46 protein-coding genes and 3 tRNA genes are annotated in these 51,648 nt (G+C 65.6%); 32 read left to right on the top strand and 17 right to left on the bottom strand.

The genetic code is table 11. The features are described from left to right. Window positions 1-341: DnaA N-terminal domain-containing protein (locus HV783_RS22325; RefSeq protein ID WP_302477814.1), on the bottom strand; the 341-nt coding region annotated here is incomplete at its 3' end. Window positions 342-754: 413 nt separating this feature from the next. On the opposite strand from HV783_RS22325, the gene rpmH reads away from it, so the two are divergent. The 5 genes from rpmH (at window position 755) to HV783_RS22300 (ending at window position 5,077) form a co-directional block, all read left to right on the top strand. Then, the gene (gene rpmH / locus HV783_RS22320; protein WP_003816025.1) at window positions 755-889 is read left to right on the top strand and encodes a 50S ribosomal protein L34; all 135 of its coding nucleotides are present in this window, start codon (window positions 755-757) and stop codon (window positions 887-889) included. Window positions 890-935: 46 nt separating this feature from the next. Next, complete coding sequence (locus tag HV783_RS22315; RefSeq protein ID WP_026382422.1) at window positions 936-1,307, top strand: ribonuclease P protein component; 372 nt, start codon at window positions 936-938, stop codon at window positions 1,305-1,307. Then, window positions 1,304-1,627: a membrane protein insertion efficiency factor YidD gene (yidD, locus tag HV783_RS22310; RefSeq protein WP_049077350.1), complete on the top strand. Its 324-nt coding sequence runs from the start codon at window positions 1,304-1,306 to the stop codon at window positions 1,625-1,627. The genes HV783_RS22315 and yidD overlap by 4 nt, the downstream gene beginning before the upstream one ends. 48 nt (window positions 1,628-1,675) lie before the next feature. Further along, window positions 1,676-3,364: a membrane protein insertase YidC gene (gene yidC / locus HV783_RS22305; RefSeq protein ID WP_064527385.1), complete on the top strand. Its 1,689-nt coding sequence runs from the start codon at window positions 1,676-1,678 to the stop codon at window positions 3,362-3,364. A 267-nt stretch (window positions 3,365-3,631) separates the two neighbouring features. Continuing rightward, window positions 3,632-5,077 carry a catalase gene (locus HV783_RS22300; RefSeq protein WP_116791269.1) on the top strand — a complete coding sequence of 482 codons (1,446 nt, stop codon included), beginning with the start codon at window positions 3,632-3,634 and terminating at the stop codon, window positions 5,075-5,077. A 300-nt stretch (window positions 5,078-5,377) separates the two neighbouring features. Here the strand turns inward: HV783_RS22300 and HV783_RS22295 are convergent, their stop codons facing one another. The 9 genes from HV783_RS22295 to HV783_RS22255 all read right to left on the bottom strand — a co-directional run bounded on the left by HV783_RS22295 (window position 5,378) and on the right by HV783_RS22255 (window position 14,541). Then, window positions 5,378-6,304, bottom strand: coding sequence for a PLP-dependent cysteine synthase family protein (locus HV783_RS22295; RefSeq protein WP_175189876.1), 927 nt, complete (start codon window positions 6,302-6,304; stop codon window positions 5,378-5,380). Between the two features lie 72 nt (window positions 6,305-6,376). After that, on the bottom strand, window positions 6,377-6,541 hold the full coding sequence (locus HV783_RS22290) for a hypothetical protein (RefSeq protein WP_162876564.1): 165 nt from the start codon (window positions 6,539-6,541) through the stop codon (window positions 6,377-6,379). Between the two features lie 31 nt (window positions 6,542-6,572). Then, window positions 6,573-7,487, bottom strand: a complete 915-nt coding sequence (locus HV783_RS22285; RefSeq protein ID WP_175189875.1) for a TauD/TfdA dioxygenase family protein — start codon at window positions 7,485-7,487, stop codon at window positions 6,573-6,575. 225 nt (window positions 7,488-7,712) lie between these two features. Beyond that, on the bottom strand, window positions 7,713-8,915 hold the full coding sequence (locus HV783_RS22280; protein ID WP_054507917.1) for a M20 aminoacylase family protein: 1,203 nt from the start codon (window positions 8,913-8,915) through the stop codon (window positions 7,713-7,715). A 108-nt stretch (window positions 8,916-9,023) separates the two neighbouring features. After that, window positions 9,024-10,040 carry an ABC transporter ATP-binding protein gene (locus tag HV783_RS22275; protein ID WP_081273599.1) on the bottom strand — a complete coding sequence of 339 codons (1,017 nt, stop codon included), beginning with the start codon at window positions 10,038-10,040 and terminating at the stop codon, window positions 9,024-9,026. After that, complete coding sequence (locus HV783_RS22270; protein ID WP_175189874.1) at window positions 10,037-11,032, bottom strand: ABC transporter ATP-binding protein; 996 nt, start codon at window positions 11,030-11,032, stop codon at window positions 10,037-10,039. Before HV783_RS22270 ends, HV783_RS22275 begins: the two co-directional genes overlap by 4 nt. An 11-nt stretch (window positions 11,033-11,043) precedes the next feature. Beyond that, the gene (locus HV783_RS22265; protein WP_006389547.1) at window positions 11,044-11,961 is read right to left on the bottom strand and encodes an ABC transporter permease; all 918 of its coding nucleotides are present in this window, start codon (window positions 11,959-11,961) and stop codon (window positions 11,044-11,046) included. Continuing rightward, window positions 11,958-12,932 (bottom strand): ABC transporter permease, encoded by a 975-nt coding sequence (locus HV783_RS22260; protein ID WP_006389548.1) that lies wholly within the window; start codon window positions 12,930-12,932, stop codon window positions 11,958-11,960. The genes HV783_RS22265 and HV783_RS22260 overlap by 4 nt, the downstream gene beginning before the upstream one ends. Before the next feature lie 22 nt (window positions 12,933-12,954). Next, a complete protein-coding gene (locus HV783_RS22255) occupies window positions 12,955-14,541 on the bottom strand; it encodes an ABC transporter substrate-binding protein (RefSeq protein WP_175189873.1) in 1,587 nt (528 codons plus the stop codon). A 115-nt stretch (window positions 14,542-14,656) separates the two neighbouring features. Between HV783_RS22255 and mnmE the strand changes: the two genes are divergently transcribed. Together mnmE and HV783_RS22245 are read left to right on the top strand one after the other, a co-directional pair. Beyond that, window positions 14,657-16,009: a tRNA uridine-5-carboxymethylaminomethyl(34) synthesis GTPase MnmE gene (gene mnmE, locus HV783_RS22250; protein ID WP_064527392.1), complete on the top strand. Its 1,353-nt coding sequence runs from the start codon at window positions 14,657-14,659 to the stop codon at window positions 16,007-16,009. A gap of 5 nt (window positions 16,010-16,014) precedes the next feature. Beyond that, entirely contained in the window at window positions 16,015-16,485 is a 471-nt protein-coding gene (locus HV783_RS22245; RefSeq protein WP_175189872.1) for a GNAT family N-acetyltransferase, read from the top strand. Between the two features lie 252 nt (window positions 16,486-16,737). On the opposite strand, the gene HV783_RS22240 is transcribed toward HV783_RS22245, so the two are convergent. Further along, on the bottom strand, window positions 16,738-18,129 hold the full coding sequence (locus HV783_RS22240; RefSeq protein WP_175189871.1) for a ClcB-like voltage-gated chloride channel protein: 1,392 nt from the start codon (window positions 18,127-18,129) through the stop codon (window positions 16,738-16,740). Between the two features lie 492 nt (window positions 18,130-18,621). Between HV783_RS22240 and HV783_RS22235 the strand changes: the two genes are divergently transcribed. The 5 genes from HV783_RS22235 to HV783_RS22215 all read left to right on the top strand — a co-directional run bounded on the left by HV783_RS22235 (window position 18,622) and on the right by HV783_RS22215 (window position 23,966). After that, entirely contained in the window at window positions 18,622-19,299 is a 678-nt protein-coding gene (locus HV783_RS22235; protein ID WP_054504523.1) for a response regulator, read from the top strand. A 97-nt stretch (window positions 19,300-19,396) separates the two neighbouring features. Beyond that, on the top strand, window positions 19,397-20,773 hold the full coding sequence (locus tag HV783_RS22230) for a sensor histidine kinase (protein WP_254603990.1): 1,377 nt from the start codon (window positions 19,397-19,399) through the stop codon (window positions 20,771-20,773). A 112-nt stretch (window positions 20,774-20,885) separates the two neighbouring features. After that, window positions 20,886-21,884 carry a Bug family tripartite tricarboxylate transporter substrate binding protein gene (locus HV783_RS22225; protein WP_054504522.1) on the top strand — a complete coding sequence of 333 codons (999 nt, stop codon included), beginning with the start codon at window positions 20,886-20,888 and terminating at the stop codon, window positions 21,882-21,884. Window positions 21,885-22,005: 121 nt separating this feature from the next. Beyond that, complete coding sequence (locus tag HV783_RS22220; protein ID WP_054504521.1) at window positions 22,006-22,443, top strand: tripartite tricarboxylate transporter TctB family protein; 438 nt, start codon at window positions 22,006-22,008, stop codon at window positions 22,441-22,443. Then, window positions 22,440-23,966 (top strand): tripartite tricarboxylate transporter permease, encoded by a 1,527-nt coding sequence (locus HV783_RS22215; RefSeq protein WP_116791276.1) that lies wholly within the window; start codon window positions 22,440-22,442, stop codon window positions 23,964-23,966. The genes HV783_RS22220 and HV783_RS22215 overlap by 4 nt, the downstream gene beginning before the upstream one ends. Before the next feature lie 173 nt (window positions 23,967-24,139). Here the strand turns inward: HV783_RS22215 and HV783_RS22210 are convergent, their stop codons facing one another. Next, entirely contained in the window at window positions 24,140-25,306 is a 1,167-nt protein-coding gene (locus HV783_RS22210; protein ID WP_175189869.1) for a pyridoxal phosphate-dependent aminotransferase, read from the bottom strand. Window positions 25,307-25,421: 115 nt separating this feature from the next. On the opposite strand from HV783_RS22210, the gene HV783_RS22205 reads away from it, so the two are divergent. From HV783_RS22205 to HV783_RS22170, 8 genes are all read left to right on the top strand, one after another. After that, window positions 25,422-26,456 carry an AbrB family transcriptional regulator gene (locus tag HV783_RS22205; protein ID WP_116791278.1) on the top strand — a complete coding sequence of 345 codons (1,035 nt, stop codon included), beginning with the start codon at window positions 25,422-25,424 and terminating at the stop codon, window positions 26,454-26,456. A 232-nt stretch (window positions 26,457-26,688) separates the two neighbouring features. After that, the gene (locus HV783_RS22200) at window positions 26,689-26,895 is read left to right on the top strand and encodes a cold-shock protein (protein WP_006389561.1); all 207 of its coding nucleotides are present in this window, start codon (window positions 26,689-26,691) and stop codon (window positions 26,893-26,895) included. A gap of 2,501 nt (window positions 26,896-29,396) precedes the next feature. After that, window positions 29,397-31,316 carry a tRNA uridine-5-carboxymethylaminomethyl(34) synthesis enzyme MnmG gene (gene mnmG / locus HV783_RS22195; RefSeq protein ID WP_054504517.1) on the top strand — a complete coding sequence of 640 codons (1,920 nt, stop codon included), beginning with the start codon at window positions 29,397-29,399 and terminating at the stop codon, window positions 31,314-31,316. Continuing rightward, complete coding sequence (gene rsmG / locus HV783_RS22190; protein WP_054504516.1) at window positions 31,313-32,002, top strand: 16S rRNA (guanine(527)-N(7))-methyltransferase RsmG; 690 nt, start codon at window positions 31,313-31,315, stop codon at window positions 32,000-32,002. Before mnmG ends, rsmG begins: the two co-directional genes overlap by 4 nt. Beyond that, entirely contained in the window at window positions 31,999-32,799 is an 801-nt protein-coding gene (locus tag HV783_RS22185) for a ParA family protein (RefSeq protein WP_054504515.1), read from the top strand. Before rsmG ends, HV783_RS22185 begins: the two co-directional genes overlap by 4 nt. A 12-nt stretch (window positions 32,800-32,811) precedes the next feature. Next, on the top strand, window positions 32,812-33,627 hold the full coding sequence (locus HV783_RS22180; RefSeq protein ID WP_175189868.1) for a GNAT family N-acetyltransferase: 816 nt from the start codon (window positions 32,812-32,814) through the stop codon (window positions 33,625-33,627). A gap of 44 nt (window positions 33,628-33,671) precedes the next feature. Beyond that, window positions 33,672-34,589: a ParB/RepB/Spo0J family partition protein gene (locus tag HV783_RS22175; RefSeq protein ID WP_026382435.1), complete on the top strand. Its 918-nt coding sequence runs from the start codon at window positions 33,672-33,674 to the stop codon at window positions 34,587-34,589. After that, the gene (locus HV783_RS22170; protein ID WP_175143565.1) at window positions 34,582-35,586 is read left to right on the top strand and encodes an asparaginase; all 1,005 of its coding nucleotides are present in this window, start codon (window positions 34,582-34,584) and stop codon (window positions 35,584-35,586) included. The genes HV783_RS22175 and HV783_RS22170 overlap by 8 nt, the downstream gene beginning before the upstream one ends. 48 nt (window positions 35,587-35,634) lie before the next feature. Here the strand turns inward: HV783_RS22170 and HV783_RS22165 are convergent, their stop codons facing one another. Beyond that, window positions 35,635-36,516, bottom strand: a complete 882-nt coding sequence (locus HV783_RS22165; RefSeq protein ID WP_054504512.1) for a LysR substrate-binding domain-containing protein — start codon at window positions 36,514-36,516, stop codon at window positions 35,635-35,637. Between the two features lie 122 nt (window positions 36,517-36,638). Here HV783_RS22165 and HV783_RS22160 point away from each other — a divergent pair, with 122 nt between their 5' ends. From HV783_RS22160 to HV783_RS22145, 4 genes are all read left to right on the top strand, one after another. Next, complete coding sequence (locus HV783_RS22160) at window positions 36,639-37,226, top strand: cysteine dioxygenase family protein (RefSeq protein ID WP_054504511.1); 588 nt, start codon at window positions 36,639-36,641, stop codon at window positions 37,224-37,226. 5 nt (window positions 37,227-37,231) lie between these two features. After that, window positions 37,232-38,443 carry a cystathionine beta-lyase gene (gene metC / locus HV783_RS22155; protein ID WP_054504510.1) on the top strand — a complete coding sequence of 404 codons (1,212 nt, stop codon included), beginning with the start codon at window positions 37,232-37,234 and terminating at the stop codon, window positions 38,441-38,443. A gap of 2 nt (window positions 38,444-38,445) precedes the next feature. Next, window positions 38,446-40,041, top strand: a complete 1,596-nt coding sequence (locus HV783_RS22150; protein WP_175167888.1) for a rhodanese-like domain-containing protein — start codon at window positions 38,446-38,448, stop codon at window positions 40,039-40,041. A 166-nt stretch (window positions 40,042-40,207) separates the two neighbouring features. Next, entirely contained in the window at window positions 40,208-41,209 is a 1,002-nt protein-coding gene (locus tag HV783_RS22145) for a Bug family tripartite tricarboxylate transporter substrate binding protein (protein ID WP_116791283.1), read from the top strand. A 7-nt stretch (window positions 41,210-41,216) separates the two neighbouring features. Here HV783_RS22145 and HV783_RS22140 read toward each other — a convergent pair whose 3' ends face one another. Genes HV783_RS22140 through HV783_RS22125 form a run of 4 tightly spaced genes read right to left on the bottom strand, consistent with a single transcriptional unit; the run spans window position 41,217 to window position 45,785 of the window. Next, window positions 41,217-41,978, bottom strand: coding sequence for a DeoR/GlpR family DNA-binding transcription regulator (locus HV783_RS22140; protein ID WP_026382442.1), 762 nt, complete (start codon window positions 41,976-41,978; stop codon window positions 41,217-41,219). A gap of 17 nt (window positions 41,979-41,995) precedes the next feature. Further along, window positions 41,996-43,678, bottom strand: coding sequence for an ABC transporter permease subunit (locus HV783_RS22135; protein WP_116791284.1), 1,683 nt, complete (start codon window positions 43,676-43,678; stop codon window positions 41,996-41,998). A 37-nt stretch (window positions 43,679-43,715) separates the two neighbouring features. Next, a complete protein-coding gene (locus HV783_RS22130; RefSeq protein WP_054504506.1) occupies window positions 43,716-44,723 on the bottom strand; it encodes an ABC transporter ATP-binding protein in 1,008 nt (335 codons plus the stop codon). A gap of 51 nt (window positions 44,724-44,774) precedes the next feature. Beyond that, window positions 44,775-45,785 carry an ABC transporter substrate-binding protein gene (locus HV783_RS22125; RefSeq protein WP_116791285.1) on the bottom strand — a complete coding sequence of 337 codons (1,011 nt, stop codon included), beginning with the start codon at window positions 45,783-45,785 and terminating at the stop codon, window positions 44,775-44,777. Between the two features lie 215 nt (window positions 45,786-46,000). Here HV783_RS22125 and hisN point away from each other — a divergent pair, with 215 nt between their 5' ends. From hisN to HV783_RS22085, 8 genes are all read left to right on the top strand, one after another. Next, the gene (gene hisN / locus HV783_RS22120) at window positions 46,001-46,807 is read left to right on the top strand and encodes a histidinol-phosphatase (RefSeq protein ID WP_116791300.1); all 807 of its coding nucleotides are present in this window, start codon (window positions 46,001-46,003) and stop codon (window positions 46,805-46,807) included. 64 nt (window positions 46,808-46,871) lie between these two features. Beyond that, window positions 46,872-48,257 (top strand): glutamine synthetase family protein, encoded by a 1,386-nt coding sequence (locus HV783_RS22115; protein WP_054504504.1) that lies wholly within the window; start codon window positions 46,872-46,874, stop codon window positions 48,255-48,257. Between the two features lie 43 nt (window positions 48,258-48,300). Further along, the gene (locus HV783_RS22110) at window positions 48,301-49,692 is read left to right on the top strand and encodes an aldehyde dehydrogenase family protein (protein ID WP_175189867.1); all 1,392 of its coding nucleotides are present in this window, start codon (window positions 48,301-48,303) and stop codon (window positions 49,690-49,692) included. A 20-nt stretch (window positions 49,693-49,712) separates the two neighbouring features. Further along, entirely contained in the window at window positions 49,713-50,876 is a 1,164-nt protein-coding gene (locus tag HV783_RS22105) for an iron-containing alcohol dehydrogenase (RefSeq protein WP_064527423.1), read from the top strand. A gap of 113 nt (window positions 50,877-50,989) precedes the next feature. Continuing rightward, window positions 50,990-51,076: transfer RNA gene (locus tag HV783_RS22100), tRNA-Tyr, on the top strand. A gap of 150 nt (window positions 51,077-51,226) precedes the next feature. Beyond that, window positions 51,227-51,300: transfer RNA gene (locus HV783_RS22095), tRNA-Gly, on the top strand. A gap of 12 nt (window positions 51,301-51,312) precedes the next feature. Further along, window positions 51,313-51,387 (top strand) — tRNA-Thr (locus tag HV783_RS22090). 68 nt (window positions 51,388-51,455) lie between these two features. After that, a partial coding sequence (locus HV783_RS22085; RefSeq protein WP_244980099.1) for a GTP-binding protein occupies window positions 51,456-51,648 on the top strand: 193 nt, incomplete at its 3' end.

Below are 51,648 nucleotides of genomic sequence, written 5' to 3'. Positions count from 1 at the left end.
GGTGGCGCGCCGCCCAGGGGCGCGGCGGCCGAAGGCGCGGTCTGCACGGGCGGCTGCGCGCGCACCGGCGCCACCGGCATGCGCGGGGTGGCGCCTTGCGTGGGCAATTCGAACAGGACCTGTACCGGACGCTCGAACCACTCCGCGGCCAACGCTTCGATCTGGTGGGAGAAGTTCTTGCGCACCCAGTCCAGCTTGAACCGGTTGGGGGCGGCAACGCGCAGCACCGCCTGCGTTTCGTCATACGCAAGCGGGACCAGCGGTCGTATCCACGCGCTGATTTGTTGGGGGGGGAGTTCCTGCTCAAGACGACTGACGCAGGTCTGCCAGAATTCTTTCATGTCGCTCTTATTCAAACCTCGATTCTACCTTGCCTGGGCACGGGTTATCCACAGGGTAGGGCATGGGCGTGCACAATCTGCCCCCTTAACTGTTTGACAAGACAGGGAAAACTTGCTGAAATGGTGGGCTTTTCCGAATTCTGTCTGTCAGAAGGTTTCGCAGAAGGCCCAGGTTCACACGGGTAATAGGGTAATGGTTACACTTACCCCGCCCCCGGAACTGTGCCTTGCTGAATAGGTCGCCCGGGTATTGCCCGGACCAGAGCCCCGTCTACAAGCCTGTCTTTGCCAGCGAATCCGCATATCACATGCGATTCGCAGCGAAACGCTTACTAGATACCCGCTACCGGATTTGCGACCAGGAACCCTCCGGGCAGGTCCCTTCTGACTTTTGTTCTTTTTGTGGATCGTCCATGAAACGCACCTACCAACCTTCCGTTACCCGCCGCAAGCGCACCCATGGTTTCCGCGTGCGCATGAAGACCCGCGCTGGCCGCGCCATCCTGAACGCTCGCCGCGCCAAGGGCCGCAAGCGTCTGGCCGTCTAAGTCTCGCTGTCGCGCAGACACTTGACCCACGCCTGACCCGCAGTCCATGCCGCGCGCCACGCTTCCGCCGGAGGCGCGGCTGCATCGCCCCTCCGAGTTCGCCGCCGCCCTCAAAGGCCGGCGTCTGGCCCGAGGGGCGTTTTTCGTTGTGAGCGCCGCTTCCAACGATCTGCCCCCCGGCCAGGCTCCCTGTGCCCGGCTTGGCCTGGTGATCGCCAAGCGCTTCGCTGCCCACGCCACCACGCGCAACGCCCTCAAGCGGGTCATCCGCGAGGCGTTCCGCCACCGGCGGCTGGGGTTGCCGGCGAAAGACTACGTCGTCCGGCTGCACAGCAAGGTGACGCCCGCCACGCTCACCGCGCTGAAACAGGCGGCCCGGGCCGAAGCGGACGCTCACTTCGAGCGGATCGCGCGATGAACGGCCCATCCCCCCGGCAGGCAGGCCGCGCGCAGCGCGGGCGTTCCGTGGGGGCCGCAATCCTCATTGCCCCGATCCGGTTCTACAGGTTTTTCCTGAGTCCCTGGATCGGCCGGCAATGCCGCTTCACCCCGACCTGCTCGGCGTACGCGATCGAGGCGATCGAGCGCCACGGACCCTGGCGCGGCTTCTGGCTGATGCTGCGACGCATCGGCCGCTGCCACCCCTGGTCGCCCGGCGGCTGGGACCCGGTTCCCGCCGACAAGGGAACCAAGCGCGGGGCCTGCTGCTCCCATGGCCACCGCACCGAGCATGATTGACGCTAAACTGGCGGGCTTTGCTGGCCCGTATTCACTTCAGTAGGCACCATGGATATCCGACGAACCGTCCTCTGGATGATTTTCTCCTTCTCGCTGTTGCTCCTTTGGAACAACTGGCAGATCCATAACGGCAAACCGTCGTTGTTCGGGGCGCCCACGCCCACGGCCAGCACGACCGCCAACGGCACGCCGGCCGCCGCGAACAACGCGACGCCCTCGGTGCCCAATGCGCCGCCCGCGACCGCCGCCACCGCGCCTTCGGCCGTGCCTGGCGCCGCCGCGCCGGTGCCGACGCGCTCGGAAGAAGTGGTCGTCACCACCGACGTGCTGCGCCTGACCTTCGACACGCTGGGCGCCCAACTGGTGCGCGCCGAGCTGCTCAAGTACCCGGCCACCGGCCAGCCCGACAAGCCCACCGTGCTGCTGGACCGCACCGCGGGCCTGAACTACGTTGCCCAGACCGGCGTGGTCGGCGCCGCCAACGGCCAGAATTTCCCCACCCACCAGACGCCGTTCCGCGTGGTCTCGACCGACCGCCAGATGACCGGCGACAGCCTGGTGGTGGCGTTCGAAGCCGAATCGGGTGGCGTCAAGGTCACCAAGACCTTCACGCTGCATCGCGGCCGCTATGACATCGACGTGCGCCACGACCTGGCCAACGTCGGCGCCGCCCCCGTGACGCCGGCGCTGTACCTGCAGCTCGAGCGCGACGGCAACGATCCGGCCGATACCTCCAGCTTCTATCACACGTTCACCGGCATTGCCGTCTACTCGGAACAGGACAAGTTCCAGAAGATGACCTTCGCCGACATCGAGAAGAAGAAGGCCAACTACATCAAGCAGGCGGACAACGGCTGGATCGCCGTGGTGCAGCACTACTTCGCCACCGCCTGGGTGCCGCCGCAAGGCAAGCCGCGCAACAACGAAGTGCTGGAAGTGCAGAAGAACCTGTACGCCGCCCGCACCATCGAAGCCGTCGGCGAGATCGCCCCGGGCGCCGCCGCCCGCGTCGATTCGCACCTGTGGGTCGGTCCGCAGGACCAGAAGGCCATGGCGGCGCTCGCCCCCGGCCTGGAACTGGTGGTCGACTACGGCTGGCTGACCATCATCGCCAAGCCGCTGTTCACGCTGATGACCTGGCTGCATTCCATCCTGGGCAACTGGGGCTGGACCATCGTCGCCCTGACCGTGCTGATCAAGGCGCTGTTCTACCCCCTGGCCGCCGCCAGCTACCGCTCCATGGCCCGCATGAAGCAGGTCGCCCCGCGCCTGCAGGCCCTGAAGGAAAAGTACGGCGACGACAAGCAGAAGCTCAACGCGGCCATGATGGAGATGTACCGCACCGAGAAGATCAATCCGCTGGGCGGCTGCCTGCCGATGGTGGTGCAGATCCCGGTGTTCATCTCGCTGTACTGGGTGCTGCTGGCCAGCGTGGAAATGCGCGGCGCGCCGTGGATCCTGTGGGTGCACGACCTGTCGATCCGCGACCCGTACTTCATTCTGCCCGCCATCATGATGGCCACCATGTTCCTGCAGATCAAGCTGAACCCGACGCCGCCGGACCCCGTCCAGGCCAAGGTCATGATGATCATGCCGCTGGTGTTCGGCGGGATGATGTTCTTCTTCCCGGCCGGCCTGGTGCTCTACTGGTGCGTCAACAACACCTTGTCGATCGCGCAGCAGTGGTCCATCACGCGCGCCATGCAGCGCAAGACGGAAGCCGCGGCCAACCGCTGATTCCCATTCGCGCCATGAAAAGCCGGCCCCCAGGGGCCGGTTTTTTTTCGTCCCCGTTGCGAGGAGTTTGGCGCCGATGGGCCGGAAGTCGCGCACTTGATAGTTATTTTCAATCAAATTTTATAGATCAATCAACTTCACACTGCAAACATTGACCCCTATGATGTGTCGGAGATATCCCCCGGCCGGCAATGTCCCGGGCGGTATCCGATCACGCTGCGCGGCCCCGGCGCCGCGCATTCCAGGAATTACGTAGGGAGTGTGTCCATGACCGACAAGAAGCATCTGACCACCGCCTCGGGCGCCCCGGTGGCCGACAACACCAACACCCTGACCGCCGGTCCGCGCGGCCCGGCGCTGTTGCAGGACTTCTGGCTGATAGAAAAGCTCGCCCATTTCGACCGTGAACGCATCCCCGAACGCGTGGTGCACGCCAAGGGCTCGGGCGCCTACGGCACCTTCACCGTCACCCACGACATCACCAGGTACACCCGCGCCAGCATCTTCTCCAAGGTCGGCAAGCAGACTCCGTTGTTCCTGCGTTTTTCGACCGTGGCCGGCGAACGCGGCGCCGCCGACGCCGAGCGCGACGTGCGCGGCTTCGCCATCAAGTTCTACACCGACGAAGGCAACTGGGACCTGGTGGGCAACAACACCCCGGTGTTCTTCATCCGCGACCCGCTCAAGTTCCCCGACTTCATCCACACCCAGAAGCGCGACCCCAAGACCAACCTGCGCAGCGCCACGGCGGCCTGGGATTTCTGGTCGCTCAGCCCCGAATCGCTGCACCAGGTCACCATCCTGATGAGCGACCGCGGCATTCCGGCCAACCTGCGCCAGCAGCATGGCTTCGGCTCGCACACCTTCAGCTTCGTCAATGCCGAAGGCGAACGCTTCTACGTGAAATTCCACTTCAAGTCGCAGCAGGGCATCGCCTGTCTGACCGACGAGGAAGCCGCGCAGGTCGTGGCCCACGATCGCGAGAGCTCGCAGCGCGACCTGTTCGACAACATCGAGCAGGGCAACTTCCCGAAGTGGACGCTGAAAGTGCAGATCATGCCCGCGGCCGAAGCCGAGACCTATCACATCAATCCGTTCGATCTGACCAAGGTGTGGCCGCACGGCGATTACCCGCTGATCGAAGTGGGCGTGCTGGAACTGAACAAAAACCCGGAGAACTACTTCGCCGAGGTCGAGCAGGCCGCCTTCACGCCCGCCAACGTGGTGCCCGGCATCGACTTCTCGCCGGACAAGATGCTGCAGGGCCGCCTGTTCTCCTACGGTGACACGCACCGCTACCGCCTGGGCATCAACCATCACCAGATCCCGGTGAACGCCCCACGCTGCCCGTTCCACAGCTATCACCGCGACGGCGCGGGCCGGGTCGACGGCAATGCCGGCGGCACGCTCAACTACGAGCCCAACAGCGCCGGCGAATGGAAGGAAACCCCGTCGGCCGGCGAGCCGCCGCTGCCGCTGGACGGCCAGGCCGCCGCGCGCTGGAACCACCGCGTCGATGACGACTACTACTCGCAGCCGGGCGCGCTGTTCCGCCTGATGACGCCGGCGCAGCAGGAACTGCTGTTCGGCAACATCGGCCGCCACATGGCCGGCGTGCCCGAGGAAATCCAGCGCCGCCAGTTGGAACACTTCCGCAAGGCCGATCCGGCCTACGCGGCGGGCGTGGCCAAGGCGCTGGGGCTGAAGCTGTAAGGGCTGTAAGGGCTGCGTCCACGCGCGGCCGACACCCCGCGCAATACACATCGGGCGGCCCGCGGGCCGCCCGATTCTATGTCTGTCGAGCGCTTTTCGCCGGCCTTCACGGCTTGTTCCCCTGGCGGCGGTCGCGTTTATCGCCTGCGCTTTGCTCCGGAAACCGCCGCAAGCGACTTTTCCACAGCAGGGCCGGAAAAAGTTATCCCCATTCGTCCACAGCCAATTCACAGGCAATCCACAGGATTTTCACAGGGCTGTGGATAGTCTTGCCCGGGCATGCTGTGGAAAACCCGCTTGCTAGTATTTCAGGCCCGTATCGCACAGCACGGTGGCCACCGTCGCGTCCGCACGCAGCCGGCCCGAACGCAGCAGCCTGGCGGCCGCGCATACATTGGCGGCGGCGGAATAACCCACGTACAGGCCCTCGCGCACGGCCAGCAGGCGCCGCCATTCCTGCGCCTCGTCGTCGGTGACCGCAATGCTCAGGTCCATCAGGGACGGATCCCAGTGCGGCGGCACCGCGCCATAGCTGGTGCCCTGGATCAGGTGGCGCGCCTTGGTCACCGGCGCGCCGGCCAGCACTTCGCAGCCCAGCGGCTCGACCGCCGCGCAAACGGTGGCGGCGTTGGCCTCCCTGAGCGCGCGCGCCACGCCCATGAAGGTGCAGCCGGTGCCGACGGCCGCGACCCAGCCGTCCACGGGCGCGCCAAGCTGTTGCAGGATTTCGCGGCCGGTGCCGCTTTCGTGCGCGGCCATGCATTCGACGGCGTTGAACTGGTCGACGTAGAAGCCGCCGCGTTCGCGCGCCAAAGCCGCCGCCACCTCGGCCGCCGCCTGGACGTCGGCGCCGGTGACCTGCCCGGGGGCGCCATCGACCTGCGGCACCAGCACCACCTCGGCGCCCAGTCCTTCCAGCATGCGGGCGCGGGCCGGGCTGTTGCCCGCCGACATGGTGACCACCAGCGGATGCCCCAGCGCGGCGCAGGCCACGGCCAGGCCCGCCCCCATGTTGCCGCTGGTCATCTCCACCACCGGCATGCCGGGCGCCAGGCGGCCATCGGCGCGCGCGGCCAGCAGGATGGCCTTGGCGGCGCGATCCTTGACGCTGCCGCCCGGTTGCAGGAATTCGGCCTTGGCCACGATTCGGCCGGGACCGTCGTGCGCCCGGCTCAACGTGATCAGGGGGGTGTTGCCGATGAGTTCAATGGAAGAGGTTGCCAGCATGTCGAGTCCGATAGGCGCAACCGCGCGCATCCGTGGGATGCCGAAGGCGCGGTCGATGCGTACCGGACTATTTTAGGGATGCTGGGATATCCACAGGTCGGCGCGGACGCTGTCGATGGACGGGGCGGCCAGCGCGGGCGTGGGCGAGGCCAGGGCCACGACGGCCAACGCCAATGCCACGCCTGCCGCCGTGACGGTGCGGATCAATCGTTCGCGCAGTTCAGGAGACAGACGCATGGCGTTCCTTGTGGATAAGTCGCGGGCCGGCCTAAAACGGCACATCGCCTTCGATGGTGGTGCGGTAGAGCTTGCGGCGCAGATGATCCGGCGTGCCGCCCGCCAGGTGGATCAGCGAGCGGTTGTCCCAGAACACCAGGTCGTGCGGCTGCCAGCGGTGGCGGTAGATGTGCTCGGGCCGCACGCTGTGCGCGAACAGTTCGTCCAGCAATTGCCGGCTCTCGTCCTCCGGCAGGCCTTCGATGTGGGTAGTGAAGCCTTCGCTCACGAACAGGGCGCGGCGGCCATTCTCGGGATGGGTGCGCACCACCGGATGCGATACCGCCTGCACCTGCGCCACCTGCTGCGCGCTCAGGTTGGGCCGCCAGTTGCCTTCCTTCTGCAACTGGCCGTACTTGGCCAGATACGAATGCACCGCGCGCTTGCCCTCGACGGCGTTGCGCAATGCGGCGGGCAGGGTGTCATAGGCCAGGTGCATGTTGGCGAACAGCGTGTCGCCGCCTTGCGCAGGCAATTCCTGCGCATGCAGCAGCGAGCCCAGGCTGGGCAGTTCCTTGTACGAGATGTCCGAATGCCAGTACTTGCCCGCATCGCCCAGGCCGACCGGCTTGCCGTTCTCGACGATGTTGGAGACGATCAGGATCTCGGGATGATTGGCCAGGTGGAACTGGTGCAGCACGTGGATCATCAGCGGCCCGAAGCGGCGGCTGAAGTCGATGTGCTGCCGCGGCGTGATGCGCTGGTCGCGGAACACCAGCAGGTGGTGGTCCAGGTGCGCCTGGTGCACGCGCTTGAAATCGGCGGACGACAGCTCGCGGCCCAGGTCCAGGCCGATGAGCTCGGCGCCCACGGGGCCCGGCAGCAGCCGCAGCTCGAACGCCTGCGCGGCCGGGGGCGGCGGAACGGGGGCGGCCTCTTCGCGCCGCACGGCGTTGCTCTGGGACATCGGTCACTCCGGTTGGCGTGGCGGCGTTGCCGCCGGCGCTGAGATCCATCCGCGGATGGATCAGGAATGACCGATTATGGAAAGCGCGCCTTGTATCTCAAACGAAGTTATCGGCGTTTGAACAAAGCCTGGCGTCATATAGAAAAACCGCCCGGGGCAAGCGGGCGGTTTGTGGCGGCATGGCGCATAAGCAAATAACCGCAATGCCTGAAGCGCCGTGGCACGCTACTTGTGCTTGGGCAGGTAGGCCTCGACCAGCTTGACCCAATATGTCGCGCCGACCGGCAGGAGCGCGTCATTGAAGTCGTAGTTCGGATTGTGCAACTGGCACGGCCCCATGCCGTGATAGCTCTCCATGCGATGGTCGCCGTCGCCGTTGCCCAGGAACAGATAGGTGCCGGGCAGGGCTTCCAGGAAAAAGGAAAAGTCCTCGGCGCCCATGAAGGGCGGCATGTCGCGCACCACGTTCTCGGCGCCGAAGGTGTCCTCGGCCACCTGCGCGGCAAACGCGGTTTCCTTGTCCCAGTTCACCAGCGGCGGATAGGCGCGCACGAAGTCCAGCGTGCCGGTGCCGCCATACACCTGCGGCAGCGTGGTGGCGATGCGGCGCATGTCTTCCTCGATCTTGTCGAGCACCTCGACCGAATAGGTGCGCACCGTGCCGCGCAGCACCGCTTCGCCGGGAATCACGTTGTAGGCGTCGCCGGCATGGATTTGCGTGATCGACAGCACCGCTTGCTCCAGCGGATTCTTGCTGCGCGAGATCACCGTCTGCAGCGCATGCACCATGTCGGCCGCGACGATGATCGGGTCGACCGACGCATGCGGCTGCGCGGCGTGGCCGCCCACGCCCTTGATGACGATGTCCCAGCGGTTGCTCGACGCCATGGTGGGACCGGCGCGAAAGCCGAACTGGTTGACCGGCATGCCGGGCATGTTGTGGATGCCGAACACCGCGTCACAGGGGAATTTCTCGAACAGTCCATCCTGCATCATGGCGCGCGCGCCGGCGTTGCCGCCTTCCTCGGCCGGCTGGAAGATGAACACCACGGTGCCGTCGAAATCGCGATGCGTGGACAGGTATTGCGCCGCGCCCAGCAGCATCGTGGTGTGGCCATCGTGGCCGCAGCCGTGCATGCGGCCGCTGATGGTGGACTTGTGCGCGAAGCGGTTGTGCTCAGGCATGGGCAGCGCGTCCATGTCGGCGCGCAGGCCGATGGTCTTGCCGCCGCTGCCGCCGCGCAGCACGCCGACCACGCCGGTTTTCCCCAGCCCCGTGTGGACTTCCAGCCCCCATTGGCGCAGGCGCTCGGCTACCAGGCTGGAGGTGCGCGTTTCCTGGAAGGCCAGTTCGGGATGGGCGTGGATGTCACGGCGCAGTTCGGTCAGTTCACCGTGGGCGCGTTCGATTTCGGCTAGGGTTTTCATGGCGGTGGATAGGCGGAAGGGAGAGAAGAGAACGGATGTCGTATGACAGGGTATCGGAAAATTCTCGCGCCCGTCGCCGGCCGCGTCCAGCGTTGTTACGGATTGGCGCTAGCGCGCGTCGTTCAGGTGGCAGGCGCTGAACTGCATTGGCGCCACCTCGCGCAGCAGCGGCCGTTCGGTCTTGCAGCGCGGCATCGCCTGGGGACAACGCGGATGGAAGGCGCAGCCGCCCGGCGGATCCAGCGGCGACGGCAGCTCGCCCTTGATCGGCTGGTAGCTGCGGCGCCCCGGCGTGAGCGTCGGCAATTCCTTGAGCAGCGCCTGCGTGTAAGGATGGTTGGCGCGCTGGAACACGGTGTCGGTCGGCGCCAGCTCGACCACGCGGCCCAGGTACATGATGGCGACGCGATCCGAGATGTGGCTGACCACGCTCAGGTTGTGGCTGATGAACAGATACGTCAGGTCCAGCTCGTCGCGCAGTTGCTCGAACAGGTTCAGCACCTGCGCCTGGATCGACACGTCCAGCGCCGCCACGGCCTCGTCGCACACGATCACCGAAGGCTTGAGCGCCAGCGCCCGCGCGATGCCGATGCGCTGGCGCTGGCCGCCCGAGAACTGGTGTGGATAACGCTGCGCGAACGCCGGGTCCAGCCCCACCTGGCGCATCAGGCCGGCGACGTACTCGGCCTTGTCGCGCGCGCGGATCAGGCCGTGCGCCACCGGCGCCTCGCCGATGATCTCGCGCACCCGCATGCGCGGATTTAGTGAGGCGTAAGGGTCCTGGAAGATCATCTGCACGCCCAGCTCGTAGGCGCGCCGCTGCGGGCCCGCCATGGCCTTCACCGCCTGGCCCTGGTAGTGCACCTCACCGGAAGAGGGCGGCAGGATGCCCGAGACGATGCGACCCAGCGTCGATTTGCCGCAACCGGATTCGCCGACAATGCCGATGACCTCGCCCGGCTGCACGTCCAGGTCCACGCCGGCCACGGCGTGCACCACCTGCGTCTTCAAACCCGCGCCCAGCAGGTTGGCGATGCGGCCGGCCAGGTCCACGTGTTGCGTGAAGCGCAGCTCCACGCCGCGCAGCGACAGGATGGGGGCGGCGTTGCGATCGGCGGCGTTCATTGGACCTCCGGCGCGCCGGCATGCCAGCAGCGCACCCATTGCGACGGGCGCACTTCCACGGGCTGCGGTTCGGTCAGACAGGCCTCGCTGGCGCGCGGGCAACGCCCGCGGAACGCACAGCCCTGCGGCAGATTGAGCAACGACGGCGTCATGCCGGGAATCGGCACCAGCGGCCGGCCGCGCGATTCCGGCGTCGGAATCGAGGCAATCAGGCCGTGGGTGTAGGGATGCATCGGATGGCTGATGACGTCGCGCGTGCTGCCGGTCTCGACCACGCGGCCGGCGTACATCACCGACACGCGGTCGGCCAGGCCCGCCACCACCGCCAGGTCGTGGGTGATCCACACCAGGCCGGTGCCGGTCTCGCGGCACAGCTTCTGCACTTCGAACAGGATCTGCCCCTGGATGGTCACGTCCAGCGCCGTGGTGGGCTCATCGGCGATGATGACGCGCGGCGAATTCAGCAGCGCGATCGCGATCGCCACGCGTTGCCGCATGCCGCCGGACAACTGATGCGGATAGGTGCGCAGGCGTTCCTGCGGCGACGGAATGCCGACCATCGTCAACGTCTGCAGGGCGCGTTCACGCGCCTGTTCGCGCGATACTTTGTGGTGCGCCTGCACCGCTTCGATCATCTGCGTATCGACGCGCAGCACCGGGTTCAGCGTCATCATCGGGTCCTGGAAGATCATGGCGATCTCCTGGCCCCGCAGTTGCCGCCAGCGCGCCGGCGACGCGCCGCGCAGGTCCTCGCCGTTCAGGCGCAGTTCGCCCTCGACGATGCGGCCGGGCTCGTCCAGCAGGCCCATCAGCGAGAAGCCGGTGATGCTCTTGCCCGAGCCGGATTCACCCACCAGCCCCAGGATCTCGCCCTCGGCCAGCGTCAGGTCGACGCCATCGACTGGCTTGACCACGCCGTTGCGGGTGAAGAAATGCGTCTTCAGTCCGCGCACATCGAGGACCGGCGACTTTTCCACAGCTTGTATCTGCATCGCGTCCGCCCTCAGTTCGCGTGGCGCGGGTTGAGCACATCGCGCAGGTGGTCCCCCACCAAATTGATGGCGATGATGGCCAGCGCCAGCGCGATGCCGGGGAAGAACGAGATCCAGTACTGGCCCGACAGCAGGTACTCGAAGCCGTTGTAGATCAGCATGCCGAGCGACGGCTCGGTCACCGGCACGCCCACGCCCAGGAACGATAGCGTGGCTTCCAGCGCAATGGCGTGCGCCAGGTCGATGGTGGCGATCACGATCAGCGGCGGCATGCAGTTGGGCAGCACGTGGCGGAACAGTACCCGCCCCCACGACAGCGACATGCAGCGCGCCGCCTCGACGTATTCCTTGCCGCGTTCGACCAATGCGGCGCCGCGCGCGGCGCGGGCGAAATAAGCCCACTGCACCACGATCAGCGCGATGATCACCTTATCCACACCCTTGCCCAGGATCGCCAGCAGCATCAACGCCACCAGGATCGCCGGGAACGACAACTGGATATCCACAATGCGCATCAGCAGCGCATCGATGCGCCCGCCGAAGTACGCCGCGATCAGCCCGACGGTGGCGCCGATGCCGAAGGCCGCCAGCACCGACACGGTGGCCACCAGCAGGCTGGTGCGCATGCCGTACAGGATCGCCGACAACAGGTCGCGCGCCTGGCCATCGGTGCCCAGCCAGTAATGCATGCTGCCGTCGCCGCTTTCGCTGCCGGGCTTGAGCTTGGAATCCATGATGTCCAGCGATGCCAGGTCATACGGATTCTGCGGCGCGATCCACGGCGCCAGCAAGGCGGCGCCGACGATCAGCACCAGCATCACCAGGCCCAGCGTGGCCAGCTTGCTGGCGAAGAAATCGCCCACGAAACGGCGCCACGGCGTCTGTTCCCTGGCGGCGGCGGGTACGGCAGCAGTCACGGGGGCGGTCATCGGCGGCTATCCAGGCGTACGCGGGGATCCAGCACCGTATAGATGATGTCCACCACGAGGTTCAGCATCACAAGGAAGAACACGATCAGCAGCAGGTACGCCACCACCACCGGCCGGTCCAGGTTGATGATGGAATCGATCAGCAGTTTGCCCATGCCGGGCCACGAGAACACCGTCTCGGTCACCACCGCGAAGGCCATCACCTGGCCGAACTCCAGGCCCGCCACGGTGACCACCGGGATCAGGATGTTCTTGAGCAGATGCACGCCCAGCACACGCTTTTCCGACAGGCCCTTGGCGCGCGCGAACTTGATGTAGTCCATCGGCAGCGCCTCGCGCGTGGCGGCGCGCGTCACGCGGATGATCATGGCGCATTTGGCGAAGGCGATGGTGGCGGCCGGCAAGGCCAGGCTCAGCCAGCCGTCCAGCGTCAGCACGCTCAACTGCAGCGAACCGATGCTGACGGTCTGGCCGCGGCCGCCGGCCGGCACCCAGCCCAGCATCACCGCGAACACCATGATGAGCATCAGGCCCACCCAGAAATTGGGCAGCGAGAACCCCAGCACCGATCCCGTCATGATGGCGCGCGAGCCGGCCGCCTTGGGCTTGAGGCCCGCGATGATGCCCAGCGGCACCCCGATCAGCACCGACAGCAGCATGGCCACACAGGCCAGCTCGACCGTGGCCGGCATGCGCTCCAGGATCAGGCGCATGGCCGGTTCGCCGGTCAGGAAGCTGTTGCCGAAATCACCGCGCACCGCCTGGCCCATGAAGATCAGGTACTGCCGCCACAGCGGCAGGTCCAGGCCCAGCGATGCGCGGATGGCCGCGCGCTGCGCCTCGGTGGCCTCCGGGCTGGCCAGCATCGACACTGGATCGCCGACCATGTAGATGCCGGCGAAGACCAGCGCCGACATGACCAGCATGACGACGATGGTTTGCAGCAGTCTTCGTACGATTGTCGCTAGCACTGGATACCGCCCGCGACGCGCGTCACTTCTTCAGCGTTGCGAACTGCGCCAGCGTGACCTGGTCGGGACGGCCCTGGTAGCGGATGTCGTTCTTCATCGCCCACACCGACAGCTCGAAGTGCACCGGCAGCATCGCGAAATCATCCATGGCGATGTTGCTGGCCTTGGACAACAGCTCGGCGCGCTTGGCGTCATCCATGGTGGACGAGGCTTCCTTGACCAGCTCGTCCATCTTGGGATTCGAGTAGCGGCTGCGGTTGGTGGTGCCCAGGCCGGCTTCCGGATTGCGCGTCACCAGGAGCGAAGTCAGCGCATTCGACATCTCGCCGCTGGTCACCGACCAGCCAGCCAGATAGGCCGAGAACGCATAGCTGTCGCGGTTCTTGAAGAACACCGGCGGCGCCATGGCGTCGACGCTGGTCTTCACGCCCACGCGCGTCCACATCGAGGCGATGGCCTGCGCCACCTTGGAGTCGTTGACGTAGCGGCCCGAGGGCGAGCCCAGCGTGATCGAGAAACCGTTGGGATAGCCCGCTTCCTTCAACAGCGCCTTGGCCTTTTCGACATCGGCCTTGGGCGCCTTGGAGTGTTCCTTGCTGGAACCGAACATGGGGTAGGGCAGCAGGTTGCCGGCGGGCAGCGCCACGCCCCCCATCACGCGCTCGACCAGCGCATCGCGGTTGATCGCCAGCGACAGCGCTTCGCGCACGCGCTTGTCTTTCAACGGATTCTTGCCGGTGCCCTGGATGCCGGGCGAGGGCTCGGCGTACTGGTCCAGCGCCACGTACACCACGCGCACCGACGGCGTCTCTTCGACGTACAGCTTCTTGTCGCCCTTGAGCTTGGGCAGGTCATCGGTCGGGGGATCCTCGATCATGTCGACATCGCCGGCCAGCAGGGCGGCCACACGCGCCGCGGCATTGCTGATCGGGCGATAGATCACCTTGTCCCACACGGGCTTCTTGCCCCAGTAGTTTTCATTGCGCGCCAGCACGAATTCGGCGCCGCGCTTCCACGACACGAACTTGTAGGGACCGGTGCCGATGAGGCCGTCGCCACTGTTCAATTCGGTGGTGGTCTTGCCTTCGGCCGCGGGGCCGGAGGCCGCCTTCTTCGACATGATGGGCAGTTGCGCCAGGTTCACCAGCAGGTTCGGCGCCACTTCCTTGGTGGTGATACGCAGGGTCATCGGATCCACCGCCTCGGCCTTGGCTACCGAGCCCAGATACAGCGTGAACGGCGAGGGGCTGTTCGGCACCTTGGGCACGCGGTCGTAGGTGAAGACCACGTCGTCGGCCGTGAACGGCGACCCATCGGAGAACTTGACGCCAGGCCGCAGCTTGAAGGTCCACACCTTGCCATCGACGGTCCAGGATTCGGCCAGCGCCGGCACCGGCTTGAGCTGCGCGTCGGTAGCCACCAGCGTATCGAAGATGGTCTGGGAGATCTGGGTGTTCGGCGTCAGCGCGTGATACTGCGGATCCATCGACGATGGCTCGGTCTTCAGCCCGATCACCAGATCGCGCGCCAGCGCCGAATTGAGGGTGCCGAAGGCCAATAGAACCGCTACCGAACCACAGGCCAACGCACGCGAAAACCGAGATGCCATCATGATCTCCCAGGGACGTTTCGGGTTTTAAACCTCTGGCGCACCTTAACCAGCAAACAAGGCCCCGCGCAACAGTTATATTCCCCTATTGTCCTTGCTTCGCGTTATCCCCGATATGTCCACCCACGCCCCCATCGCCGCCATTGCCACCGCCCCCGGAAGAGGCGGCATCGGCGTCGTGCGCGTTTCTGGTGCGGACCTGTCCGAATTGGTGCGTCGCCTGTTCCAGCGCGAACTCACGCCGCGCCACGCGCACTATCTGCCGTTCAAGGCGGTCGATGGCGAGCTGCTCGACGAAGGCATCGCGCTGTACTTCAAGGGGCCGCATTCCTACACCGGCGAAGACGTGCTCGAACTGCAAGGCCACGGCGGCCCCGCCGTGCTGCGCCGCGTGCTCGACAGTTGCCTGGCGGCGGGCCGCGACCTCGGGCTGCGGCTGGCCGAACCGGGTGAGTTCACCCGCCGCGCGTTCCTCAATGACCGCATGGATCTGGCGCAGGCCGAAGCGGTCGCCGACCTGATCGAAGCCTCGTCGGTGGCGGCCGCGCGCGGCGCCATGGCCTCGCTGTCGGGCGACTTCTCGGCGCGCGTCAACGACCTGTCAGACCGCATCATCCACCTGCGCATGCTGGTCGAGGCCACGCTCGATTTCCCCGAAGAGGAAATAGACTTCCTCGAGAAATACCAGGCGCGCCCCACGCTGGAAAAGCTGGCCGGCGACCTCGGTCATCTCATCGCCCAGGCGCGCCAGGGCGTGATCCTGCGCGAAGGCCTGCATGTGGTGCTGGCGGGCCAGCCCAACGTCGGCAAATCCAGCCTGCTGAACGCGCTGGCCGGCGACGACGTCGCCATCGTCACGCCGATTGCGGGCACCACGCGCGACAAAGTGGTGCAGCAGATCCATATCGACGGCGTGCCGCTGCACATCGTCGACACCGCCGGCCTGCGCGAAACCGAAGACACGGTGGAGAGCATCGGCATCGCCCGCAGTTGGCAGGAAATCGAACGCGCCGACGTCATCCTGCACCTGCAGGACGCCACCCAGCCGGGCGACGAACTGGACGCGCAGATCACCGCGCGCCTGCCGCCGCGCACGCCGGTGTTGAAGGTTTTCAACAAGGTGGACCTGTTATCCACAGCATTTACCGCGGGCCCCGGCGAACTCGGCATTTCCGCCAAGCGCGGCGCCGGCCTGGACGCGCTGCGCGCCGAATTGCTGCGCATCGCCGGCTGGAACCCCGGCGCCGAATCGCCCTGGCTGGCGCGCGAACGGCACCTGCACGCGCTGCAGGACGCCGCCGATCACCTGGCGCTGGCGGCCGAGCACGCCGAACAGGACGACCGCGTGCTGGACCTGTTCGCCGAGGAATTGCGGCTGGCGCATGACAGCCTGTCGAGCATCACCGGGAAGTTCACCAGCGACGATTTGCTGGGCGAGATCTTCTCGAGCTTCTGCATCGGGAAGTAGCGCTCATGGCCGCTCCCGCCAGCACACCTCACCGGATCCGCCCGGCGACGGTCGATGACCTGGCGACGGTCGAACGCATCGTCCACGACGCCTACCGTCATTACGTGGCGCGCATCGGCGCCACGCCGGGACCGATGCGCGACGATTACCGCATGCGCATCGCGCAGGGCCAGACGCAGGTGCTGGAAGACGAGACCGGCATCCAGGCCGTGCTGGTCCTGGTGCGCGAAGCGGATTGCCTGTTGCTCGACAATGTGGCGGTGTCGCCTGGCGCGCAAGGGCGCGGCTATGGCCGCGCGTTGATGCAATGGGCGGAAATCGCGGCGCGGCGGGCCGGGTATCGCCGCATCCGGCTCTACACGCAGGAGGCGATGAGCGAGAACATCGCCATCTATCACCGCTACGGCTATGTCGAAACGCATCGCGCCGAAGAGATCGGCCTGAAGCGCGTATTCATGACTAAAAGCCTGGATTGACCGATCCACAATAAGCGAGCAATAACTCACTTATTGGAAAAAATCCCAACCCGCCTATCGCGATCAATCCGGGCCCCTTCCTTCCCGACTGGTCGAAGCCGTTCCTCACGGCCATTCCTTTCGATTTCAATGACATCCAGGCAAACCATCTTCCTTCAAGAATGCCACTCTGCGCGTCATTGAAGAACATCGATAAAAAATATGAGCTTTTGCTCACCCCTTATTTTCAAGGGGTTTTGTCGAAAACTCCGGTCAGGAATCCCGCGCATTGTCCGCCGTCGGCACCGGCGCCGCCTTCAACGTCTCGCGCGCAATGCGATTGCTGGCCAGCGATTTCGCGTACACCGAATCCGGCCGGATGCGTTGCGCGATCACGAAGCCGGTGATGCACGCCAGCATCAACGGCAACATCACCTCGTAGCTCAACGTCATCTCGAAGATCATCAATATCGACATCAGCGGCGCGTAGGTCGTGGCCGCCAGCAGCGCCCCCATGCCCACCACCGCGTAGCTGGACACGGCCGACAGATCGCCGACGGGAAACAGCGCGTGCAGGCCGGACCCATACAACGCGCCCACTGCCGCGCCCACGAACAAGGTCGGCGTGAACACGCCGCCGATCGCGCCGGAACCGACGCTGGCGCCGGTGGCCACGATCTTGAACAGCAGGATCGCCGCCACGGCCTGCCAGGCCCATTCCGTGTGCAACATGCTGTTGACCACGCTGTAGCCATTGCCCCAGACCTCGGGTTTGAAGACCGACAGGGCGCCGACCACCAGTCCGCCCAGCGCCATCTTGGCCCACAACGGCAGGGCCTGGCGGCGGAACAACGCCTTCGACCCATCGAGAAACCGCAGGAACTGCGGCGCCACCACCCCGGCGATCAGGCCCAGCCCCAGGTAATTGGCCACCTCCCAGCCGGACACGAACTCGAACGGCGGCATGTGGAACACCGCGTCGTAGTGCAGGATCTGGCGCGTCACGATATTGGCGACCACCGACGACACCACCAGGGGCACCAGCGTCGCCGAGGAAATGGCGCCGTACACGATCTCGGAAATGAACAGCGCGCCGGCGATCGGCGCGTTGTAGGCGGCGGTGATCCCGGCGGTGGCGCCGCAGGCCACCAGCAGCCGCAGATGGCGAGGCGGCAGGACGAGATAGCGGCCCGACAGCGACGAGAACATCGCCGCCAACTGCACCATCGGTCCCTCGCGGCCAATCGATGCGCCCGAACCGATTGAAAACAAAGAAGAAATGCTGCGCGCCACGGTCTGGCGAAAGCCGATCACGCCGCGGCCGATGGCGATCGCTTCCATATAGTCGGCGGCCCCGCGCGGCGGCAGGCGCCGGGCGGCCGCCTGCAGAATCAACCCCGCGATCGCGCCCCCGGCCGCCGGCAGCAGCAGCCGTTCCCAGGGCGACATTCCGCGCGCCAGCGAGACCATCCCGTGCGGTGAATCGACCCCGCCCAGGACCATCTGGATCCCGCCGAGCAGTTCGCGAAAGATCACCGTCGCCAGCGCGCCGGCCAGTCCCATCAGCGCGGCCGCGCACAAGGTCGCGGGCAGGTTGTCGGCCAGCAAACGGCCCCTCAGCCAGGTCGCCCAGGCCGGTTTCTTGATTCTGAGTTGTTGTGCCATGGGCGGGATTCTACGGCGGAAATCTGCTCACTTTTTGTTCAGCCCAACGTCAACCGCACGGGGACGCCACCCCTCACATGGCCGATTCCCGCAACGCCTCCAAAGGCCTTTACGCGCCTGCAAAGGGGCGAAAACCAGGGTAGGCAAGGGGCGTTTTTTCGGGGTAAAAGTGCCGCTTCCCGACCCGGTTCGGCAGAAAAGGGCTGTGGATAACTCCTAGGGCGGCAGGTTGTGCACATTGTGTGGAGGCAAGTTGAACAAGCGGGGGTTTTTGGTCCACTCCCAAATCTTGTCCAACTTCGGCTCTTTTCCCACACAGAGTTCTTGCACAGCCAAAAACGCTCGCAACCTGATGAAAAAAAACAGGTTTCCAAGGTTAAGGTAGTTATCCACAGGCCTTATTAATCATTAGTCTTTATATAAAGAGAAATACAGGGAAAAGACAAACATGCTTTCTCTCACCTCCCAGCCACGCCCCCCCGGACTCCGTCCATGCGCATCCTTCTCATAGAAGACGAAGCCGAACTTGCTCGCTGGCTCTCCAGAAGCCTGGCCCGGCACGCGGGCTTCGTGGTCGACTGGGCTGATGACGGTCTGGTCGCCGAAAGAAGACTGGCGGTCGAAGAATTCGATGCGGTCATCCTCGACCTGGGACTGCCCGGCATGGATGGCCATACCTTGCTGGCGAAGATCCGCGCGCGCGACGACCGTACGCCGGTGCTGGTCTTGACCGCGCGCGATTCGCTGGCCGAAAAAATCGGGACACTTCACGAAGGCGCGGACGATTTCCTGCCGAAACCGTTTGTCGTGGAAGAATTGGAAGCGCGCTTGATCGCACTGGTACGCCGCAGCCGTGGCCGCGACCATCCGCGACTCACCCTGGGAAACCTGGTTTTCGAGACTTCCGCGCAAAAATTCACGGTCTCCGGACAGGCTTTGCAGTTATCCCCACGGGAACACGCGGTCCTGCGAGTGTTGATCCAGAAAAGCGGCGAACCGATCAACAAGCAGCAGATCCTGGATCGCATCGTGACCGACGATGCCGACATCAACCTCGAAGCCATCGAGGTGCTGGTGCACCGGTTGCGCAAAAAATTGGCGGAAACCGGCGTCCAGATCACCACCATGCGCGGCATGGGCTACTGCCTGGAGAACGCTGTTGACAACTAGTTTTCCGGAAAAAACCCCGGTTTCCAGGAAAAAAAACCGCAACCGGACCCTGAAAACGCAGTTGCTCTGGTGGTTGATCCCGACCCTGGTACTGGTGATGGTCGGCGCGCTCTGGCTGTCCAACCACCAGTTGCGCAACCAGGTCGATATCGCCTATGACCGGTCGCTCGCTGGCGCGCTGCGCGCGATCGACCACAACATATCCACAGCCAGCGGTGGATTAGCCATGGAGCAGCCGTACCTGATGCTGGAATTTTTCGAGCTGACGGCCAATGGCAGCGTGTTCTACCGCGTGGCCACCGAGGATGGGCTGGCCGAAATCGGTCATCCCGGGCTGCCGATGCCGCCCCAGCCGCTGGAATCCGGCGAAGCCCAGTTTTTCTACGCGACCTACCTGGGCACCCCGGTACGGGTCGCCGCCCTGGCCAGGCCGATGAACCCGCCGCTCTACGCGAACAAAGGGGGACGGGTTATAGTCCAGGTCGCCGAAGGCCTGGAGAGCCGCCAGGCTTTCCTGCACCAGGTGCTGGTGCGCTCGGTGGAGCGGGATCTGGCCGTGATCCTGATCAGCGTCCTGGTGATCGTCCTGGGGGTTTTCATGGCCTTGCGCCCCCTGCAGCGCCTGAAGCAGGAAGTGGAGAGGCGTTCCGCGGACGATTTAAGCCCCGTCAGCGCGTCGGAGATGCCAGGTGAGGTCCTACCCCTGGTGGCGGCCGTAAACCTCCACATGGCCCGCTACGCGGCTCAGGCGAGGGTCCAGAGCCAGTTCCTGGACGACGCCTCGCACCAGTTGCGCACGCCTTTGTCGGTTTTGCGCACCCAGACGGCTTATGCCTTGCGCGAAACATGCCCCCAGGAGGTCCGTACAGCCCTTCTGGCGATGCAGGACGGGTTGGACAGGGCGGTACGCACCACCAACCAGATGCTCGCCCTGGCGCGCGCCAAAGACGCCTCGCTGGCCGAAGGCGGCCTGGCGGCCGAGCCGGTCGACCTGGTGGGACTGGCCCATGGCGTCATCCGGGCCCTGCTGCCGACCGCCCGATCGCGGCAAATCGACATCGGCCTGGACGCTGCCGACGACCCGGTCGTGGTCCAGGGCGTGGACTGGCTGTTGCGTGAGGCGGTCAGCAACCTGGTCGACAATGCCATCCGCTACACCGCCCCCGGCGGCGTGGTCACGGTGGTGGTGCGCGGCGAGTCTGGGCAGGCCAGCCTGGCCGTGGAAGACAGCGGTCCCGGCATGTCAGCCGAAGACATCGCCCGGGCCGGCATCCGCTTTCGCCGCGGCGCGGCCGGCAAGAACAAGCCCGGCGCCGGCCTCGGACTGGCCATCGTCGACACCATTGCCGGGCTGCTGGGGGCCCGCCTGGTGCTGGAGAACCGGACGCCCTTGCCCGGCCTGCGCGCCGCGTTGGTGTTTTCCCTGGAAATGGCGTCCGATGTTGCGCTGCACCAGGAAAATAGCGGTTTTTGAAAGGTATTGGAAAGCTTCGATTTTGTACGGTTGCATCCGCTGGAGCCCGACCCGGCGGCAGACCGCCCCGATCGCCAGCCATGCCTAGACCTATAAATTCGGAGACGCAAGAATGCAGACCAGCCTCAAGCTGCGCCTGGCCGCCGTCGCGGCGCTCGGCGCGATCACCCTTTCCCTGGGCGCCGCCCATGCCGCCGACGAACCGCGCCGCCCCGAGTGCATTGCGCCGGCCCAGCCCGGCGGCGGCTTCGACCTGACCTGCCGCCTGGCCACCGAGGGCCTCAAGCAGAGCGGGGCGCTCAAGAGCGCCATGCGCATCGTCTACATGCCGGGTGGCATCGGCGCCGTGGCCTACAACAACATCGTGGCCCAGCATCCCAACGAGCCCGGCACCATCGTGGCGTTCTCGGGCGGTTCGTTGTTGAACCTGGCGCAAGGCAAGTTCGGCAAGTACAACGTCGACGACGTGCGCTGGCTGGCGGCCATCGGCACCGATTACGGCGTGGCCGTGGTGCGCAACGATTCGCCGTACACCGACCTCAAGAGCCTGATGGACGCCTTCAAGCAGGATCCAACCAAGATCGTGCTGGGCGCCGGCGGCACCGTGGGCAGCCAGGACTGGATGAAGGCCGCGCTGACCGCCAAGGCGGCCGGGGTCGATTTCAAAAAGATGCGCTTCGTGGCCTTTGAAGGCGGCGGCGAGGCCGTGACGGCGCTGCGTGGCGGCCATATCCAGGCTTACATGGGCGATGCCGCGGAAGCCTTCACCATGCTCGAGGGCGGCGCACCGATCCGCGTGCTGGCCGTGTTCAACGATCAGCGCCTGCCGGGCAAGCTCGGCACGGTGCCGACCGCGAAGGAGCAGGGCTACGACATCGTCTGGCCCATCATCCGCGGTTTCTACGTCGGCCCCAAGGTGTCGGATGCCGACTACCAGTTCTGGGTCAACGCCTTCAACCGCGTCACCGAAGCGCCCGAGTTCGCCAAGCTGCGCGAACAGCAGGGCCTGTTCCCCTTCAACAAGACCGGCGCCGACCTGGACGCCTACGTGAAGCAGCAGGTCAAGCAGTACGCCGAACTGGCCGGCTCCTTCGGCCTGGTCAAGAAGTAAGCCGCAGGGCGTTCTCCCATCCCGCCGCGCGCATCCAGCGCGCCCGCAGCGCCGCCGGCCTGGAGCCGGCGGCCGGGGCGGGCTCGCGCCGCGCGGTCCTTCAACCAACGGAAAGCTGATCATGAACGATCGAATCCTGGGCATCGCGGCGTTGCTGCTGGCGGCCTTCATGACCTGGGCGGGGTGGGGCATCGAAGCCCCATTCGCCTACGAACCCGTGGGACCACGCGCCTTCCCGCTGCTGCTGGCGTTGATCATCGGCCTGTGCGGATTGCGGCTGGCCTACAAGGGCGGCAACCCGGTCGAACCCAATCCCGCCGGCGCCAATGGCCGTATTGCGCTGATGGTGGTGTTCGCCGCCGCCTACGCCTTTCTGTTCCAGTGGCTCGGTTTCGTCATCGCGACGGCGTTGATGACGGTCTTCGTCGGCCGCCTGTTCGGCGGCGGCTGGGCCAAGTGCGCGCTTGGCGGCGTGGTCATGAGCGTTTTCTTTTTCGTGCTGTTCGACAAGGTGCTGGATGTCGTCCTGCCCGGTGGCTTGCTGGAGAACCTGATATGAGCGGAATCCTCGATCATCTGTCGATCGGCTTTGGCGTTGCGTTCTCATGGACCAACATCCTGGTGGCCGCGATCGGCTCGTTCTTCGGCACCATGGTGGGCGTGCTGCCGGGCCTGGGGCCCATCAACGGCGTGGCGATGCTGATTCCGATCGCGTTCGCCATGAACCTGCCGCCCGAGACCGCGCTGATCCTGCTGGCGGCGGTTTACGTGGGCGCGGAATATGGCGGCCGCATTACCTCGATCCTGCTGAACGTGCCGGGCGAGGCCAGCGCCATCATGACGACGCTGGACGGTTATCCGCTGGCGCGCCAGGGACTGGCCAACGTCGCCCTGTCGCTGTCGGCGTGGTCCGCGTTCTTCGGCGCCATCGTGTCGGTGGTGGGCATCATCCTGCTGGCGCCGCTGCTGGCCAAATGGGCGCTGGCGTTCGGTCCGGCCGAGTACTTCGTGCTGATGATCTTCGCCTTCTGCTGCCTCACCAGCCTGCTCGGCAAGCAACCCATCAAGGGCGTGCTGGCGGCCATGATCGGCCTGTCGATCTCGGTCATCGGCGTGGATGCGAATTCGGGCGTATACCGCTATACCTTCGACTCCGTGCACCTGGCCGACGGCATCGATTTCGTGGTGGTCGTGATTGCGCTGTTCGCGGTCAGCGAGATGCTGGAAATGCTCGAGAAGGTGATGGCGGGCCACAGCGTCGAGGTCAAGCCCAGCGGCCGCAAGCTGTTCAACCTGAAGGAGCTGGCGTTCACCTGGTGGAGCGTGGTGCGCAGCGCGCTGGTGGGCTTCGGCGTCGGCGTGCTGCCGGGCGCTGGAGCCAGCGTGGCCGCGGCCGTGGCCTACTCGCAGGAAAAGCGCATCATCGAAGCCAAGGATCCGAACGCCAAGTTCGGCAAGGGCGACATGCGCGGCCTGGTTGCGCCGGAAGCCGCCGCCACCTCGTCGGCGATCGGCTCGTTCGTGCCGATGCTGACGCTGGGCGTGCCGGGCTCGGGCACCACCGCGGTGATGATGGGGGCGCTGACGCTCTACAACATCACGCCCGGTCCGGTGCTGTTCGACACCAAGCCGGAACTGGTGTGGGGGCTGATCGCTTCGCTGTTCGTGGCCAACGTGCTGCTGTTCGTCATGAACGTGCCGATGGTGCGGCTGTTCTCGAAAGTGCTGTCGGTGCCGGGCTGGCTGATGGTGCCGGGCATCCTGTGCATCAGCTATATCGGCGTGTATGCCATCAACGCCGGCACGTTCGATCTGCTGCTGGTGACGGGCATTGGTGCGCTCGGCTATTTCCTGCGCAAGTTCGGCGTGCCGATGGCGCCGCTGGTGCTCGGCGTGGTGCTGGGCAACATGATGGAGCAGAACCTGCGCCGGGCCTTGTCGATGACCGATGGCAACGTGTCGGTGCTGTTCGCCAGCCCTGTCGCCATCACGTTATGGACCGCCGCCATCGCCGTGGTGGTGGTGCCGCAGATCCTGCGCCGCGTGCGCCGGGCCAGGAAGGTTGCCGCCGAACCGGTGTGACGGGTTCCGCGCCGCGGCCCCGCCGGCACGGGGCCGCGCGGCGTCGGAGCGGGTCACGCCGGAGGTAGTTCAGGAGCGCCGCGGCGCTCCTTTTTTTCATCTCTACATTTGTGGTCGAGACAAAAGGAAAGCGCCCCGATGGGGCGCTTCGTCTTGATGCGCGCGGCGCGTCTTCAGACCCGCGCCAGGCGCTCCAGCGCGGCATCGAGCGTGGCGTCTTTCTTGGCGAAGCAGAAGCGTACGATGCGATGGTTCGACTCAGCCGCGTCGGGCTTCTGGTAGAACGCCGAAACGGGAATCACCGTGACGCCGTGGCGCACCGTCAGGTCGCGCGCGAAGTCCGCCTCGTTCTGCCTGGAGATCTCGCTGTAGTCGGCCAGCAGGAAGAACGTGCCGGGGCTGGGCAGCGGCTTGAAACGTGTCTTGGCCAAGCCTTGCGACAGGCGGTCGCGCTTGGCCTGGTAGAACGCGGGCAGGTCCAGGTAGGGCTTGGGATCGCGCATGAATTCGGCCAGCGCGAACTGCATCGGCGACGGCACCGTGAACACCATGAACTGGTGCACTTTGCGCAGCTCGGCGCTGAGCTGGCGCGGCGCGCAGCAGTAGCCGATCTTCCAGCCGGTGGTGTGATAGGTCTTGCCGAACGACGAGATCACGAACGCATGTTCGGCCAGCAGCGGGCGGCGCGCGATGCTGGCATGAGGCTTGCCATCGAACACGATGTGTTCATAGACCTCGTCCGACACCAACAGCACGCCGGTGTCGCGCACGATGGCCTCGAGCGCATCGAGATCGCTGTCGTCCAGCACGGCCCCGGTGGGGTTGTGCGGGAAGTTCAGCATCAGCAGGCGGGTCTTGGACGTGATGGCGTCGCGCACGCGCTGCCAGTCGATGCGGTAGTAAGGATCCTCGGCGGTGGGCGCGCGCAGCGGCACCGGCACCGCGGTGCCGCCGGCCAGGCGGATGGCCGGCAGGTAGGAGTCGTAGCAGGGCTCGATGACGACGACTTCGTCGCCGCTGTTGACCGCGGCCAGCACGGTGGCCATCAGCGCCTCGGTGGCGCCGCTGGTGACGGTGATCTCGGTTTCCGGGTCGTAGGCGCGGCCATACAGGGCCTGGGTCTTGGCGGCGATGGCTTCGCGCAGCGGCGCCACGCCGGGCATGTAGGGGTATTGGTTATGGCCGTCGGCCATGGCCTTGCTGACCAGCGCGCACAGCGCGGGATCGGGATCGAAATCCGGAAAGCCCTGGCCCAGGTTGATGGCCTTGTGCTCAATGGCCAGGCGGCTCATGACGGTAAAGATGGTGGTGCCGACGTCGGGAAGTTTGGATCGGATCATGGTGGACGCGAAGTGGAACGCTGGGTGTGCAAGAGAGTTTTCGTAAGTATCCCACTAACTCATAATTCGGGTTTCTCATGAGCTTATAGGCGCGGGCGGTATCGTGGTTCAAAACATGTTGTGGAGGGTCCTCGGCGGCCTGGCGATCGCGTTGACCGGCGCCTTGCTGGCGCTGTGGATGCATTTGCCGTTGCCATGGATGCTGGGGGCCTTGCTGTTGACAGCGGCGGTGCGCATCGCGGGCGGCGGCACCGTATGCCCGCGGCCGGCGCGCAACGCCGGCCAATGGGTCATCGGCACGTCGCTAGGCCTGTATTTCACGCCGCAGGTGATCGGACACATAGGCAGCAATGCCGGCCCCATCATCGTCGGCATGCTATTCGCGTTGGGGCTGGCGTTCATCGGCACCGCCATTTTGCGGCGCTACACCGATGCTGATTTCAAGACGGCGTGGTTTTCGTCGGCCATGGGCGGGGCCAGCGAAATGGCGAGCCTGGCGGAGCGACACGGCGCCCGCATCGACCGCGTGGCGACCGCGCATAGCGTGCGCGTGCTGCTGGTCGTGGTCACAGTGCCGTTCATTTTCCAGTGGTGGGGGGTGGCCGGTATCGACCCCACCGTGCCCGGGCCCAGGACCGTGCATGGCGCCGGCCTGGCCGCGCTGGTGGCGCTGACCTGCGTTGGCGGGCTGTGCTTCATGAAGCTGCGCCTGCCGAATCCATGGGTGCTGGGGCCGATGCTGGTGGCGATGATCCTGACCGCAAGTAGCATCGAGTTGTCCGCGTTGCCGGATTTCGTGCCCAAGATCGGACAGCTCTTCATCGGCTGGTCGCTGGGGGATCGTTATCGCCCGGATTTCTTCCGCGCGGCGCCGCGATTTATCGCGGCGGTGGCGGTGTTCACGGTCATCGCGTTGGCACTGGCGTTCGGCCTGGGGGCGTTATTGTCATTGTGGTCCGCGGCGCCGGTGCCGACGTTGATCCTGGGCACCACGCCGGGGGGCATCGCCGAGATGGCGATTACCGCCAAGGTGCTGCAGTTGGGCGTGCCGGTGGTGACCGCATTCCATGTCTCGCGGATGGTGTTCGTGGTGATCGTGACCGGTCCGATGTACGCGTTCCTGGCGCGGCGGCAGGCAAATTCCGCGTAGCGGTATTGGCGTTCCAGTCAGAAAAATACGACATTGGGGAAAACAACTATATGAGTCTGTAATGCGGGGTGGGTATGCTGGTTCCGCAGTTGATTCAAGCAGCGCGCGGACTTGTTCTGCCGCTTTTGCGGCAAGCGAGAACGCAGCAGCAACGCAGGTATCCCTACCGGTCGTTCAGTTCTCACGGCGTCCTTGATTCATTGCATTTCGTTAATTACAGGACGCTAGGAAAATGGCTCAGAAGGGCAAAGTCAAGTGGTTCAACGCTGACAAGGGTTACGGTTTCATTACGCCGGATGCCGGTGGCACCGATGTTTTCGCACACTTTTCCGCCATCCAGGGCCGCGGCTATCGCAGCCTGAACGAAGGGCAGGAAGTCGAATTCGAAGTCAAGGATGGTCCGAAAGGACCTCAAGCGGCCGAAATTCGCCCGCTCTAAATCGGGAAATCCCAATTTCCCGTCCGCCAGGCCTGGCCTGGCTGCAACGCCCCAGAACCTCGCGGTCTGGGGCGTTGTTTCATTTGCGGCAGCCGTGTCCGCAGCCTGCTCATACGGTGATGTTAGTGGTTACTAACATATCCTCGAGCGTTGGATAAGTTTGTGGATAATTATTCCCGGGCATGTGCATTGCGCTGCGCAGTAATGAAGCACACCGCCTTTTCGCGCCGTAGTTTTGCACAATTCCTGGAAAGATCTGTCGAGGCGGAAGGGCGATTTTCCCATTGGCTGCGCCGCTGCGCCGGACCGGGCGGGCGTCGAGGGAAATAGTGCATTTCCCTAGGAAAAGCGGGCATTTACGGCTTTTTTTGCCTGTCTCGCGGCATGGCATTCGTCGTTGCCAGGCCATCAGTGATGCCCGCCACGACCCATTTTTTGTCCATCCGCGCCGCGGTTGTGCACAAAGATATCCCCATCCGGGTTATGCACAGAATGACACCTCGAGTAGCCAAAAGGTGGGGGTTCAGCCTGTGGATAGAAATGGGGATAGTGGATCAAAAATCGTCTTCCACGATTGGCCGGTGGCCTGCTGCCGTCCGGTTTTGCATCGCGACCCCGTACTTGTGGATTTCATGTGAAGGAAAATTCAGGCGGAAATTTTCGCCAATGAGTTTTCCACAGTTAGCGCCCAGATTGGCCATTGCGGGAACACGTGTCAGCCGAAAGGATGATGGCGCGAAACTCCGCGGACGGGCAAGATGATTGTGCGATCGAGCGTCCTGCATGAGTTGCGCACAGCCCGCCGATGCGGTCCAGCGGCGTGGGATAAATATGTGAATAAGATGCTGGCGCCAGCTTAAGGCGCGGTTGGACTTTTGACCGGGTGTGAAGTTCCCCGTGAAGTCGAAGGCGATATCTCAACTGCGCGGCCGGAGCGGGACCAACTTGGTTTCCGCAGCGGGGGCCTATTTTGGCAACGCTTATCGCGCCGATAGCGGCGGCTTATCCACAATCTTTTCCACTGCTGTTTTCCCGTCTCGCCGTATCGTCCCGGGTATACCTGCAGGCCGGATCGCAGACGTTGCAGGCATGGCAATTTTGCGCTTGTAGCCAGGTTTTCCGCCGGGTGGCGCATTGCGAATTTGTGCGCTTTCCGCAATCTGGGTAATTCTCCTTCGATCGCTTCAGGTCCGCGTTGTCGACTTCTTGCTGTGGCGCATCTTCGAGTTATCCCCAAAGTTGTTCCACGTGAAACCAAGGTCCCGGGAGCATTCCTGGCTGTGGATGGGTTTGTGCACAACGCGCCGGCGGCGTTGCGTCGGCTTTCCGGTTTAGCCCAAGAATCCACTCACGCCATTTCCGGACGATGTGCTTCGGCGCGTCGGCTTGTGGCATTGTCGTTCGGCTGTTGAAGAAGCGAACGGTGCCGGGCGTCCGCTCCCGGTGTGGCGGATTTGTCATAGGGCCTTGGTGTTTCAGATGAATGACGAGAGACATTCAAGATGAATAACCGCGAATGCGATGGTGAAGATTGTGAGATTCGGGGCGCCCACGTTGGACGGACTCGACTTGCTGTTCCACGTGAAACACAAGAAAAGATGATTTTTTAGGGGTAGGGGTAGGATAGGGGAAGATAAAACGCTTTTTTTCTTTAGATGCCCGACTGCCCGATCACTAAGCGAGGAACCGTTGTTCCTGCATTATTTGTTTGGCTTGTAGGGACGCTGGAGCCATGAAGCGCCCGGGCTCGTCGCATTGTCAATGCGACAGGCGCTCAGGGGTCGATGTGCTTTTCTCTATGTTCCACGTGGAACAACTATTCAGTGGTGATCGACTAGCGGATTGCCGCCCCAACTCCAACCGCAAGGTGCGGCATGTTTCACGTGAAACATCGAACGCAGGCATCTGCAATTGATGAGGAATATCTATCGGCTGGCAGTACGGCGTGGATGGATCCGTGGTGAATGGCCCCATGTACAGCGATGTTCCACGTGAAACATCGGTGTCCAGTATCGATGAAACGGGGTGGCCGATACGTCTGGGTTATCGATATATTGACGGTGGCCAGGTCGGAATCGATGTGGAGGTCGATTCGGAAACTCCTTCATCGCTGGATGCACTACATGTTCCACGTGAAACATCGGCCGGCCATGACGCGAGGTGGAGAGGAGGGGAGTCGCTGGCGGGGAAGGCCGATCTCTGCCTCATGCCGCGATGCCAGCGATGAACAGTATTGGACACTCCGTTGTCCTCCGCGGCGCCCATGTTTCACGTGAAACATTGCCTCGTTTCACTACGGGCACAAGATGTTCCCATGGAGCCTCACCCTCTAACAGCGGCAGATGCCGACATATTCAAACGCCGATCGACGGTTTCTCGTTGTCAATCTGCACACGAGCCGCAGTGTTACTGCCTCCATTGCTGCAGCGAACCATGTTTCACGTGAAACATGCACCCCCTGCCTCTATAATGAGCACCGAACGCTCTCTTATCTCCCCATCATGGATTATCCCCGCGAATTCGATGTCATCGTCGTCGGTGGCGGCCACGCCGGTACCGAAGCGGCGCTGGCTGCGGCACGCACCGGTGCCCAGACGCTGCTGCTGACTCACAACATCGAGACCCTAGGCCAAATGTCCTGCAATCCCTCCATCGGCGGGATTGGCAAGGGTCATCTCGTCAAAGAAGTCGACGCCCTCGGCGGCGCCATGGCGCTGGCGACGGACGAGGCGGGGATTCAATTCCGTATCCTGAATGGCTCCAAGGGGCCGGCCGTGCGCGCTACCCGCGCGCAGGCGGACCGGGTGCTGTACCGCAAGGCCATCCGGGGCCGCCTGGAAAACCAGCCCAATCTCTGGTTGTTCCAGCAAGCCGTGGAAGACCTGATGGTGGAGGGCGACCGCGTGGTCGGCGCCGTTACCCAGGTCGGCCTGAAGTTCCGGGCGAAGACGGTGGTCCTGACCGCCGGCACGTTCCTGAATGGCCTGATCCACGTGGGACTGCAGAACTATTCGGGCGGCCGCGCTGGTGACCCCCCGGCAATTTCCCTGGGACAACGCCTCAAGGAACTGCAACTGCCGCAAGGCCGCTTGAAGACCGGCACGCCGCCGCGCATCGACGGTCGCAGCATCAACTACAGCATCCTGGAAGAGCAGCCGGGCGACCTGGATCCGATCCCTGTGTTCTCTTACATGGGTAACGTGGCCATGCACCCGCGGCAACTGCCGTGCTGGATCACTCATACCAATGCCCGGACCCACGACATCATCCGCGGCGGCCTGGACCGCTCGCCGATGTATAGCGGCGTCATCGAAGGCGTCGGCCCGCGCTACTGCCCGTCGATCGAAGACAAGATCCACCGCTTCGCCGACAAGGAATCGCACCAGGTTTTCCTGGAACCCGAAGGGCTGGACACGCACGAGGTCTATCCGAACGGCGTCTCCACCAGCCTGCCGTTCGATGTGCAGTTGGACCTGATCCATTCCTTGCCCGGCCTGGAGAACGCGCATATCCTGCGCCCCGGCTACGCCATCGAATACGACTACTTCGATCCACGTGGATTGAAGAGCACGCTGGAAACCAAGGCAATTGCTGGCCTGTATTTCGCGGGCCAGATCAATGGCACCACCGGCTACGAAGAAGCCGCCGCCCAAGGCCTGCTGGCTGGCGTCAACGCCGCCCTGTCCGCACTGGATCGCGAGCAGTGGACGCCGCGCCGCGACGAGGCCTATCTCGGCGTGCTGGTAGACGATCTGGTCACGCGCGGCGTGACCGAGCCCTATCGCATGTTCACCTCGCGTGCGGAATATCGCTTGAGCCTGCGCGAAGACAACGCCGACCTGCGCCTGACCGAAATCGGGCGCCAGCTCGGCATCGTCGACGATGTCCGCTGGGACGCATTCAACCGCAAGCGCGACGCCGTCGCCGCCGAAGTCGAACGCCTGAAGTCGTCGTGGGTCAATCCCCGCGTGCTGCCGCAGGAAGTGGCGGAACCGCTGCTGGGCAAGGCAATTGAACGTGAGTACTCACTAGCAGATCTGCTGAAAAGGCCCAACGTTTCCTATGAAGCGCTGATGACCGCCCGCAATGTCGACGGCACGCTGCTGGCCGGCCCGGGGGTGGTCGAGGACGAAGTCCTGGCCGAGCAGGTCGAGATCCAGGTGAAGTACGCCGGCTACATCGCCCGCCAGCAGGACGAAGTACAGAAGCAGATCGCGCACGAACAACAGCCCATTCCGGCCGACGTCGACTACGACGCCGTGACCAGCCTGTCGTTCGAAGTGCGCCAGAAACTCAAGACGCATCGCCCCGAGACCATCGGCCAGGCCGGCCGTATTTCGGGCGTGACGCCGGCGGCGATCTCGCTGCTGCTGATTCACCTGAAGCGCCTGCACTACGGCTCGCGCAAGCAAGCCGCATGAGCGCCCACCTCCACCCGGCCGGCGCGGACATGGCCGGCCGCCTCGCGCATGCCTTCGAGCAGCTCGGACTGCAGGCGGACGCCGCGGCGTCCGCCAAGCTGCTCGACTACCTGGCGCAGATGCAGCGCTGGAACCGGACCTACAACCTGACCGCCATTCGCGATCCGCAGCAGATGCTGGTGCAGCACCTGTTCGACAGCCTCGCTGCCGTGGGACCGTTCAGCGACATCCTGGGCGCGCCCGGCACGCCGGCCAAGGTCTACGATGTCGGCTCGGGCGGCGGGCTGCCGGGTGTCGTCCTGGCGGTAATGCGGCCCGAATGGTCGGTGACCTGCATCGACGCCGTTGAAAAGAAAACCGCATTCGTCCGGCAGATGAGCGGCGCGCTGGCGCTGCCGAACCTGCAGGCGCGCCACGCGCGCATCGAAACGCTGGAACCCGCCGGCTGCAACATTGTGACGTCGCGCGCCTTCGCATCCTTGGAGGATTTTGCGATGCTCGCGGGCAGACATGTGGGCAACGGTGGTACCCTCGTCGCCATGAAGGGCAAGGTCCCGGATGATGAGATCCAGGCGCTGCACGCGCGTGGGGAATGGCAAGTCGACCATATTCAGCCGCTCCGGGTGCCGGAGCTGCAAGCAGAACGCTGCCTGATCTGGATGCGCCGCAGTCAAGGAACCCTATGAAGAACTTACCCCCCAGCTCGACCGCCCGCGTTTTCTGCATCGCCAACCAGAAGGGCGGTGTCGGCAAGACGACCACCGCCATCAACCTGGCGGCCGGGCTGGCCACGCACAAGCAACGTGTGCTGCTGGTGGACCTGGACCCGCAGGGCAACGCCACCATGGGCAGCGGCATCGACAAGAATTCGCTCGAGTCGAATCTGTACCAGGTGTTGATCGGCGAAGCCACCATCGAGCAGGCGCGCGTGCGCTCGGAATCGGGCGGCTACGACGTGCTGCCCGCCAACCGCGAGCTGTCCGGCGCCGAGATCGACCTGGTGCAGATGGATGAACGCGAGCGCCAGCTCAAGGCCGCCATCGACACCGTCGCCAGCCAGTACGACTTCGTCCTGATCGACTGCCCGCCGACGCTGTCGCTGCTGACGCTGAACGGCCTGGCCGCGGCGCATGGCGTCATCATCCCGATGCAATGCGAGTACTTCGCGCTCGAAGGCCTGTCGGATCTGGTCAACACCATCAAGCGCGTGCATCGCAACATCAACGACGACCTGCGGGTCATCGGCCTGCTGCGCGTGATGTTCGATCCGCGCATGACGCTGCAACAACAGGTGTCGGCGCAGCTCGAATCGCACTTCGGCGACAAGGTCTTCAAGACCGTGGTGCCGCGCAACGTGCGCCTGGCCGAAGCGCCCAGTTACGGCATGCCCGGGGTGGTGTACGACCGTGCCTCGCGTGGCGCGCAGGCGTACATCTCTTTTGGCGCCGAGATGATCGAGCGCGTCCGCGAACTCAACAAATAAGCTGTCCGCATCATGTCCGCCGTCATCCGCCTGTCCCCGGACGCCACCCACACGCCGCCTGCCGACGTGCGGGACGGGCTGCGCGTGCGGCTGGAAGAGGCCGCGCTCAACGCCACGGCAGTGCGCGCGCAGGTGCTCTACGATGGTTGGCTGGTGCGCTTTGCGCCGTCGTCCGCCAAACGGGTACGCAGCATCAATGTGCTGGGGTTATCCACACGTCCGCTCAATGAGCGGCTGGCGTATTGTTCAACGTTGTACGCGCGTCATGGCCTGCCCATGGTGGTGCGCCTGACCTCCATCGGCCCCGATTTCGCCCTGGATGCCGAACTGGCGTCGCGGGGCTTCCTCCTTACCGAAGAGACCCGAGTCATGAGCATGCCGCTCGCCCCCAGGCTGGCCGCCCGGGGCGATCTGCTTTTCAGGACAGTGGACGCCACCCGTTTCGCGGCGGCGGTCGGACGCATGCGCGATTCCCGGCCAGAGCACATCGCCGAGCATCAGGCGCGCCTGGAAGGACTGGCTGTGGATATCTTGCCGGTGCTGGCGTTCGACGCCGCCGGCGCATGCGTGGCGGGGGGCATGGCCGTGCGGGATGGCGACCTCGCGGGACTGTTCGATATCGTGACGGACCCCGCGCAGCGGCGCAAGGGACATGCCGCGATGTTGGTTGAGCATCTGCTGGCCGCATGCGTCGAAGACGGCGCCACCACGGCCTATCTGCAGGTGGAGCCGCAAAACACCGCCGCGCGCGCTTTGTATGGCCGCTACGGTTTCAAAGACTGTTACGCGTATTGGTACCGCCTGCCCGCCGAGCAGGCGGCCGCCTGAGCCCGGCTCGGGATACCAAGAACAGAAGGAAAGAGGATTTAACTATGGCCACCAAGAAACCCAAGGGATTGGGTCGCGGACTTGACGCTTTGCTGGGCGCCGACGCGCCTGCCATCGACAATATCGGCAAGGCCCCGGCCAAGCCCGAGGGTCTGCCGTCCACCTTGCCTGTTTCGAAGATGCGGGCCGGCAAGTACCAGCCGCGAACCCGCATGGACGAGGGCGCGTTGGGCGAGCTGGCCGAGTCGATTCGCACACAAGGCATCATGCAACCCATTCTTGTGCGCGCGCTGAGCGATGCGCCCGGCCACTACGAGATCATCGCGGGCGAACGCCGGTTCCGCGCCGCGCAACTGGCCGGCCTCAAGGAAGTGCCGGTGCTGGTGCGCGAAGTCGCCGACGAGAACGCGGCCGTCATGGCGCTGATCGAGAACATCCAGCGCGAAGACCTCAATCCGCTCGAAGAGGCGCATGGCGTGCGCCGCCTGCTGGACGAATTCGGCCTGACCCACGAGCAGGCCGCCCAGGCCATCGGCCGCTCGCGTTCGGCCACCAGCAACCTGCTGCGCCTGTTGAACCTGGCTTCCGCGGTGCAGACCATGCTGCTGGCCGGCGATGTCGACATGGGCCATGCGCGCGCGCTGCTGGCGGTCGACGCGGCCACGCAGATCCAACTGGCCAACCAGATCATCGCGCGTCGCCTGTCGGTGCGCGAAGCCGAAAAGCTGGTCGCAAAGACCGCCAAGGAAGCCGAGAGCGCCGCCTCGCCCAAGAAAAAGGCCAACGGCGTGTCGCGCGACCTGACGCGCCTGGAAGAAGCGCTGTCCGACCATCTGGGCACGCGCGTGGCGCTCAAGGTCGGCGCCAAGGAAAAAGGCCAGATCGTCATCGACTTCCATGGCTGGGAACACCTGAATTCGCTGCTGGAACGGCAAGGCCTGTCTGGAGTCGTCGATGCCTGAGCAGGCATTGCCCGTCGTCGCGGTCCTGGCCACCGGCGGCACCATCGCCGGCGCGCAGGCCGATGCCACCTCCGCCGGCTACAAGGCGGGATCCTTCTCGGTGGGCGACCTGCTGGCCGCCGTGCCGCAACTGTCCACGCTGGCCGATATCCGCGCCGAACAGGTCGCCAATGTCGGCAGCCAGAACATGACGCACGACGTCTGGCGCGCGCTGGCGCTCCGTGTCGATGCGCTGTGCGCCGATCCGTCGGTGGCCGGCATCGTCATTACGCACGGCACCGATACGCTTGAAGAGACAGCCTACTTCCTCAGCCTGGTGATCCGGCACGACAAGCCGGTGGTGCTGGTGGGCGCGATGCGTCCGGCGACCGCCCTGGGCGCCGAAGGCCCGGCAAACCTGTACAACGCCGTCGCGTTGGCGCGCCATCCCGATGCCCGCGGTCGCGGTCCGCTGGTCGTCATGAACGAGGACGTGCACTACGCCCGCGAACTGCAGAAGATCGCCAGCGCCGGCATCAACGCCTTCGCCTCGCCCAACCGCGGCCGCGCCGGCGTCATGCACGGCGGCACGCCGTGCTTCTATTCGCGCAACACCACCACGCACAGCACGCAAAGCGAGTTTTCACTCGCATTGTTGGAAAAGGCAGGCTGGCCGCGCGTGGACATCGTTTATGCGCACGCCGACCTGCAAGGCGACGTCATCGATTTCGTCGCGCGCCAGGCCGACGGCATCGTGCTGGCGGGCGTGGGCGACGGCAACGCCACCGATCTGGCTATCGAAGCCCTGACCCGCGCCGCCGCCAACGGCGTCGCGGTGGCGCGATCCAGTCGCACCGGCAGCGGTTTCGTCGCGCGCGACGTCGAACTGGATGACGCGGCGCTGGGGTTCGTCGCCGCCGGCGACTTGAATCCGCAGAAGGCCCGCGTGCTGCTGATGCTGGCGTTATGCGTCACGCGTGAGCCCGCGGCGTTGCAGCGCTGCTTCGATCGCTACTGAGCGACGCCCGCGGCGGCGCGCGGCGGGCCATTGCGTTGACCGCCGCTGTCAGGGATTGGGCGGCGCGTCGGCGCCATGCGCCAATCCCAGGCTGGTGCGCAGCATGTCGTAGACTTGCCGCGTCAGCGGATTGATCAGGTCGCGCCTTATCCACAGGAAGTACGTCACGTCCGGCAACGGCGGCAGGCCTTCCTTTTCGCCCAGCACCCGCATCTCCGGCGCCAGCAGTTCGACGCTGCGCGCCGTCACGCCCAGGCCGGCCCGCAACGCGGCCTTGATGCCGACCAGGTTGGGCGCCACGTAGTTGGTGTGCCAACGCACCTGCGCCTGCTCCAGCGCGGTCAACGCCAGGCGGCGAAAGATGCTGGGCTCGTCGGCCAGCACCAGCGGCACAGGCGCGTTGACGTCATGCACATAGTCGGCCGAGGCCAGCCATACCGTGGGCGAGGTGCGCAGCGCCACGCCCTCGAATTCCTGGTCGAAGCGGGTCGAGATGGTCAGGTCCAGTTCGCCGGCGCGCAACGCGTCCATCAGGAACGGGCTCCGATCGGTGCGGATCTCCAGTTTCACGCGCGGAGCCGACCGCGCGATATGGGTCAACAGCGTCGGCAGAATGGTGTCGGCCACGTCCAGCGGCGCGCCCAGCCGCAGGTCGCCTTCCAGCGGCGCATCCTGCAGCGCGCGCAGCGCTTCATCGTTGATGGCCAGCATGTGGCGCGCGTATTCGACCAGGCGCCGTCCATGTGTGGACAGCGCCTTGTTGCGCCCCTGTTTCTCGAACAGCGGCAAACCGATGGCCGCTTCCAGCCGCTGCATCTGCTGCGTCACCGCCGATTGGGTCTTGTGCAGCCGGTTGGCCGCTTCGGAAAACGTTTCGTAACGCGCGATCGCGGTCAGCGTGCGTAGCAAGTCCAGATCGAGATTGCGCATGGGGGCGGTGGGTCCAAAGTATTAGCAATGCTTATGGAATATTAAGGCAATTTAAATTGTTGGCGCCCCGGCGCGGCGATACAGTGACCGTAATAACTCATGAAAAACGAGGGAAAGTCACTGTGAGCACCACGCACCCCCAGCAGCAGGGCATCGATAGCGCCATCGGAAATATTAAAAATACTTTAGGAAATAAGGGCCTGAACCGCGACAGCCTGAAGGCCGTGCTGGACGAGCTGATCGGCCTGGCCAGCCACACCGACTGGTGGGCCCAGGACCGCTATCCGGCGCCGGAAGAGGGCGAGCGCCAGGCGCGCTACCTGATCGGCGAAGACGCCGACAAGAGCTACGCGCTCTACCTGAACGTGATGCGCCCCGGCAAGCAGATCGTGCCGCACAACCACACCACCTGGGCCTGTATCGCCGCCGTGGAAGGCGTGGAATACAACTACGTCTACGACCGCACCGACGACGGGTCGGTGCCGGGCGTGGGCCGCCTGGAAAAGACCGGCACCGTGGTGGTGGGACCCGGCAGCGGCATCGCGCTGATGCCCGACGACATCCATGCCGTCGAGATCCAGGGCGACAGCGTCATCCGCCACCTGCACATGTATGGCCGCGCCCTGGAGACGCTGACCGAACGACTCGCTTTCGACCTGGCGGCAGGCACCTGCAAGGTCATGCCGATCGGCGTGCAGACCCGCCGCTGAACATCATGAACAAGCCCCTGCGGCCCGCGACGCGCCTGCTGCGCGCCGGGCGTCCCCATGCCGGCTGGGTCAATACCCCGGTCACGCGCGCCAGCACCTATGTGTTCGACAGCGTCGCGGCCTGGCGTGACACCCGCGCGCGCCGCGAACAGGAACGCCTGCCGTCGTACGGCGCGCGCGGCACCGACAGCACGCACGCGCTGGAAGACGCGCTGGTCGAGCTGGAGCAGGGCCATCGCGCCCAGCTCTATCCGACGGGCCAGGCCGCGATCGCCGTCGTGCTGCTGGCCTATCTGCGCGCCGGCGACCATGTGCTGGTGACCGACGCGGTCTATGAGCCGGTGCGCCGCTTCTGCGCCGAGCACCTTGCGCGGCTGGGCATCGAATTCACCTTCTATCGGCCGGACGGCGCCGGCCTGGCGCAGTTGCTGCGTCCCAACACGCGCATGATCTATGCCGAGTCGCCCGGCTCGCTGACCTACGAGATGCCGGACCTGCGGCAACTGGCCGAGTTGGCGCGGCGCCACGATTGCTGGCTGGCTGTGGATAACACCTGGGCCTCGGGATTGCTGTGCCAGCCGCTGGCGCTGGGCGCGGATATCTCGATCCTCGCCGCCACCAAATACCTGGGCGGCCATGCCGACGTGATGATGGGGGCGGTGGTGACCAATGCCCGCGCCTGGCGCGCGTTGGAACGCGCCAGCATCGACTTCGGCCAGACCGTCGGCGCCGACGACGCCTTCCTGGTGCTGCGCGGCATGCGCTCGCTGCCGCTGCGCATGGCGCAGCACGCCCGCAGCGCCCTGCGCGTGGCCCAGTGGCTGCAGGGCAGGGCGGAAGTGGCGCGCGTGCTGTGCCCGGCCTTGCCCGACGATCCCGCGCATGCGGTCTGGCGGCGCGAATGCTCGGGCGCCAACGGCCTGCTGACGCTTGAGTTCGCCGCCGGCATCACCGACGCCGACATGGAACGCGCCATCGACGCGCTGCGCCTGTTCGGCATCGGCGCTTCCTGGGGCGGCTTCGAAAGCCTGGTGATTCCCGTCAATCTGTCCAAAGCGCGTTCCCTGCCCGTCGCCCCGCACGGCGCCATGCTGCGCCTGCATATCGGTCTGGAGGAGCCGGACGACCTGATCGCCGACCTCGACCAGGCATTCGGCCAATTGCGGCCCGGCCTGCAGACCCAGAACGCCCCTTCCTCCGATTCCCTGCGGATTTAACGATGCATTCCCATTCCCACCTGACACTGGCCGATATCGACTCGCACACCCTCAAGGGCTGGCTGCATGACGGCGGCGAGATTGCGCTGCTGGACGTGCGCGAGCATGGCCAGTACGGCGAGTCCCATCTGTTCTATGCGGCGCCCGTGCCGTTCAGCCGGCTCGAGGCCGACATCGCGCGCCTGGCGCCGCGTCGCGACGTGCGCCTGGTGGTTTATGACGAAGGTGGCGACGACGACGTCGCCGCGCGTTCGGCGACAGCGTTGCGCGCCCTGGGCTACACGCGGGTCTATCGCCTCGCCGGCGGCATCGCGCAATGGCAGCGCGACGGCTATGCCGCCTTCGCCGGGGTCAACGTGCCGAGCAAGACCTTTGGCGAACTGGCCGAAGAGGTTTTCCACACCCCGCGCATCAGCGCCGCCGACCTGGCCGAGCGCCAGCGCCGCGGCGACGACCTGATCGTGCTGGACGGCCGGCCCTACAGCGAATACCAGAAGATGAGCATTCCCGGCGGCATCTGCTGCCCCAACGGCGAGCTGGCCCTGCGCGCCCACACGCTGGCGCGCGACCCGAGCACCACCATCGTGGTCAATTGCGCCGGCCGCACGCGCAGCATCATCGGCGCACAGACGCTTATCAATCTGGGCGTGCCCAACCCGGTCTATGCACTGGAGAACGGCACGCAGGGCTGGTATCTCGCCGATTTCAAGTTGGAGCATGGCGCCAGCCGCCGCTACGACGACACGGTGGCCGCCGCGGACCTGCCCGACCTGGCGCAGCGCTCGGCCGGCCTGGCCCGCCGTCACGGCGTGCCGGAAGTGAACGCCGCGCAGGTGCGCGCCTGGCTGAACGACGCCAGCCGCAGCACCTTCCTGTGCGACGTGCGCAGCGCCGAGGAATTCGCGCGCGGCTCGCTGCCGGGCGCCCAGCACACGCCCGGCGGCCAGTTGATCCAGGCCACCGACCAGTACCTGGCGGTGCGCGGCGCGCGCATCGTGGTGTTCGATGGCGAAGGCGTGCGCGCGCCGGTGGTGGCCAGTTGGCTGCGCCAGATGGGTTGGGACGCGAGCGTGTTGCGGGAAGGCGTGGCCGCCGACCTGCAAGCGCCTCTCGCCCCGGCGGCGGAGCCCGCGTTGACGCTGCTCGACGACGCGGCCCTGGCCGCCGCGCAGGCGCAAGGCGCCCAATTGCTCGACATCCGTCCCAGCATGCGCTATCGCGCGCAGCACATCGACGGGGCGCGCTGGTCGGTGCGGCCGCGTTTCACCGACCTGGCGCTGGATCCCTCGCGTCCGCTGGTGCTGCTGGCCGAAGAACGCGCGGTGGCCGCCTGGGCCGCGGCGGACCTGCGCGCGCTCGGCGTGCGCGACGTCAAGGCCAACCTGGGCACGCCCGCGGGCTGGTCGGCTGCCGGCCTGGCGCTGGTGTCCACGCCGGCCGAGCCGGCCGACGCCGATTGCATCGACTACCTGTTCTTCGTGCACGACCGCCACGACGGCAACAAGGCCGCCGCGCGCCAGTACCTCGCCTGGGAGACCAACCTGGTCAAGCAGATCGACGCGCGCGAACGCGCCGCCTACCGCTTCCCGGCCGGGTGACCGCCGTGACTGCATGATCCTCGCGGCCGCCGTGGCGGCCGCGCCCAACGCTTCATCCGATCAGCACGCCCCGACGCTTTCGACGGCGGGGCGCGGACGGTTCATGGCGAACCGAAATGCAATGGACGGCCGAGCATCCGGCCGCCAACCACAAGGGGAAATACCGATGAACAAGCTCAATCTGCAGCATGCCTGCAAGACCGCCGCGGCCCTGGCCTGCCTGGCCTGGGGGATGAATGCCCACGCCCAGGCGCCGGCGCCATTGGCCGACTATCCCAAGCAGCCCATCACCGTGGTCTCGCCGTTCCCGCCGGGGGGCGGCAACGATGGCGTCGCGCGTCTCCTCGCGCAGGAACTGGGCGCCATCACCGGCCAGAGCGTGGTGGTGGAAAACCGCTCGGGCGCGGGTGGCAACGTTGGCACTTCGCAGGTCTCGCGCGCCAAGCCCGACGGCTATACGCTGGTGATGTCGCAGACCAGCGTGATGGCGGTCAACCCGCGCCTGTACAAGAATGTGGGCTTCGATCCGCTCAAGGATTTCGTGCCGATCTCGCAGATCACTTCGGCGCCGCTGGTGCTGGTGGCGCGCAGCGAAAGCGCCTACAAGTCGCTGGGCGACTACCTGGACGCCGCGCGCAAGCAGCCCGGCGTCATCACCTACGCCACGCCCGGCAACGGCACCATGAGCCACCTGATGGGGGCGCTGCTGTCGCAGAAGGCCAACGTCAAGCTGGTGCACGTGCCGTACCGTGGCGCCGCGCCCGCGATCACCGACCTGATGGGCGGCACGGTCGACATGCTGATCACCTCGCCGGCCTCGGCCGAGCCGATGGTGGCGGCCGGCAAGCTACGCATCCTGGCGCTGAGCCATGAGAACGGCATCGGCATCTTCAAGGGCGCGCCGACGCTTGGCCAATCCGGCATGGACGGCATCACGGCCGACGACTGGTACGGCCTGTTCGCGCCGGCCGGCACGCCGCCCGAACGCGTCGCCTACTTGGCGCAGGCGGTGGCGCAGGCCATGAAGTCGCCCAATGTGATCGCCAAGATCCAGGCCGGCGGCAGCCAGCCCGTCGGCAGCGCGCCCGATGCGTTCGGCAAGCGCCTGCAACAGGACACCACGTACTGGGCAGACATGGTGAAGGTGGCGGGGGTGTCGGTGGATTGAGGCGGCGCTACACCACCAGCATCTTGCCGACCGCGCTCTTCAGGGCCGCGAAGGCCGGCTGCTTCTGTGCGTTGGTGTTGGTGACGAGGTGATCGATGCGGTTCACCTCGCAGTACGACACCCGGCTGCACAGGCCGATCTTGCTGAAGTCGGCCAGCAGGATGCGCTGTTTGGCGTTGGCCGCCATGGCGCGCGCCACTTCGGCCTCTCGCAGGTCGTAGCTGGTGGCGCCGCATTCGGCATCCACGCCCACCGGCGACAGCAACGCCACGTCGGCGCGGTAGCGGTGGATCTCGGCGATGGTGATGTCGCCGGCGGTGGCGCACACCGGCCCGCCCACCGATCCGCCCAGCATGATGAGTTCATTGGCGCCGTTGCCGGCGGCGCCGACCTTGAGCGCCACGTCGAAAGAATTGGTGATGAGGGTCAGGCCGCTCAGCTTGGCCAGCTCGTCCGCCAGCATGCTGGTGGTGCTGCCGGCATCCAGGAACAGCGTCTGGCCGCTCGTCACCAGGCCGGCGGCGGCGCGCGCGATGGCGCGCTTGTACTTGACGCGGGTATGCACGCGTTCCGTGATGGGCGGCTCGCTGTGCACCGGCACCGCGCCGCCATGCACGCGGCGCAATTCGCCCATCGCCTCCAGTTCCAGCAGATCGCGCCGGACGGTCTCCCGCGATACCCCCAATTCGCCGACGATACGGTCGGTCGATACCTGCTGCAGGGAAGACAGCAGGGCGCGGATTCTCTGATACCGCTCTTCTTGCCACATATCGGATGCTTCCTAATCTATTTGCGGCGTCGCGCCGGCAGCGCGATCAACGAGCGCATCGCCAGCAGCGAACCGCCCACGACCAGCATGATAAGCGTCGAATAGGCCGCGGCCTGCGAGACGAACCCGGCTTCGTCCAGCCGCAGTACGGAAACCGGCGCGACGCTGACCGACGGCGTGACCAGGAAGATCACCGCCGACAGCGTCACCATGGAGCGCATGAAGAGGAAAAAGAACACGCCCAGCACCGTTGGGGCGATCTGCGGCAGCACCGCGTCGCGCAGCACCTGCACAGTGCCGCCGCCCAGGCAGCTCACCGCCTCCTCCAGCGCCTGCGGCACGGCGCGCATGCCGGTCATCATCGTCAGGAAGCCCTGCGTGTGATAGTGGTAGAAGTTGCATAGCGCGATCAGCGCGGCGCTGCCATACAGTGCGTAGAGCGGATTGGCGGGCGAATTGAAGGCGAAGATGTACGACAGCCCCAGCACCAGCCCCGGCACGCCCACGGGCAGCACCGACACCAGGTACACCAGCTTGGCCCAGGCGCGCGGGATGCGGCAGACACCAAAGGTCAGGAAGAACAGCAGCAGCACCCCGCCGGCCGCGGCCGCCAGCGACAGGTACAGCGAGGTCCACAGCGGCGCATAACCGCCGCTGACGGTGATGTCGTAGTGCTTCAAGGTCCACTCCATGCGGTAGGGCCACAGCCGCATGAAGCTGGCGAACACCACCGTGCCCACCGTCACCACGATGGCGCTGGCGCACAGCAATACGCCGGCCGTGAACGCCAGGTCGCGGCCGCGCGCCGGTTGCGGCGTGACGCGCAGCCCGCTGGGCGAGGCGGCGCCGAACTGGCGCTGCGACGCCACCCGTTCGATCTGCACCGAGATCAGCGACGGCAGCAGCAGCAGGATGCCGACCACCGAGCCCATGCCGAAATTCATCTGCCCCGACACCTGGCTGTAGATCTCGGTGGCCAGCACGCGATAGTTGCCGCCGATCACCGCGGCGTTGCCGAAGTCGGTGATGGTGATGACGAACACCACGAACGCTGCGCTCAGCAGCCCGAATTTGCAGTTGGGCAGCGTGATGTCGAAGAACTGCCGCGCGCTCGACGCGCCCATCACCTCGGCCGCGTCGTAATAGCGCGCATCGGTGTTGCGCAGCGCCGCCTGCAGGATCAGCACGGCCTGGGGCAGGGCGTAGAACACGTTCGAGATCAGCAGGCCCCAGAAGCCGTAGATATCGAATTCCCAGCCCGTCCAGCGATGCACCAGGCCGTTGCGTCCAAGGATGAAGATCAGCCCCAGCCCCTGCACCAGCGACGGCGCCAGCAGCGGCAGCACCAGCGCCAGCTTCACCAGCGCCTTGCCGCGCATGCGGCTGCGGTCCAGCCCGAAGGCGATGGCAAAGCCCAGCAGCAGGCTGACGACGGTGGTGGCCGCGCTCATCGTCAGGCTGTTGGCGGTGGCGGTCAGGATGCCGCGGGTGGCGAACACCTCGGCGTAATTGCCCAGGCCGATAGCGCCGTCCTTTTCCACCAGGCTGCGCCAGCCCACCGTGGCCAATGGATACAGGAAGAACAATGCCAGCCCGGCCATCGGGATGCCAACGCAGGTCCAGAGCAACACCCGGTCCAGCGACACGGACGCGCGGCCGGCGCGGGACGACGCGGCGGCGCCGATACGAACCGTATTCATACTCGGACTCCCGCGCGTGCCGGCGTGGCGGACGCTTTCATACGCGAACCCAGGCGCATTGTTCCGGCGCCATGTCCAGCCGCACGGGCGCGCCCTGCGACAAGCCCGCAGCGCCCTGCTGTTCGACCAGCAACTCGCGGCCTCGCCAGTCCACCCGCACGCGCGTCAGGTTGCCCATGAAGGTCATTTCGCGCACCCGGCCCGGTCCGCGTTCATCGACGGCGATGCGCAGGCTTTCCGGCCGCAGGCAGGCCTCGAAACGCTCGCTGGCGCCATCGGGCCGGGTCGCCAGCAGCGCCGGCATGGCCTCGCGCACCCAGTCGGTCGGCAACAGGTTGCTCAGGCCGACGAAGTTGGCGACGAAGCGTGTGCTCGGCCGCAGATACAGATCGGAGGGCGTTCCCACCTGCTCGACGCGGCCGTCATTCATGCACACGATCTTATCGGCCAGCGTGAGCGCTTCCTCCTGGTCGTGCGTCACCATGATGGTCGGTATCCGCAGGCGGCGCTGCACCTCGTGGATCTCGGCGCGCATGTCGGTGCGCACGCGCGCATCCAGCGCCGACAAGGGTTCGTCCAGCAGGATCAGCGCCGGGTCCACCGCCAGTGCCCGTGCCAGTGCCACGCGCTGTTGCTGGCCGCCGGACAACTGATGGGGATAACGCTGTGCATAATCCGGCAGCTTGATCAGCGCCAGCAATTCGCGCACCCGTGCGTCGATGCGCTCGCGCGTCTCGCCGCGGATGCGCAACCCGTAGCCGACGTTCTCGGCCACCGTCATGTTGGGAAAAAGTGAATATGACTGGAACACGATGCCAAAGCCGCGCTTGCGCGCCGGCAGCGCCGACAGGTCGCGTCCGCCCAGCGTGATGGTGCCGCTGTCGAACGGCAGCAATCCGGCGACGATGCGCAGCAGGGTCGTCTTGCCGCAGCCGCTGGGCCCCAGCAGGCAGACGAATTCATGTTCGCCCACCGACAGGTCGATGCCTTCCAGCGCCACCGCGCCGTCGAAGGTCTTGCGGATCCCGCGCAATTCCAGGTACATGGCCGCTCCAGGCGGTGGCGTGGCGGCCGGGGGCGCCGGCCGCGCGCGCCGTCAGCGTTTGATGGTGTCCTGCCAGGTCTTGATGGTGGCGTCGCGTTCCGCCGCCGATTTCTGGAAGTCCACCGGATACAGCACGGCGGTCAGGTCCTTGGGCAAGCCCGCGGCTTCGGCCGCCTTGTTGGGGGCGGCGCCGGGAATCGTCACCAGTTCCTTGTACTTGCTGTACAGCCCGCCGGCCTGCGCCGACAGCGTCCAGTCGAGGAAGCGCTTGGCGTCCGCGGGATTCTTCGCCGTCTTCATCAGGCCCGAGGCCTCGAGTTCATAGCCCACCCATTTCGACGGGATCACCATCTTCACCGGAAAGCCTTCCTCGATCGATTGCATCGCCGGGAACGCGAACGACACGCCGATCGCATACTCGCCGGCGCGCGCCATCTTGCAGGGGCGCGATCCCGACGGCGTGTACTGCGCCACGTTCTTGTCCAGGTCCTTGAGCAGCGCCCAGCCTTTCTCGGCGCCCAGGCCCTGCAGCAGCGCCACGATCTGCAGATAACCGGTGCCGGATGCGGCCGGGCTGGGGATGACGATCTCGCCCTTGTAGACCGGCTTGGTCAGGTCTTCCCACGAGGTCGGCATCGGCAGGTTCCTGGACTTGAGCCGGTCGGTGTTGACACAGAACGCGGCCACGTAGCCGGTGGCGGCGAACCATTTGTTGTCGGCGGCCTTGTATTGCGAGGGCAGCGCGTCGATGCCCTTGGCCGCATACGGTTCCAGCAGCTTCTGCAGGCGCGGATCCAGCATGTTGCTGACGGCGAAGCCCCAGATCACGTCCTGCTGCGGATTGCCGGCCTCGGCGATCAGGCGCGCGCCCAGGTCGCCGGTGGACAGCCGCAGCACGTTCACCTTCACGTCCGGCAGCGCGGCATTGGCCGCCTTCAGGTAGGCGGCGATCTCGTCTTCCTCCAGCGCGGTGTAGACGGTGATGGCGCCAGCGTGGACGGCCTGGGTCAAACCTAGGGAAATTACTGCAACCACGAGACCAAGCTTCTTCTTACATTGCATGATGGGACTCCGGAAAGGAATACACGGCAACGGCGATGAGCTGCTTTTCTGCGAACGGCGACCTGCGGGGCGGGGCGGTAGGGTTGCGCGAGGAAACGTTGCGTTTCCCGGGTTGCGTTTTTAGGTATATTTGCAAATTTGTGGCAACGTGTCTAGACTGGAAAAACCCGAATCGCATGGGTCTTTCCGCGCCGCGTTACGCCTCGGAGCTCGTCATGCAAACTTCGCCGCTGCCCACCGCGCAGCAATTGGCCGCGTTTTCCTCGTTCGCCCAGACGCTGGCGGACCAGGTCCGGCCCTTGTCGCGCCAGTGGTTCCGCCACCCCCTGATGGTCGAAACCAAAGCGGATGAAAGTCCCGTCACCCGTGCCGACCGCGAGGTCGAGCAGGCGCTGCGCGAAGCCATCGCCCGCCAGTATCCGGATCACGGCATCTTCGGCGAGGAATACGGCGCCAGCCATGCCGAGGCCGAGTGGGTGTGGTCGCTCGACCCCATCGACGGCACCCGCGCGTTCATTTCCGGCAATCCCCTGTGGGGCACGCTGCTGGGCCTGCTGCACCGCGGCCGCCCGGTGCTGGGCCTGATCGACATTCCCATGATGGCCGAACGCTGGCTGGGCGTTGCCGGTTCGCCCGCGCGCCTGAATGGCGAACCCTGCCGCGCGCGCCCCTGCACCGAACTGGGCCAGGCGATTCTCTACGCCACCTCGCCCGACATCTTCGAAGGCGCCGACCTGGACGCGTTCGAGGCGCTGGCGCGCTCGGTGCGCATGCGCCGCTATGGCGGCGATTGCTACAGCTATGGCCTGCTGGCCAGCGGCCATGTCGACCTGGTGGTCGAGGCCGGCCTGCAGCCGTATGACTACCTGGCGCTGATGCCCGTGATCGAAGGCGCGGGCGGCGTCATTACCGATTGGTCGGGGCAGCCGTTAGGCCTCGCGTCGCAGGGCCGCGTGATCGCGGCCGCCACGCCGCAACTGCATCGCGAGGCGATGCGGATGCTGGGGGCGGCCGTGACCTGAAACACCGCGCCCCGCGACCCCGCACGTCAACGCAACGCTTCAGCCACGACAAGGTGAACGAGCCATGCATGCACTAGGGGTAGCAACGGTGGAAGACGCGGAGCGGCTGGTCCAGGCCAGCACGCTTTCGCATATCAAGATCGGCCTGTCCGACGTCGATGGCGTCATGCTGGGCAAGTACGTCAGGCGCGACAAATTCCTGGCCGCGCTGCGCGGCGGGCTGGCGTTCTGCGACGTGGTGTTCGGCTGGGACCTGGACGACCAGCTCTACGACAACACCAAGTACACCGGCTGGCACACGGCCTATCCCGATGCCAAGCTGCGCATCGTGCCCAGCACCTGCCGCCGGTTGCCGCTGGAGCAGGGGCCCGGCGGCGAGGACATGCTGCTGTTCCTGGCCGAGTTCGAAGGCCCCGCCGCCGACATCTGCCCGCGCCGCCTGCTGCACCGCACGCTGGACCGCGCCGCCGGCATGGGCTTCGAGGTCTACGCCGCGCTCGAATACGAGTTCTTCATGTTCCGCGAGACGCCGCACTCGGTGCGCGCCAAGCACTACCGCGACATGGAGAACTGGACCCCCGGCAACTTCGGCTACTCGGTGCTGCGCAGCACCGTGCAGGGCGACTTCTATCGCAAGCTGCTCGACATGTGCGAGCGCATGGACATGCCGATCGAAGGCCTGCATACCGAGACCGGCCCAGGCGTGCTGGAGGCGGCCATCGCGGTCGACCAGGCCGCCGCTGCCGGCGACAAGGCCTTCCTCTTCAAGACCTTCACCAAGGCGCTGGCGCAGCAGAACGGCCTGATGGCCACCTTCATGGCGAAGTGGTCGCACGATCATCCCGGCCAGAGCGGTCACATCCACCTGTCGCTGCGCGACCGCACCAGCGGCCGCTCGGCGTTCCACGACGAGTCGCGCCCGCACGGCATGAGCGTGACGCAGGAAGCCTTCATGGCCGGCGTGCAACGCTACCTGCCCGAATTCATGGCGCTATACGCGCAGACCATCAACAGCTATTCGCGCCTGGTGCCGGGTTACTGGGCGCCGCTGGACGCGACCTGGGGCATGGAGAACCGCACCACCGCGCTGCGTCTCATCCCGGGCAGCGACAAGTCGCAGCGTGTCGAAGTGCGCATCGGCTCGGCCGACGCCAATCCGTATCTGGCGCTGTCGGCCGCGCTGGCGTCGGGCCTGCGCGGCATCGAACAGGGCCTGCAACCCGAACCGATGGTGCAGGGCAACGCCTACACGCAGCAGTTTCCCGAGCACCTGCGCCTGCCCACGACGTTGTGGGAAGCGGCGCAGCGCCTGCGCCAGTCCGAAGCCGCGCGCGAGCTGTTCGGCGATGCCTTCGTCGAGCATTACGCCGCCACGCGCGAATGGGAAGAACGCCAGTTCCGCCGTCACGTCACCGATTGGGAACTGGCTCGTTATTTCGAGATCATCTGAACGCCGCCTCTTCATCTTTTCACCACGCATGCACAGGGTCGCCATGACGCAGGAACTCATCACCATCAGTCCCATCGACGGCCGCGAAGTCGTGCGCCGTCCCTACGCCAGCGAGGCGCAGGTCGCGCAGGCGCTGGCCGACGCGCAGGCCGCGCAGGGCGCCTGGCACGCGCTCGGCATCGAGCAGCGCGCCCGCATCCTGTCCGATGCGGTGACGCGCTTCGTCGCCGGCAAGGCCGAGATCGCGCGCGCCATCACGATCCAGATGGGCCGTCCGCTGCGCTACACGCCGGGTGAGGTCGATGGCTTCGAGGCCCGCGCGCGCCACATGATCGGCATCGCCGCCGAAGCGCTGGCGCCGATCCAGGTGCCCGAGATCGCCGGCTTCACGCGCTTCATCAGCCGCGAGCCGATCGGCGTGGCGTTGACGATCGCGCCGTGGAACTATCCGCTGCTGACGGCCGTGAACAGCATCGTGCCGGCGCTGATGGCCGGCAACACCGTCATCCTCAAGCACTCCGACCAGACCCCGCTGTGCGCCGAACTCATCGGCCGCGCCTTCAGCGAAGCGGGCGTGCCGCATGGCGTGTTCCAGTACCTGCACGCGAACCACGACATCGCGCAACGCCTGATCCGCGCGCCCGAGATCGGCTATGTCTCCTTCACCGGTTCGGTGCGCGGCGGCCAGAGCGTGGAGCAGGCCGCCGCCGGCCGCTTCATCGGCGTGGGCCTGGAGCTGGGCGGCAACGACCCCGCGTATGTGCGCGCCGACGCCAACCTGGCGCATGCGGTCGAGACGCTGGTGGACGGCGCCTTCTTCAATTCCGGCCAGTCCTGCTGCGGCATCCAGCGCATCTACGTGGCGCGCGACCGCTACCAGGATTTCATCGATCGCGCCGCGGCGCTGACCCAGGAGTACGTGCTGGGCGATCCCCTGCAGCCGGTCACCACGCTCGGTCCGGTGGTGCGCACGCGCGCCGCCGACGAGGTGCGCGAGGTGATCGCCGAAGCCGAAGCGCGCGGCGCCCGCAATCTGGTCGATGCCGCGCGTTTCGACGCCGCGCGCGCCGGCACGCCTTATGTGGCGCCGACGCTGCTGACGCAGGTGGATCACCGCATGCGCGTCATGAACGATGAATGCTTCGGCCCCGTGGTCGGCGTGATGCCGGTCGACAGCGACGAAGAGGCCGTCGCCTTGATGAACGACAGCCCCTATGGCCTGACCGCCGCCATCTTCACGCAGGATGAAGAGGCCGCATTGCATCTCGGCCGCCAGTTGCGCACGGGCACCGTCTTCATGAACCGCTGCGACTACCTCGATCCCGCGCTGGCGTGGACCGGCGTCAAACACACCGGCCGCGGCGTTTCGTTGTCGCGCGTCGGCTACGAACAGCTCACCCAAGCCAAATCCTTCCATCTGCGCCGCAACGCCTGAGCGCGCGACCAGGAGCCGACATGACCGTCCCCAGCGTCAACTGGAACTATCCCACCGCCATCAAGGCCGGCCCCGGCCGCATCAAGGAGTTGCCCGACTGGTGCCGCGAACTCGGCATGGCGCGCCCCTTGTTGGTCACCGATCCCGGCCTGGCCGCGCTGCCCATGATCGCCGACGCGGTGCGCGGCTGCCGCCAGGCCGGACTCGAATGCGGCCTGTTCCACGAAGTGAAGGGCAACCCCACCGGCAGGAACGTGGACGATGGCGTGGCGCGCTATCGCGAAGGCCGCCACGACGGCGTGATCGCGTTCGGCGGCGGCTCGGCGCTGGACGCGGCCAAGGCCATCGCGCTGATGGCCGGACAGAAACGCCCGCTGTGGGATTTCGAAGACGTGGGCGACAACTACCTGCGCGTGAACGTGGCCGGCATGGCGCCAGTCGTCGCGGTGCCGACCACCGCGGGCACGGGCTCGGAAGTGGGGCGCGCCTCCGTCATCACCGACGAGGCGGCGCAGGTCAAGCGCATCATCTTCCACGCGCGCATGCTGCCCGCGATCGTCATCCTCGATCCCGAGCTTACCGTCGGCCTGCCGCCGCGCATCACCGCGGCCACCGGCATGGATGCGCTGTCGCACAACCTCGAAGCCTACTGTTCGCCGTTCTTCCATCCGATGGCCGCCGGCATCGCGCTGGAAGGCATGCGAATGATCAAGGAATACCTGCCGCAGGCCGTGGCCGATGGCGCCGACCTGCAGGCGCGCCAGCAGATGCTGGTGGCCTCCAGCATGGGCGCCACCGCATTCCAGCGCGGGCTCGGCGCGATGCACGCGCTGGCGCATCCGCTGGGGGCGTTGTACGACGCCCACCACGGCATGCTCAACGCCATCCTCATGCCCTACGTGCTCAAGGCCAACCAGCACGCGGTCGCGCCGCGGCTGCAGGCGCTGGCGCGCTATCTGGCGCTGCCGGACGACAGTCCCGGCGCCGTGCTCGACTGGGTCCTGGCGTTGCGCGAGACCGTCGGCATCCCGCACACCCTGGCCGACATCGGCATCGACGACGCGCAAGCCGAGCGGGTAGGGCGCATGGCCAGCGAGGATCCGTCCGGCGGCACCAACCCCGTCGTCTATACGTCAGACCAGTACGCCGAACTTTTTCGTGCAGCCGTTCGCGGAATCTTGTAAGCTTCGCCCCCTCTGCGCGGAAACGCGGCAGGCAGAACGAAAGTTTTGAATATTTTTCGTCCCAGGCGTTTGACAGCGGATTTGAAAGTGTTCATAATCTCAAGTTCTCCGCTGGAGGGGTGCCCGAGTGGTTAAAGGGGGCAGACTGTAAATCTGTTGGCCTTGCGCCTACGTTGGTTCGAATCCAACCTCCTCCACCAGAGACCCAAACCTGAATCCAGGCGATGTTTGCCTGGATTTTAAAATGTAGGCCTAGGGAACTGGGCGGCCTTCGCAACGAAGGTGGCTGGTTCTCCAAGGCCTTAATTTTGAAAGTCTGGGATAGATAGTGAGGTGGTGAAAGGACAGCCGCGGGTGTAGCTCAATGGTAGAGCAGAAGCCTTCCAAGCTTACGACGAGGGTTCGATTCCCTTCACCCGCTCCAAGCAGTACACATGCCCATGTGGCTCAGTGGTAGAGCACTCCCTTGGTAAGGGAGAGGTCGCGCGTTCGATCCGCGCCATGGGCACCACAAATTCCAAAGTCTTATCTTCAGTCAGCAGCTTCAGTCAAAAGCGCAATCCAGGTCAGGAGTCAGCCATGGCAAAAGGCAAGTTTGAACGTACCAAGCCGCACGTGAACGTGGGTACGATTGGTCACGTTGACCACGGCAAAACGACGTTGACGGCGGCCATCACGACCGTTCTGTCGACCAAGTTCGGCGGCGAAGCCAAGGGCTACGACCAGATCGACGCGGCACCTGAAGAAAAGGCTCGCGGCATCACGATCAACA

It is taken from the genome of Achromobacter dolens, from assembly GCF_902859745.1.
In the GTDB taxonomy this organism is placed as follows: Bacteria; Pseudomonadota; Gammaproteobacteria; order Burkholderiales; family Burkholderiaceae_B; genus Achromobacter; species Achromobacter dolens.
The sequence above is the reverse complement of the archived record's forward strand: the minus strand, read 5'-3'. Positions and strand labels throughout refer to the sequence as shown.

Coding starts and splice junctions, on each gene's coding strand:
- rpmH (WP_003816025.1), top strand. CDS start 755: ATGAAACGCACCTACCAACCTTCCGTTACCCGCCGCAAGCGCACCCAT.
- HV783_RS22315 (WP_026382422.1), top strand. CDS start 936: ATGCCGCGCGCCACGCTTCCGCCGGAGGCGCGGCTGCATCGCCCCTCC.
- yidD (WP_049077350.1), top strand. CDS start 1,304: ATGAACGGCCCATCCCCCCGGCAGGCAGGCCGCGCGCAGCGCGGGCGT.
- yidC (WP_064527385.1), top strand. CDS start 1,676: ATGGATATCCGACGAACCGTCCTCTGGATGATTTTCTCCTTCTCGCTG.
- HV783_RS22300 (WP_116791269.1), top strand. CDS start 3,632: ATGACCGACAAGAAGCATCTGACCACCGCCTCGGGCGCCCCGGTGGCC.
- HV783_RS22295 (WP_175189876.1), bottom strand. CDS start 6,304: ATGCTGGCAACCTCTTCCATTGAACTCATCGGCAACACCCCCCTGATC.
- HV783_RS22290 (WP_162876564.1), bottom strand. CDS start 6,541: ATGCGTCTGTCTCCTGAACTGCGCGAACGATTGATCCGCACCGTCACG.
- HV783_RS22285 (WP_175189875.1), bottom strand. CDS start 7,487: ATGTCCCAGAGCAACGCCGTGCGGCGCGAAGAGGCCGCCCCCGTTCCG.
- HV783_RS22280 (WP_054507917.1), bottom strand. CDS start 8,915: ATGAAAACCCTAGCCGAAATCGAACGCGCCCACGGTGAACTGACCGAA.
- HV783_RS22275 (WP_081273599.1), bottom strand. CDS start 10,040: ATGAACGCCGCCGATCGCAACGCCGCCCCCATCCTGTCGCTGCGCGGC.
- HV783_RS22270 (WP_175189874.1), bottom strand. CDS start 11,032: ATGCAGATACAAGCTGTGGAAAAGTCGCCGGTCCTCGATGTGCGCGGA.
- HV783_RS22265 (WP_006389547.1), bottom strand. CDS start 11,961: ATGACCGCCCCCGTGACTGCTGCCGTACCCGCCGCCGCCAGGGAACAG.
- HV783_RS22255 (WP_175189873.1), bottom strand. CDS start 14,541: ATGGCATCTCGGTTTTCGCGTGCGTTGGCCTGTGGTTCGGTAGCGGTT.
- mnmE (WP_064527392.1), top strand. CDS start 14,657: ATGTCCACCCACGCCCCCATCGCCGCCATTGCCACCGCCCCCGGAAGA.
- HV783_RS22245 (WP_175189872.1), top strand. CDS start 16,015: ATGGCCGCTCCCGCCAGCACACCTCACCGGATCCGCCCGGCGACGGTC.
- HV783_RS22240 (WP_175189871.1), bottom strand. CDS start 18,129: ATGGCACAACAACTCAGAATCAAGAAACCGGCCTGGGCGACCTGGCTG.
- HV783_RS22235 (WP_054504523.1), top strand. CDS start 18,622: ATGCGCATCCTTCTCATAGAAGACGAAGCCGAACTTGCTCGCTGGCTC.
- HV783_RS22230 (WP_254603990.1), top strand. CDS start 19,397: ATGGTCGGCGCGCTCTGGCTGTCCAACCACCAGTTGCGCAACCAGGTC.
- HV783_RS22225 (WP_054504522.1), top strand. CDS start 20,886: ATGCAGACCAGCCTCAAGCTGCGCCTGGCCGCCGTCGCGGCGCTCGGC.
- HV783_RS22220 (WP_054504521.1), top strand. CDS start 22,006: ATGAACGATCGAATCCTGGGCATCGCGGCGTTGCTGCTGGCGGCCTTC.
- HV783_RS22215 (WP_116791276.1), top strand. CDS start 22,440: ATGAGCGGAATCCTCGATCATCTGTCGATCGGCTTTGGCGTTGCGTTC.
- HV783_RS22210 (WP_175189869.1), bottom strand. CDS start 25,306: ATGATCCGATCCAAACTTCCCGACGTCGGCACCACCATCTTTACCGTC.
- HV783_RS22205 (WP_116791278.1), top strand. CDS start 25,422: ATGTTGTGGAGGGTCCTCGGCGGCCTGGCGATCGCGTTGACCGGCGCC.
- HV783_RS22200 (WP_006389561.1), top strand. CDS start 26,689: ATGGCTCAGAAGGGCAAAGTCAAGTGGTTCAACGCTGACAAGGGTTAC.
- mnmG (WP_054504517.1), top strand. CDS start 29,397: ATGGATTATCCCCGCGAATTCGATGTCATCGTCGTCGGTGGCGGCCAC.
- rsmG (WP_054504516.1), top strand. CDS start 31,313: ATGAGCGCCCACCTCCACCCGGCCGGCGCGGACATGGCCGGCCGCCTC.
- HV783_RS22185 (WP_054504515.1), top strand. CDS start 31,999: ATGAAGAACTTACCCCCCAGCTCGACCGCCCGCGTTTTCTGCATCGCC.
- HV783_RS22180 (WP_175189868.1), top strand. CDS start 32,812: ATGTCCGCCGTCATCCGCCTGTCCCCGGACGCCACCCACACGCCGCCT.
- HV783_RS22175 (WP_026382435.1), top strand. CDS start 33,672: ATGGCCACCAAGAAACCCAAGGGATTGGGTCGCGGACTTGACGCTTTG.
- HV783_RS22170 (WP_175143565.1), top strand. CDS start 34,582: ATGCCTGAGCAGGCATTGCCCGTCGTCGCGGTCCTGGCCACCGGCGGC.
- HV783_RS22165 (WP_054504512.1), bottom strand. CDS start 36,516: ATGCGCAATCTCGATCTGGACTTGCTACGCACGCTGACCGCGATCGCG.
- metC (WP_054504510.1), top strand. CDS start 37,232: ATGAACAAGCCCCTGCGGCCCGCGACGCGCCTGCTGCGCGCCGGGCGT.
- HV783_RS22150 (WP_175167888.1), top strand. CDS start 38,446: ATGCATTCCCATTCCCACCTGACACTGGCCGATATCGACTCGCACACC.
- HV783_RS22145 (WP_116791283.1), top strand. CDS start 40,208: ATGAACAAGCTCAATCTGCAGCATGCCTGCAAGACCGCCGCGGCCCTG.
- HV783_RS22140 (WP_026382442.1), bottom strand. CDS start 41,978: ATGTGGCAAGAAGAGCGGTATCAGAGAATCCGCGCCCTGCTGTCTTCC.
- HV783_RS22135 (WP_116791284.1), bottom strand. CDS start 43,678: ATGAATACGGTTCGTATCGGCGCCGCCGCGTCGTCCCGCGCCGGCCGC.
- HV783_RS22130 (WP_054504506.1), bottom strand. CDS start 44,723: ATGTACCTGGAATTGCGCGGGATCCGCAAGACCTTCGACGGCGCGGTG.
- HV783_RS22125 (WP_116791285.1), bottom strand. CDS start 45,785: ATGCAATGTAAGAAGAAGCTTGGTCTCGTGGTTGCAGTAATTTCCCTA.
- hisN (WP_116791300.1), top strand. CDS start 46,001: ATGCAAACTTCGCCGCTGCCCACCGCGCAGCAATTGGCCGCGTTTTCC.
- HV783_RS22115 (WP_054504504.1), top strand. CDS start 46,872: ATGCATGCACTAGGGGTAGCAACGGTGGAAGACGCGGAGCGGCTGGTC.
- HV783_RS22110 (WP_175189867.1), top strand. CDS start 48,301: ATGACGCAGGAACTCATCACCATCAGTCCCATCGACGGCCGCGAAGTC.
- HV783_RS22105 (WP_064527423.1), top strand. CDS start 49,713: ATGACCGTCCCCAGCGTCAACTGGAACTATCCCACCGCCATCAAGGCC.